This is a genomic window from Streptomyces sp. NPDC041135 (assembly GCF_055592085.1).
In genome coordinates this window covers 1-57,671 of the sequence record NZ_JBVIYZ010000022.1, presented here as the reverse complement: position 1 = coordinate 57,671, position 57,671 = coordinate 1, and the positions used below count along the sequence as shown (strand labels likewise).

Annotated in this window: 37 protein-coding genes and 1 pseudogene (1 of these 38 running past the window's edge); 15 read left to right on the top strand and 23 right to left on the bottom strand. The window is 70.5% G+C overall.

Annotation, left to right across the window (positions count from 1 at the left end; all coding sequences use genetic code 11):
• On the bottom strand, nt 1–527 hold the 5' portion of the coding sequence (locus ACZ6CZ_RS31305; protein WP_469027886.1) for an ester cyclase. Its footprint begins 40 nt before the window's first position; the window shows 527 of its 567 coding nt (coding positions 1–527); it begins with the start codon at nt 525–527; its stop codon lies beyond the left edge, outside the window.
• A gap of 109 nt (nt 528–636) precedes the next feature.
• Here ACZ6CZ_RS31305 and ACZ6CZ_RS31300 point away from each other — a divergent pair, with 109 nt between their 5' ends.
• The gene (locus tag ACZ6CZ_RS31300; RefSeq protein ID WP_469027883.1) at nt 637–1,257 is read left to right on the top strand and encodes a TetR/AcrR family transcriptional regulator; all 621 of its coding nucleotides are present in this window, start codon (nt 637–639) and stop codon (nt 1,255–1,257) included.
• 123 nt (nt 1,258–1,380) lie between these two features.
• On the opposite strand, the gene ACZ6CZ_RS31295 is transcribed toward ACZ6CZ_RS31300, so the two are convergent.
• Nucleotides 1,381–1,953, bottom strand: coding sequence for a TetR/AcrR family transcriptional regulator (locus ACZ6CZ_RS31295; RefSeq protein ID WP_469027881.1), 573 nt, complete (start codon nt 1,951–1,953; stop codon nt 1,381–1,383).
• Nucleotides 1,954–2,141: 188 nt separating this feature from the next.
• Here ACZ6CZ_RS31295 and ACZ6CZ_RS31290 point away from each other — a divergent pair, with 188 nt between their 5' ends.
• A complete protein-coding gene (locus ACZ6CZ_RS31290; RefSeq protein WP_469027878.1) occupies nt 2,142–2,861 on the top strand; it encodes a hypothetical protein in 720 nt (239 codons plus the stop codon).
• A 132-nt stretch (nt 2,862–2,993) separates the two neighbouring features.
• On the opposite strand, the gene ACZ6CZ_RS31285 is transcribed toward ACZ6CZ_RS31290, so the two are convergent.
• Both ACZ6CZ_RS31285 and wrbA read right to left on the bottom strand, forming a co-directional pair.
• A complete protein-coding gene (locus ACZ6CZ_RS31285; RefSeq protein WP_469027875.1) occupies nt 2,994–3,614 on the bottom strand; it encodes a TetR/AcrR family transcriptional regulator in 621 nt (206 codons plus the stop codon).
• A 124-nt stretch (nt 3,615–3,738) separates the two neighbouring features.
• On the bottom strand, nt 3,739–4,350 hold the full coding sequence (wrbA, locus tag ACZ6CZ_RS31280) for an NAD(P)H:quinone oxidoreductase (RefSeq protein ID WP_469027872.1): 612 nt from the start codon (nt 4,348–4,350) through the stop codon (nt 3,739–3,741).
• A gap of 221 nt (nt 4,351–4,571) precedes the next feature.
• Between wrbA and ACZ6CZ_RS31275 the strand changes: the two genes are divergently transcribed.
• The 3 genes from ACZ6CZ_RS31275 to ACZ6CZ_RS31265 all read left to right on the top strand — a co-directional run bounded on the left by ACZ6CZ_RS31275 (nt 4,572) and on the right by ACZ6CZ_RS31265 (nt 6,440).
• Nucleotides 4,572–5,285 carry an SDR family NAD(P)-dependent oxidoreductase gene (locus tag ACZ6CZ_RS31275; RefSeq protein WP_469027869.1) on the top strand — a complete coding sequence of 238 codons (714 nt, stop codon included), beginning with the start codon at nt 4,572–4,574 and terminating at the stop codon, nt 5,283–5,285.
• A gap of 411 nt (nt 5,286–5,696) precedes the next feature.
• A complete protein-coding gene (locus tag ACZ6CZ_RS31270) occupies nt 5,697–6,068 on the top strand; it encodes a YybH family protein (protein ID WP_469027866.1) in 372 nt (123 codons plus the stop codon).
• A 69-nt stretch (nt 6,069–6,137) separates the two neighbouring features.
• A complete protein-coding gene (locus ACZ6CZ_RS31265; RefSeq protein WP_469027864.1) occupies nt 6,138–6,440 on the top strand; it encodes a muconolactone Delta-isomerase family protein in 303 nt (100 codons plus the stop codon).
• A 321-nt stretch (nt 6,441–6,761) separates the two neighbouring features.
• On the opposite strand, the pseudogene ACZ6CZ_RS31260 reads toward ACZ6CZ_RS31265, so the two are convergent.
• A pseudogene (locus tag ACZ6CZ_RS31260) lies at nt 6,762–6,854 on the bottom strand (DUF3140 domain-containing protein); the annotation flags it as partial.
• A 65-nt stretch (nt 6,855–6,919) separates the two neighbouring features.
• Nucleotides 6,920–7,399, bottom strand: coding sequence for a hypothetical protein (locus ACZ6CZ_RS31255; protein ID WP_469027862.1), 480 nt, complete (start codon nt 7,397–7,399; stop codon nt 6,920–6,922).
• 91 nt (nt 7,400–7,490) lie between these two features.
• On the opposite strand from ACZ6CZ_RS31255, the gene ACZ6CZ_RS31250 reads away from it, so the two are divergent.
• Nucleotides 7,491–7,889 carry a MerR family transcriptional regulator gene (locus ACZ6CZ_RS31250; protein WP_469027860.1) on the top strand — a complete coding sequence of 133 codons (399 nt, stop codon included), beginning with the start codon at nt 7,491–7,493 and terminating at the stop codon, nt 7,887–7,889.
• A 441-nt stretch (nt 7,890–8,330) separates the two neighbouring features.
• Here ACZ6CZ_RS31250 and ACZ6CZ_RS31245 read toward each other — a convergent pair whose 3' ends face one another.
• Nucleotides 8,331–9,731: a hypothetical protein gene (locus tag ACZ6CZ_RS31245; protein WP_469027858.1), complete on the bottom strand. Its 1,401-nt coding sequence runs from the start codon at nt 9,729–9,731 to the stop codon at nt 8,331–8,333.
• A gap of 497 nt (nt 9,732–10,228) precedes the next feature.
• On the opposite strand from ACZ6CZ_RS31245, the gene ACZ6CZ_RS31240 reads away from it, so the two are divergent.
• Together ACZ6CZ_RS31240 and ACZ6CZ_RS31235 are read left to right on the top strand one after the other, a co-directional pair.
• Nucleotides 10,229–17,761, top strand: coding sequence for an SDR family NAD(P)-dependent oxidoreductase (locus tag ACZ6CZ_RS31240; protein ID WP_469027855.1), 7,533 nt, complete (start codon nt 10,229–10,231; stop codon nt 17,759–17,761).
• A gap of 162 nt (nt 17,762–17,923) precedes the next feature.
• Nucleotides 17,924–18,805 (top strand): SDR family NAD(P)-dependent oxidoreductase, encoded by an 882-nt coding sequence (locus ACZ6CZ_RS31235; RefSeq protein WP_469027853.1) that lies wholly within the window; start codon nt 17,924–17,926, stop codon nt 18,803–18,805.
• Between the two features lie 251 nt (nt 18,806–19,056).
• Here ACZ6CZ_RS31235 and ACZ6CZ_RS31230 read toward each other — a convergent pair whose 3' ends face one another.
• Nucleotides 19,057–19,464: an STAS domain-containing protein gene (locus ACZ6CZ_RS31230; protein ID WP_469027851.1), complete on the bottom strand. Its 408-nt coding sequence runs from the start codon at nt 19,462–19,464 to the stop codon at nt 19,057–19,059.
• Between the two features lie 235 nt (nt 19,465–19,699).
• On the opposite strand from ACZ6CZ_RS31230, the gene ACZ6CZ_RS31225 reads away from it, so the two are divergent.
• Both ACZ6CZ_RS31225 and ACZ6CZ_RS31220 read left to right on the top strand, forming a co-directional pair.
• Nucleotides 19,700–20,248: a putative immunity protein gene (locus ACZ6CZ_RS31225; protein WP_469027849.1), complete on the top strand. Its 549-nt coding sequence runs from the start codon at nt 19,700–19,702 to the stop codon at nt 20,246–20,248.
• Nucleotides 20,249–20,479: 231 nt separating this feature from the next.
• Nucleotides 20,480–21,625 (top strand): SDR family oxidoreductase, encoded by a 1,146-nt coding sequence (locus ACZ6CZ_RS31220; RefSeq protein WP_469027846.1) that lies wholly within the window; start codon nt 20,480–20,482, stop codon nt 21,623–21,625.
• On the opposite strand, the gene ACZ6CZ_RS31215 is transcribed toward ACZ6CZ_RS31220, so the two are convergent.
• From ACZ6CZ_RS31215 to ACZ6CZ_RS31200, 4 genes are all read right to left on the bottom strand, one after another.
• A complete protein-coding gene (locus ACZ6CZ_RS31215; RefSeq protein WP_469027843.1) occupies nt 21,587–23,332 on the bottom strand; it encodes an ABC transporter ATP-binding protein in 1,746 nt (581 codons plus the stop codon). The two genes, ACZ6CZ_RS31220 and ACZ6CZ_RS31215, sit on opposite strands and share 39 nt — an antisense overlap.
• Before the next feature lie 113 nt (nt 23,333–23,445).
• On the bottom strand, nt 23,446–24,549 hold the full coding sequence (locus tag ACZ6CZ_RS31210; protein WP_469027841.1) for a ferritin-like domain-containing protein: 1,104 nt from the start codon (nt 24,547–24,549) through the stop codon (nt 23,446–23,448).
• A gap of 144 nt (nt 24,550–24,693) precedes the next feature.
• A complete protein-coding gene (locus ACZ6CZ_RS31205) occupies nt 24,694–32,052 on the bottom strand; it encodes an SDR family NAD(P)-dependent oxidoreductase (protein ID WP_469027838.1) in 7,359 nt (2,452 codons plus the stop codon).
• A 239-nt stretch (nt 32,053–32,291) separates the two neighbouring features.
• Entirely contained in the window at nt 32,292–34,487 is a 2,196-nt protein-coding gene (locus tag ACZ6CZ_RS31200; protein WP_469027833.1) for an MMPL family transporter, read from the bottom strand.
• 471 nt (nt 34,488–34,958) lie between these two features.
• Between ACZ6CZ_RS31200 and ACZ6CZ_RS31195 the strand changes: the two genes are divergently transcribed.
• Nucleotides 34,959–36,098, top strand: coding sequence for an SDR family oxidoreductase (locus ACZ6CZ_RS31195; protein WP_469027830.1), 1,140 nt, complete (start codon nt 34,959–34,961; stop codon nt 36,096–36,098).
• A gap of 93 nt (nt 36,099–36,191) precedes the next feature.
• The gene (locus ACZ6CZ_RS31190; RefSeq protein ID WP_469027828.1) at nt 36,192–43,616 is read left to right on the top strand and encodes an SDR family NAD(P)-dependent oxidoreductase; all 7,425 of its coding nucleotides are present in this window, start codon (nt 36,192–36,194) and stop codon (nt 43,614–43,616) included.
• A gap of 146 nt (nt 43,617–43,762) precedes the next feature.
• Here ACZ6CZ_RS31190 and ACZ6CZ_RS31185 read toward each other — a convergent pair whose 3' ends face one another.
• The 6 genes from ACZ6CZ_RS31185 to ACZ6CZ_RS31160 form a co-directional block, all read right to left on the bottom strand.
• Nucleotides 43,763–44,761: a UDP-glucuronic acid decarboxylase family protein gene (locus ACZ6CZ_RS31185; protein ID WP_469027825.1), complete on the bottom strand. Its 999-nt coding sequence runs from the start codon at nt 44,759–44,761 to the stop codon at nt 43,763–43,765.
• Nucleotides 44,758–46,047, bottom strand: coding sequence for a glycosyltransferase (locus ACZ6CZ_RS31180; protein WP_469027822.1), 1,290 nt, complete (start codon nt 46,045–46,047; stop codon nt 44,758–44,760). The genes ACZ6CZ_RS31185 and ACZ6CZ_RS31180 overlap by 4 nt, the downstream gene beginning before the upstream one ends.
• Before the next feature lie 791 nt (nt 46,048–46,838).
• Nucleotides 46,839–47,279, bottom strand: coding sequence for a hypothetical protein (locus tag ACZ6CZ_RS31175; RefSeq protein ID WP_469027820.1), 441 nt, complete (start codon nt 47,277–47,279; stop codon nt 46,839–46,841).
• A gap of 291 nt (nt 47,280–47,570) precedes the next feature.
• The gene (locus ACZ6CZ_RS31170) at nt 47,571–47,930 is read right to left on the bottom strand and encodes a winged helix-turn-helix transcriptional regulator (RefSeq protein WP_469027817.1); all 360 of its coding nucleotides are present in this window, start codon (nt 47,928–47,930) and stop codon (nt 47,571–47,573) included.
• Nucleotides 47,931–48,033: 103 nt separating this feature from the next.
• The gene (locus ACZ6CZ_RS31165) at nt 48,034–49,344 is read right to left on the bottom strand and encodes a glycoside hydrolase family 6 protein (protein ID WP_469027814.1); all 1,311 of its coding nucleotides are present in this window, start codon (nt 49,342–49,344) and stop codon (nt 48,034–48,036) included.
• Nucleotides 49,345–49,491: 147 nt separating this feature from the next.
• Nucleotides 49,492–50,457 (bottom strand): glycoside hydrolase family 6 protein, encoded by a 966-nt coding sequence (locus ACZ6CZ_RS31160; RefSeq protein ID WP_469027812.1) that lies wholly within the window; start codon nt 50,455–50,457, stop codon nt 49,492–49,494.
• 439 nt (nt 50,458–50,896) lie between these two features.
• Here ACZ6CZ_RS31160 and ACZ6CZ_RS31155 point away from each other — a divergent pair, with 439 nt between their 5' ends.
• Nucleotides 50,897–51,910, top strand: coding sequence for a LacI family DNA-binding transcriptional regulator (locus tag ACZ6CZ_RS31155; protein ID WP_469027809.1), 1,014 nt, complete (start codon nt 50,897–50,899; stop codon nt 51,908–51,910).
• A gap of 274 nt (nt 51,911–52,184) precedes the next feature.
• On the opposite strand, the gene ACZ6CZ_RS31150 is transcribed toward ACZ6CZ_RS31155, so the two are convergent.
• The gene (locus tag ACZ6CZ_RS31150; protein WP_469027807.1) at nt 52,185–53,039 is read right to left on the bottom strand and encodes an NAD-dependent epimerase/dehydratase family protein; all 855 of its coding nucleotides are present in this window, start codon (nt 53,037–53,039) and stop codon (nt 52,185–52,187) included.
• A 136-nt stretch (nt 53,040–53,175) separates the two neighbouring features.
• Between ACZ6CZ_RS31150 and ACZ6CZ_RS31145 the strand changes: the two genes are divergently transcribed.
• Complete coding sequence (locus tag ACZ6CZ_RS31145; RefSeq protein WP_469027804.1) at nt 53,176–54,024, top strand: helix-turn-helix transcriptional regulator; 849 nt, start codon at nt 53,176–53,178, stop codon at nt 54,022–54,024.
• A 229-nt stretch (nt 54,025–54,253) separates the two neighbouring features.
• On the top strand, nt 54,254–55,105 hold the full coding sequence (locus tag ACZ6CZ_RS31140; protein ID WP_469027802.1) for a class I SAM-dependent methyltransferase: 852 nt from the start codon (nt 54,254–54,256) through the stop codon (nt 55,103–55,105).
• Between the two features lie 89 nt (nt 55,106–55,194).
• Here ACZ6CZ_RS31140 and ACZ6CZ_RS31135 read toward each other — a convergent pair whose 3' ends face one another.
• The 4 genes from ACZ6CZ_RS31135 to ACZ6CZ_RS31120 form a co-directional block, all read right to left on the bottom strand.
• Nucleotides 55,195–56,274: a MerR family transcriptional regulator gene (locus ACZ6CZ_RS31135; RefSeq protein ID WP_469027800.1), complete on the bottom strand. Its 1,080-nt coding sequence runs from the start codon at nt 56,272–56,274 to the stop codon at nt 55,195–55,197.
• A gap of 356 nt (nt 56,275–56,630) precedes the next feature.
• On the bottom strand, nt 56,631–57,008 hold the full coding sequence (locus ACZ6CZ_RS31130) for a fic family toxin-antitoxin system, toxin component (protein WP_469027797.1): 378 nt from the start codon (nt 57,006–57,008) through the stop codon (nt 56,631–56,633).
• Nucleotides 57,008–57,247 (bottom strand): hypothetical protein, encoded by a 240-nt coding sequence (locus tag ACZ6CZ_RS31125; protein WP_469027795.1) that lies wholly within the window; start codon nt 57,245–57,247, stop codon nt 57,008–57,010. The genes ACZ6CZ_RS31130 and ACZ6CZ_RS31125 overlap by 1 nt, the downstream gene beginning before the upstream one ends.
• 169 nt (nt 57,248–57,416) lie before the next feature.
• Nucleotides 57,417–57,671: LysR substrate-binding domain-containing protein (locus tag ACZ6CZ_RS31120; protein WP_469027793.1), on the bottom strand; the 255-nt coding region annotated here is incomplete at its 5' end.

Here is a 57,671-nt window from a genome sequence, read left to right as displayed (position 1 = left end):
TCCGCCGTCACACGCGCGGCGGCGCGAACGGTACGCCCGCCCAACTTCCAGGCGACCATACGCAGTGCGGTCGCGGGAGCGGGCGGGAAGACGCCCAGCTGCGCCAGCATGGTGACGTCGTCGCGCACGGCCTCGTGGCCGGCCACCCTGCCCTCGCGCAGCTCCAGCACGTGGATCTGCTCGAAGTCGATCTCGCGCCCTGTCGCGGGAACCGCCTGTTCGAGCGCGCCCTCGCGGAAGCGCACGAAGGGGCCTGTGTGGCGTCCCTGCATGCGCAGCCGGACCCAGACCTGCCGGTCGTTGGCGGCGATGTCCGTGATCGGAAACCGCAGACCGCCGAAGGCGGAGCGCATCCAGGCCCCCGAGGCGAGTACACCCGCTGGACCCGGGATCGAGCAGGACGGGGGTGCCACGGCCGCCTCGCGGTTGCGGAAGTCCACCGAGACCACATCGGCGGCCAGATCCGCGTCTCCTGTCTCGAGAACGCGGAAGAGCCCCTGGGCAAGTTCGGCAGCGGTCAGTCCCATGATCGGTCACACCCCTCGGCAGCTACGACCCGCACGACGCGGACCGCCCACAATTGAGGTAACAGCGTACCTAATGATTAGGGTCTGATGGAAAACCTAGGATGGGGTGATGCCCTCCAAGCGCTCCTACGTCTCCCCCTTGCGCGAGCAGGCCGCTGCGCGAACCCGTGAGCAGATCCTTCAGCGGGCCACCGAGCTGTTCGCGGAGCGCGGCTATGGACTGGTGACCGTCGCGGACATCGCGGCCGCCGCCGGTGTCTCCCCCAAGACGGTGTTCGCGAGCGTCGGCAGCAAGAGCGACATCCTGGACCGGATCGTGGACCAGGGCGTGGCCACGTCCGGTCACGAGCAGGCCGTACGGCACCTGCTCGGTCTGCGGACGCCCGAGGCGGTCCTGGACACACTGGCCCGGGGCACCCGAGCGGGCAACGAGGCACGCTTCCCCGTTCACGAGGCGATTCACAAGGCGTTGCCCGTCCACGAGAACGGTGCCGCCCTGTGGGAGCGCGCCACAGCGGCCTACCGGAACGCCCTGACGACGGCCGCGGGCCACCTCCACACCCTGGACCCCCTGCCCCGCTACGCCGAACAGGAGACGGCGGACGCGCTGTGGTTCTGGTTCGGCCCGTCCGGCTGGCGCTCGCTCGTGGTCGACAACGCCTGGCCATGGGACCGTGCCGAGCAATTCCTGCGGCGCACGGCCACCGCCACCTTGTACTCACACGAGTAGGCGTCCGTCAGCTGCCCCTCGGGACCTGTCGTCCGGATCATGCCGGCGTCTCGGGGCGCGGCGGGCGGGCCTGGCGCCGGCCGACCGCGGGACGGCAGGCGGCCGGGGCCGCCTGCCCGCCACTCACCGCAGCAGCACGCCGAAGACCACCGTGAAGAACGCTTCGAACGCCCGCGCCGAACGGTCGGCCCGGGCGCTGATCAGTGCCCCTTCCCACGCGCTCAGCACGAAGCGCGCGAGGGTGGACGCGTCCAGCGCTTTGGCCACCTCGCCCGCCTGCTGGGCGTCCGTGATGGCGGAGGCGAGGGCGTCGGTCCAGGCCTGCAACCCCTCGCGCACCGTCGCGCGCACCGCATCACTGTGATCAGCGACCTCGACGGCGAGGTCGCCCACGAGGCAGCCCCGGTTGAACTCCGCCTGGATGTTCTCGTCGCGCAGGAACTCGAAGTGCTCACGCAGCCGGGTCAGCGGGGCAACCGACCGGTCATACAGCTTCTCCAGCCCCCGGCTGGCGCCGTACCGGTCCAGCGCGACGACGGCCAGGGCTTCCTTGCTCGGAAAGTGGTTGTAGAAGGATCCCTTGGGGGCCCCGGCGGCATCGGTGATGTCCTTCACGCCCGTGGCCGCGTAACCGCGAGCATGGAACTGCTCGACCGCGGCAACGATGAGGTTCTCCCGCAGACTCGCCCTGGGCACCGCGCTGGCCTCCTTGTTCCCCGTTCAAGACGATCGGTCGCATTCAACATACCAGATGGCCCCGAGATGGCGGCCTGCGCATAGCGTTGACGTGGGCGGGGACACAGCAGCTCCCGCTTGCTCCGCTTAAGACGACCGGTCACTATGGAGCCACTATCGGCACGCCCGTCACACAGGAGAACAGCACCATGAGTGATCTCACGGCAAAGGTCGTCCATGCGCACGGTGGTCTGGACCGCTACGCGCGATACCGATCCGCCACGGTCGACTTCCGCTCCGGAGGAGTGTTGTGGGGGATGAAGGGCCAGGAGGGTGTCTTCGACCGTGCCGCCGTACAAGTCGACCTGCATCGACAGCGTGCCAGCCACTCCCCCTTCACCGCCCCTGGTCTGCGCACCTCCTTCACCGCCGAGCGCGTGGCGGTGGAGAGTGACTCCGGCGAGGTGCGGGCCGAGCGTCTGTCGCCCCGGGACGCGTTCACCGGTCACGTCCTCGAAACCCCCTGGGACGACCTGCACGTCGCCTACTTCGCCGGATACGCGATGTGGACGTACCTGACGTCCCCCTTCACCTTCGTCTCCCCCGGTTTCCGGACCGAGGAACTGCCTGCCGTGACCGAGGACGGCGAGAGGTGGAGCCGGCTCAAGGTCACGTTCCCCGAGCACATCGCGACGCACAGCCGGGAACAGGTCTTCTACTTCGACGAGGCCGGACTGCTTCGCAGGCACGACTACACCGCGGAGGTCCTCAACGCCGGGCCGGCCGCGCACTACGCCTTCGACCACGCGGAGTTCGGCGGGATCATGGTTCCGACCAGGCGCCGCGTCCACCCGCTCGGAGAAGGGGGCACGGTGGTGCGCGACATCGAACTCGTCACCATCGACATCGAGGACGTCACGTTCGCGTGACGCCGTACTGACCCGAGCGCCTCGAACGACTCACCCCTTGGTCTCCGAGGAGGCCAAGGGGTGAGTGGGGCGGTCCTGGGTCCGGTGCTTCCACTGACCTCACGACCGGGAGTCCGTGCCGAGCGACCCTGGTCAGACTGCGACCACATCCGGTTGGGGGGCGCGCGCTCCCAGCAGAGCGAGGCAGTTCAGCCAGAGGGCGTCGAGCTGGTCGGTGCTGTTGTAGAGCTTCGCGAACAGCACCTGCCCCTCCAACTGCGCGACGACCGAACGGGCGGCTTCACGCGTGTCGGTGACCGTCACGTCACCGCGCTCCAGGGCCACGGAGATCACCTCTTCGACCATGCCGACCTGGGCCTCGAAGATCTCCTGCAGTCGCTCCCGGATGGGAGCCGTCTGGTTGCTCAGCTCCAGGGTGAGGTTCCCGAACATGCACCCGGACACGCTTCCGCACGTGTCCTGGCCGGCACGCTGAGCGGCCGCGGTCTCCTCGAAGAGCTGCCGCAGCCGCAGCAGAGGCACCTGGTCATCTCCCAGGGCACGCTCCCAGTCGCGGCGCTGAACAGCCCACTGCTCATCGAGGACCGTCAAAGCCAGGGCTTCCTTGGACTCGAAGAAGTGGTAGAAGCTGCCCTTAGGCACACCGGCCGTCTTGCAGATTTCCGCCACTCCCAGGGCCGAGTAGCCCCGCAGTTCTATGAGAGACCGCGCGGCATTGAGAATCTTGCTCCTGGCATCACTCGTCCGTCCCATACTCCCAGTATACGACCATTCGACTAGTAGGGGCAGAACCCGGCATCCATCGCTTGCCGAGACGGAAGACGCAGGTCGGCGCCGCTGCGAGCAGCGGCGCCGACCTGCGTCTGTGCTCTTACCGCTACGCGGCGGCCTTCAGCTTCGCGGCGATCCTCACGACGCGCTCCGCCTGGTGACGTGCGGCAGCGCGTGTGACGTCGTTCACCGGCAGGCTGCCCTGCCCGTCGACGTGCGAGGTGCCGTAGGGGTTGCCGTCCGCGAACTTGAGCGGGTCGGTGAAGCCGGGAGCGACGACGATGCCTCCGAAGTGGTGGACCGAGGTGTACAGCGCCTGGAGGGTCGTCTCCTGCCCCGCGTGGGCGGTGGCGGACGACGTGAAGCCGCTGTAGACCTTGTCGGCCAGCTTGCCCTGCGCCCAGAGACCTCCGAGCGTGTCCATGAACTGCTTGAGCTGGGCGGAGAGGTTACCGAAGCGCGTCGCGGTGCCGAACAGGACCGCGTCGGCCCACTCGATGTCCTCCGGGGAGGCCTCCGGGATGTCAGCCGTGGCGGCATGGTTGGCAGCCCACGCCGGGTTGGACTGGATGGCCTCCCAGGGAGCGAGTTCCGGTGCCTTGACCAGGCGGACCTCGGCGCCGGCCTTCACGGCCGCGTCGCGCAGCTCCTTGGCGATCTCGGTGATGGTGCCGGTGGAGGAGTAGTAGACGATGGCGACGTTCACGGGAGTGGTCACGGTCGCGATCTCCATTCTGGGTGAGCGGAAAGTGCCGGTGGAAGTAGCCGACCGGTCTAGTGCTCGAAGCTAGATGACCGGTCTACAAAAGACAAGCGCATCTCGTGCGTCCCTCGTCACACCCATTTCACGGCGAGGAGTGTTTGACCTTCGCCGACCGGTCGTCTACTTTTAGGTGACCGGTCGGCTAGTACCGCTTCAGACACTCAGGAGAGGCCGTCGTGAACACTCAGGATCAGAAGGTCGCCGTCATCACCGGCGCGTCACAGGGCATCGGCGCGGGGCTTGTCGCCGCCTACCGCAAGCTGGGCTACGCCGTCGTCGCCACCTCGCGTGGCATCGCGGAGTCGAAGGACGCCCACATCGTCACCGTTCAGGGGGACATCGGCGACCGTGACACCGCCGAGCGCGTCATCACGGCGGGCCTGGAGCGGTTCGGCCGCATCGACACGCTCGTCAACAACGCCGGGATCTTCCTCTCCAAGCCGTTCACCGAGTTCACCGAGGACGACTACGACGCCGTGATGGGAGTGAACGTCAACGGCTTCTTCCGCATCAGCCAACTCGCGATCGAGCAGATGCTCAAGCAGGGCGGCGGACACCTCGTGCAGATCACGACCAGCCTCGTCGAGCACCCCAACTCCAACGTGCCCTCCGTGCTCGCCTCCCTGTCGAAGGGCGGGCTCCAAGCCGCCACGAAGGCCCTGGCCATCGAGTACGCCTCCCGTGGAATCCGTTCGAACGCGGTCGCCCTGGGCACGATCAAGACCCCCATGCACCCGGAGCAGCACCACGCGGCCCTCGCCGGATTGCACCCCGTGGGCCGCATGGGCGAGATCAGCGACATCACCGACGCGGTGGTCTACCTGGAGAACGCCCCTTTCGTCACCGGTGTCATCCTGCCCGTCGACGGTGGCCAGACCGCCGGGCACTGACCATGCCACGCGCACCACGTCCTGGTCGCCTCCCTCGGCAACCGGGGTCCGTTCCGCCATGGTCACCCGCAGCGAACTCCGGCCGAGGTGCCCGTCCCCGGCTCCTCGACGAGGTGCGCCGGACGGTGTCCCCGCCCCTCATCCCCGCGAGCGGGCAGGCGACGTCCCAGGACGTCGTCCGGGCGATGGAAGCCGGTGCCACGATCACCGTGGCGGCGCGGTCCCGCCGCACGCGGACGAGTCCGGAGCCGCACTCCCCACGAACGGGGCGTGGCAGGCCCGGCGGCCGCGACCGTGGTCACCGACGCCCTCACCGGCGGTCCGGGAGGGACGGCTGGCCGTGCGGGGCTGGAGCCGGCAGCAGACCATGAGCACAGCAAGCCTTTACGAACCCGCCAGAGGAGCAGGACCATGAGCCACCCGATGCACGAGGTGCTGGACCGGTGGAAGGCAGCCTTCGACAACCACCAGCCGGACGTGATCGCGGATCTTTACACCACGGACGCGCTCTTCCAGGGCTTCGGACCCACAGTCGTGGCCGGCCGGGATGCGGTCCGCGCCTACTACGAGGCGGTCGAAGCCGACCGGCGGGCCGATGTGACCGTCCTGCACACCTACACCCTCGGCGACCAGGTGGCCGGCGGCTTCGCTGACGTCACTTTCAGCGGTGCGGACGGTTGGGAGGCCAAGGTCCACCTGTCCCTCGTGCTGCACCGCGCGAACGGGAACGGCGATTGGAAGATCCGCCAGTATCACGTCTCCCGGATCGCCACCCAGGACTGATGCAACCGCCACCCGCGCTCCCATCGATCGTCGGCGTCCATGCCGTCGTGGCTGAATCGGAGGAAGACCATGCGTGAATTTCTCGTCGAGCTGATCACGACCATCCCCGAAGGCACCGACCCGGGCGAGGTCGACCGGATTCGTGCCGCGGAATCCGTCCGCGCCAAGGAACTCGCGTCCGACGGCCGCCTCGTACGCCTGTGGCGTCCGGTCGGCGAACTCCGCAGCCTCGGCCTGTGGCGCGCCGACGACGAAGCCGACCTACAGGAGAACGTGCTGGGCACCCTGCCGCTGTGGCCCTGGATGACCGCGGCCGTCACCCCCCTGCAATCCCACCCCAATGACCCCGGCCGCGCCGGCACAGCCGCCTGACACGACGTCGAGGCACCCAGGCTCAGCACCGAGCAGGTGGGGATGGCACAGGCAGAACACTCACCGCAGCGTCGGCCCGGTGAAAGGGGGCTGTCCAGGACGGCTCCGACGCCGTGATCACATCAGCCACACCGAGATCGCCGCACCGGGCCGGCGAGTCCGTCGGCAAGCCTGACTCGACGACCCGGCCGTGATCGACGGCCTGGCACAGGCCGAGGGGGCGATCCGCGCGGCGGCTCGACACGGATCGAGCTGACCCGGAACGCCCACTCGGGGAGCCCCGCCCCGCCCGACAGCCGCACGGCACGTCAAGCCGGCGGGGTGACCCCGGTTCGGAGACGAGTACCTCCAGGGGGTGTCCCGCACGTCGCCCGAGGGGCGCTGGGCGAGATGCCGCCGGACGTAGCCGACGACCTACCGCATGTACTGGTGGACATCGACGCTCGATGCCGAGCGGGACGCTTGGGCGTGCTCGTACCTCACCGACTCGTCGTGCCGAGCGGGCGTCCGTTGGCCGGGCCCTCGCCGTTTCCCGCGAGGTACGCATCCCGGTCCCGTACCCAGGGCGTGAGCTGGAGGACGCCGAATGCCACCTCGACGGCGAAGAAGAGCCACAGCAGCCGCGACACACCATGAGCCAGTGCGTACGCCTGCCACGTCGCGAACAGGGCACGCGCGATGCCGTCGAACAGTCCGTGCTCCGGCAGCGGCCTGACGATCCGCAGAACGGCCCAGACGACCACCACCGATCCCATCAGATTGGCGAACAGGATCTGCCACGGGTCGAGTCCCGGCAGGGCGCCGAGCCCGAGTGCCTTGCCGCTCGAGGACAGCACTTGGTGTACCAGGGCGAAGGTCCACGGAGTGGCGAATCCGGCGGTGACAGTCAGGTCGTACCAGGCGCTCGCGCGGACGACGCGGAGGTAAGTTGGGCGGGAAGGGGTGCGAAGAAAACTCACGGTGAGGCTCCTGCTGGTCTCGTGAACGGGGCGCCTCACGCTAAACAGTGGAGCACGCTCCAAGGTCAAGCGCGATATCCGATGGAGGGGCATGCGCATCGGTGAGCTTGCCGCGCAGGCAGGCATGACCAGGGACACGATCCGGTTCTACGAGAAGGTCGGTCTCGTCACCGGCCGGCGCCTGCCCAACGGGTACCGCGACTTCCCGCCAGAGACGGTGGTCTGGCTCCAGTACGTCCGCACCGCGCAGGCACTCGGATTCTCCCTGGCCGAGATCGCGCGGAACGGCGAGGCGTTGCGGGAGACGCCGGACACCGCGGCAGCACTGTCCACGCTCTTCGAGGAGAAGCTTCGGATCGTCGACACCCGAATCGCCGAACTGACCACCCTGCGGGCCGAACTGGCCACACGCGTCGGCACCGGATGCCCACTGCGGCCGGCCGACCCGCCGGGGCAGGAGCAGGAAGCGTCTCCGCGAAGGGGGCTGTGAGCACGGCCTGAGGTGAGTCGACGAGCGCGTACCCGACCTCGAGGACAGGCTCGTCCGGGAACTGGCCGGGGCGGCGGGGCGGCAGCCGTGGGAGGGGTACCTCGCGCTCGACGACGACGTCGTTCACCTCCGGCAAGACGGGTCAGCACAGCTCCCGGGATCGGCCCGGCGCGTCTGAACCAGGGGCGCCCGGCGGGCCGCGCTGCGCTTCCGCGTCGAGGGGGCGTCCGCGCCTCCATCCGCCGGGCCGCTACCCATTGCTCCGCATGCGGGCGCCGGCCGCCGCGACCCGCCGCAGCGTCCCGGGTCCGGGCTGGTCGATCAGCGTGCGTCCGCGGCCGGTGGCGCAGGCGAGGCACACACCTGGACGCCGGCGGAGGAGACCTGGCACGCGGGTCCCTCCGCGGTGTCCTGTCCACGGGCTGGATTCCGGAACGCCGTTCACACCGGCTGGGGGACGTGGTCGGGTGTGAACCGGACGGCCGTGCCGTACAGGTCGAGCAGTCCTTGGAAAGGCTGGGCGGGCAGGCCGGGCTTCCACAGTTCGACGGCCATCTCCCCGTGGTACAGCAGGGGCCAGCGCACGTAGGTCCGCGGGTCGGCCGGATCGTTGACGGCGTGTGAACGGCGAACGGTGTCGCGGGCGATCTCGACAGTCAGGTCGGTACCGCAGCCGAAGCCGTAGGGGAACCGCTCGCGGTCCGCCTCGACGGTCTCGATCACCGTGTCGTCGCTGGAGACGACGCCGACGTGGGCGTGGACGCCGGCCCGGACGAGAGGCACCTCGCGTTCGCCTTCGGGGTCCGGCACCCAGGTACCTGACGGGTCCTTCGTGACGCGGACGGTGGGACAGGCTTCCAGCAGGGCGCAGATCTCCCAGGTCTCCACCGATGGTTGCATGGGCAGCATGCCGCTGGGGGCCAGGACGCGCAGGCGCTGCCCGTCGGTCAGGCGCGGCTCGACGGCCACGGTCTGTTCGCGCGTCAGATGGCGCTTGTCGACGTCCCAGGAGCCCGAGGCGCTGACGACCAGGCAGTTGAGATCGGGGTCGAAGGCGAACAGCATGCCTTCGCTGAAGCCCCTCATGCCCATGTAGACCTCGTACATGTCGGCCAGCTGGTCGGACACGAAGTCGGACACCTTCAGCGGCGCCGGCAGCAGTCCCAGCTCGCCCATCCGCCGGCCGGCGTGCGCCAGTTGCTCGGGTGCGGCGCTGGCCTGCCACGCCTCGGTGGTGATCGCGTCGCGGACAGTGTCGTAGTCCTCAGCGACCTGCCGGGCACACGCCGCGGTGACCAGCCGATCACGCACGCGGTCGGCGATGTTCACGGTTTCGGTGGGATGGCCGCCCTCCATGGTGCAGAACGTGACCTCGCCCACCTGACCGGGGGCGTCCCCGCGGGACACGAACAGGACTTTGGCCGCGCCGAGCCGGCCCATGGCCGTGCGGGCGGTGGCGACGACCTCTGCGTGGGGCAGGGCGCTGAGCCGTTCGGGCACCTCGACCACGGCGACGACGTGACGGGGGTTGCGGCGCAGGCCGTGCTGCTGGCGCAGCCTCGCACTCAGCGGCGGGAAACCATCGGGGATCCTCTCCCGCAAGGGCTGCGGTCCGTCGGGGATCTGCCCGCACATGAGCATCAGGTCGACGTCGCCGTGGGAGCGGTCGAGGACGGTGTGGCCCTGGGCCTCGAACGAGGCCACCAGGTGGTCCAGGAAGGACCGCAGCGCCCGTTGTCCTGCCGGCATCCCACCGATGACCTGGACCGTGCACGGGCGCCACCAGCCGCAAGCGGTCACATCGGTACGGACGACGGGTACGGCGACCGGGGACATACTCATGGCCTACCTTCCGGGGACGTGGCGGCCGCCTCGAAAGAGGCATTCGTCGGCTGGGTCGCGGCGCGTGCGGACGCGGCGGTGACCGGGTTCGTTGCCGTGGACGTGTGAAGCCGCTTGGGGACGGGCTCAGGACGTCGGTGACCATACCGGGGGCCTGAAGGAACACCCACTTGCCGTCACCCTTTTCGGGATCGACGGGTGATCAGTTGACTCCTGCATGATGTATGTGCACGTCAGCGGCCTGATCGAGTCGCGATCTTCACACTCAGGGGTGAATGGCAGAGGTGCCCTGGGCAGCCGGGCATACCGAATTCAGCCCCCTATGCACTCCGCGTCCATTCCACCCTTCACCCGTACGCCGCAACGCGTGCAGAGACTGTTCGTTCCTGTCCCTATGATCACGGCGTCCCAGCGGCGGAAGCACCCTTCGCGTGTCATCGCCCGCAGGTGCCTTTCGCTGCCCGCATCCCCTTTTTTTCGTGCCCCGGGAGAACTCCGTGATCGTGTCCCCCAGGAAAGCTGACAGGCCTGCCGTGGCGATCGTGGGCCTGTCCTGCCGGCTGCCGGGCGGCATCGACGGACCGCAGGACCTGTGGGAGGCGCTGCAGGAGGGGCGTGACCTGGTGGGAGAGATCCCGCCGGACCGTTTCGACGCCGAACGGTTCGTCGACACCGAGCGGCGCAGGAACGACAGGAGCTACACAGCGGCGGGCGGTTTCCTCCGGGACGTGACCGGTTTCGATCACGGCTACTTCCAGCGGATCTCACCGCGCGAGGCGGCGCGCATGGACCCGCAGCACCGGCTGCTGCTGGAGATGGCGGTGGAGGCCCTGGACGACGCCGGCATCGACCAGATCGCCACCGCGGGCTCTGACACGGCGGTGTTCGTCGGCATGTCGAGTCACGACTACGCCGACCTGCAGTCCACCGGCGGTGATGCGCCCAACGCGTACTCGATGGCCGGGCTGGCGGCCACCAACGCCGCCAACCGCATCTCCCACCTGCTCGACTGGCACGGGCCGAGCATGACGGTGGACACCGCCTGTTCTTCGGCCCTGACCGCGCTGCACCAGGCGTGCGAGACGCTGCGCACGGGCCGCGCGCGCATGGCGCTGGCCGCAGGAGTGAGCGTCCTGCTCAGTCCGTTCGGTTTCACCGGCTTCTCGGCCGCCTCCATGCTGTCGCCGACCGGCCGCTGCCGTGTCTTCTCGTCGGAGGCAGACGGCTACGTGCGCGCGGAAGGCGGTGGCGTGGTGACCCTCAAGCTGCTGTCCGACGCGCTTGCGGACGGCGACCGCATCCATGGAGTGATCCTGGCGAGCGGTGTCAACAGTGACGGCAGCACCACCGGGCTGGCACTTCCCAGCGCCCAGGCACAGGCGGCATTGCTGCAACGGGTCTACGACCAGGCCGGCGTGAGCGCCGACGACGTGTCGTACCTGGAGGCCCACGGTACGGGAACACCGGTGGGCGACCCGATCGAGTGCGACGCCATCGGCCGTGCCCTGGGCACCCGGCGTACGGCCGGGCCGCTGCCGATCGGATCGGTCAAGAGCAACACCGGTCACCTGGAGGCCGCTTCCGGCATGGCCGGACTGGTGAAAGCCCTCCTCGTCCTGCGTCACCGCCGCATCCCGCCGACCCTGCATGCGCAGCCGCTGAACCCTCACATCGACTTCGAGGGCTGGCGGCTCGATCCGTGCACCGAGGCCAGGCCCCTTGCCGGGCGGCGGCCGGTGGTCGGCGTCAACTCCTTCGGCTTCGGGGGCTCCAACGCGCACGTCGTCCTGGCCGCCGCGCCCTCCGTCCCCCTCAGCGACGCGAGTGAGCGCCCTGTGGGTGCGCTGCCGGTAGTGGTCTCGGCCCGCACCCCCGAGGCGCTGGAGGCGGCGGCCGCACGCATGGCCCAGCGGCTGCGGGAAGTGACCCCCGAGGGGTTCTACGACGTAGCGTGGACGGCCGCATGCCGTCGTACGCTGCACCCGCACCGGACCGTGGTGCTGGCCTCCGGCGCCCGGCAGGCGGCCCAAGCGCTGGAGGCAGTAGCCCAGGGGGCGCTGCCCCTGCCCGCCGCCACCGCCACGGAACAGGCGGTGACGGACGGCCGCGTCGTGTTCGCCTTCGGCGGCAACGGCTCCCAGTGGGCGGGCATGGGGGCGGACCTGCTGCGTGAGGAACCCGTGTTCAGGGCAGCGCTCGACCGGGTCGACGACGCGCTGCGGCCCCATCTGGGCTGGTCGGTGCGTGAGGAGATGGAGGCAGCCGACCCCGCGCGCATCGAAGCCACCGAGTTCGCCCAGCCACTGCTGTTCGCCTTCCAGATCGCTCTGGTGGAGCTGTTCGAAGCCCGCGGCATCCGGCCGGCCGCGGTCCTGGGCCACAGCGTCGGCGAGATCGCCGCCGCCCACGTCGCCGGCGCCCTCGACCTGCCCGCCGCCGCCCGGGTGGTGGCCGCACGCAGCCGTGCTCAGGCAGCCACCCGCGGCCGAGGCCGCATGGCCGCAGTCGGCCTGTCGGCGGAGGAGGCGACCAAGGAACTCGCGCCGTACGCCGGCACTGTGGAGATCGCCGCCGTCAACGGCGACCACGACGTCACCATCTGCGGTCCCGAGGAGGACCTCCGCGACCTGGGTACGGACCTGGAGCGGCGTGCCGTCTTCTTCCGCATGCTGGAGCTGGACTACGCCTTCCACAGCCAGGCCATGGACCCCGTACGGGACGGCCTGCTCGAGTGCCTGGAAGGCCTGCGTCCCAACGCCACGATGCTTCCCTTCGTCTCGACCGTCACGGGCACCGTATGCCCGGGCGAGGATCTCGACGCCGCCTACTGGTGGCGCAACGTCCGTGAGCCCGTGCTGTTCGGACCGGCCCTGCACACGCTGCTCGACGACGGCCACGACATCTTCGTCGACCTCGGCCCCCACCCCGTCCTGCGGCCCTACCTGCGCAAGGCGACCAAGGACCTGGAACGGCCGGTGCTGGTCACCGCCACCTGCGCCAGGGCCGTGCCGGGGCCTGCCGCCGTCGACACCGCGGCGGCCCGCGTACTGGCCGCCGGCGCCCAGATCCACGGGAACGCCTTCTTCCCCCGGCCCGGACGCACGAGCGACCTGCCGGCCTATCCCTGGCAGCGCGAGCGGCACTGGCACGGTGACCCCCAGTGGTGGCTGCGCGTCACCGGCGAGACCACCCCCGTCCAGCACCCCCTGCTGGGGGCACGCGTCCCCGTGCAGCAACCCAGCTGGTCCAACCTGCTCGAGCCCACCCGGCTGCCATGGCTGGCCGACCACCGGGTCGCGGGCTCCATCGTCATGCCCGCCGCTGCCTACCTGGAGATGGCCCTTGCCGCGGGCAGGCTCGTCCACGACGCCCCTGTCGAGGCCGACCACCTGCTCATCACCCGTGCCCTCGATCTGCCCTGGGACGACGAGACCGCCGACATGCGCGTCCAGGTGTCCCTCAGCGAGGGCGACCAGGCCCTGACGATCGCCGCGCGCACCGGCGACGACCTGCCCTGGCAGCCGTACGCCCGTGCCCGCGTGCGACGGCTGCTGGCCGCCGCGCCGCCGTCCGTCGACCTCGCCGACCTGCGCTCGCGTCTGCGTACTCGCATGGACGTCACCGAGCACTACGCTCGTGCCCGGCGTGCCGGCCTGGTATACGGACCCGCCTTCCAGGTCCTCACCGATCTGCGGCTGCACGAAGGCGAGGCCCTCGCTTCCTACACTCTGGACGAGTCCGCCGACGGCTACCACGTCCACCCCGCGCTCCTGGACGGTGCGCTCCAGGCAGGTGCCTGCCTGACCAGTGTCGAAGGCGAGTACCTGCCGTTCCTTCCGGTCGCCGTCGAAGCTCTGCGCCTGTGGCACACCCCGCCGCGGAGCGGCCTGATCCACGTACGCCTGCGCGAGAGCAGCCCTCAGGAGACGTGCTGGGACATCACCCTGTCCGACACCGACGGCACGATCTGCCTCCAGCTCACGGGCTGCCGGCTACGCCGCATGGGCAACACCCCGACCGAGCCCGTGCAGCACCTCGTCAACGTGCTGCGCGCCGCTCCGGGGACCGCCGACCCGGCGCTGCCCAGCCCTCTGCCCTCGCCCAGCGACCTCGCACAGGCGTGTCTGCCCCATCGCGACCGTCTGGAGAGGACCTGGCGCGAGGAGGGGCACGAAGCCGGACTGCGGCGACTGCGCGAGTGCTGCTCCCGCCTGATCGCCGACGCGTTCGCCCAGCTGCTGCCGCAGGGGCAGCGCGAGTTCGACACCGATGATCTGGTGGCCGGGGGCATGCGACCCCGCCACATCCGCCTGGCTGAGCTTCTCGCCCATGCCACCCGCGACCTGCTGCACCGGATCCAGCCGGCCGGAGAAGGCCGCCCCGCCCGTTGGCGTCTTCCCGACACCGACGGCCCCGGTTCGCTGGAGCTGTTCCAGCGACTCGTCCACGACTATCCCCAGCACGCGGTCGAGACGTCCCTGTTCGGCCGGTGCTGTCTGCACCTGGCCGACGTCCTGCGAGGCGACCACGATCCACTGGCGCTGCTCTTCGACGAACCCGACCGCCACCTGATCGAGTACTTCTACAGCGACGCCGTCCAGCCCCGGTTCCACAATCAGCTGCTGCTCGCCCTGGTACGCGAACAGGTCCGCGCCTGGCCCGAGGACCGGACGCTGCGCGTCCTGGAGGTCGGTGCCGGTACCGGCAGCAGCACATCCCTGCTCCTGCCCCACCTGCCGCCCGAGCGCACCGCATACACCTTCACCGACCTGTCCGCCGGCTTCTTCCCCGCTGCCAAGGCCCGCTTCGCCGACTTCGACTTCGTCGACTACCGCTGCCTGGACCTGAACCAGGACCCGGCCGAGCAGGGCTTCGCTGCGGGCTCCTTCGACGTGGTGATCGCCACCAACGTCCTGCACGCCACCCGGGACCTGCGCGCGACGCTCGCCCGCATCACCCACCTCCTTGCCGACGGCGGGCAGCTCCTCGCCCACGAGACCCACGAACCCGGGCTCCTGGCCCCCTGCTTCGGCACCCTCGACGGATTCTGGGACTTCACCGACGCCCCGTTGCGACAGGACTCCCCACTGCTGCCGGGAGAGGCATGGGGACCGCTGCTGCGCGCGTGCGGCTTCGACGAGGTCGCCCAGCTGGGGCACGACCACGCCCCGCCGGAACTCGAGTACTCAGTGCTCTGCGCCCGCCGGGCGACACGCACCACCGCTCTCCTCACGCCCCTCACGCCGCCCGCCGCCCCGGACACGCGGTGGCTGCTGGCCGGGGAGAACCCCGACGGCGGCCTGTTGCCCGGCCTCGTCGACGTACTCTCCGAGGCGGGCGCCGATGTCCGCGTCGCCGGCCTGGACCAGGCGCCTCGGCACTGGGCCCAGTCCGGGGAACAGCCCCCGCACACCGTTCTGGTCTTCGACGCCCATCCCGGCGACAGCCCCGCCGAGACGTGCGACCGGGCCGTCGCCCGACTCGGTGTGCTGCGGGGCCTCGCCGAAGCCGGCTCGCGCCTTCCCGCCGCGGGCGAAGCGGACCTGTGGATCGTCACCCGGCCCAGCGGCATCCACCCCGCCCCCGAACGACCGGACGCTCCGCAGGACGCGGCGCTGTGGGGCGCGACCCGCTCCCTGGCGAACGAGATCCCCCAGCTGACCATCCGGCGCATCTCCCTGGAGGCCGGCGCCCGGAGCGCCGACGACGCCCGGCGCCTGGCGGCCGAACTGCTCCAGCCCACCGACGAGGACGAGATCGTCCTGACCCGCGGCGGCCGCTTCGTGCCGCGCACCGTCCCCCGGCCCGCCTCCACCACCGCACCCGACGCCCCCGGCCGGACACCCTTCACGCTGCGCCTGCACGACGCCGGCCTGCGCCCCCGGCTCACCTGGACCCCGGACCGGCCGCAGCAGCCGGCCGCCGACGAGGTCACCATCGCCGTCGCGGCGGCCGCACTCAACTACCGCGACGTCATGCTCGCTGTCGGCCTTCTGCCCCCCGGCGCGGAGGCGCCGTTGCCGGACGGTCCGGCTCTGGGCCTGGAATGCGCCGGCACGGTCACCGCAGTCGGCGCCGACGTCACCCATCTGGCACCGGGCGACCGCGTCTACGCGCTCGCGCCCCGCAGCCTCAGCTCCCATGTGACCGTCGACGCCCGCCTCGTCGGAACCGTCCCCGACGGCATGACGTTCACCGAGGCCGCCACCCTGCCCGTGGTCTACTTCACCGTCCACCACGCTCTCGAGCGCCTCGCGCGTCTCCAGGCGGGCGAGAGTGTCCTTGTCCACGGCGCCGCCGGAGGCATCGGCCTCGCCGCCCTCCAACTCGCCCGGGCCCGCGGCGCCCACGTCATCGCCACCGCCGGCACCCCTGCCAAACGCGACCTGCTGCGCATGCTCGGCGTCCGCCACGTCCTGGACTCCCGCACGCTGGACTTCGCCGAGCACGTCCGCGACCTCACCGGCGGGCAGGGCGTCGACGTCGTCCTCAACTCCCTGGCGGGAGAGGCCATCAGCCGCACCCTGGAACTCCTGAGGCCCGGCGGGCGCTTCCTGGAACTCGGCAAGCGCGACATCTACACCTCCACCCCGCTGGCGCTGCGCCCCTTCAGCAACAACATCGCCTTCTTCGGCGTGGACGCGTACCAGCTCATCTCCGGCCGCCAGCCCCAGGCCGGTACCTGTTTCGACGAAACAGCCCAGCGCATCGCGGACGGGACCTACGGTCCCTTGCTGCACCTGGCCTACCCGGCCACGCGGATCAGCGAGGCCCTGCGCGTCCTGCAACGCTCCCGCCACCTCGGCAAGGTCGTCATCACCTTCGAGGAGCCGCCTCCCCTGGAGCGCATCCATCCGCCCCTGCGGCTCCACCCGCAGGCCACCTACCTGGTCACCGGCGGACTGAGCGGCCTGGGCGCAGCCCTCGCCCACCGTCTCGCCGACCACGGCGCACGCCACCTCGCCCTCCTGGGCCGCCGAGGCTCCGACACCCCCGGTGCCTCGCAGCTGATCCAGACTCTCGCCGAGCGCGGCGTCACCGCCACCGCCCATGCGGCCGACGTCACCCGCGAAGTGGATCTGCGCCGGACGATGGCTGCCGTCGACGCCTCCGGCCACCCCCTGGGCGGGGTGCTCCACGCCGCGATGTCCCTGGACGACGCGCCGCTGGCCGAACTCACCGACGAACGTCTGCGCACCGCGCTGGAGCCCAAGATGCTCGGCGCGGCCACCCTGGACGCGCTCCTGCGCGACCGCGACCTCCACCTGTTCGCGACCTGCTCGTCGGTCACCGCCTGGTTCGGCAACGCCTACCAGGCCAACTACGCCGCCGCAAACGCCTACCTCGAAGCACTCACCCGCACCCGGCGCGCCACGAGTCTGCCCGGCACGACCATCGCCTGGGGCGCTGTCGGCGACACCGGCTACGCCGCACGCCACGGCATCACCGACATGCTCGCCCGCCTCGGCCTGGACAACCTCACTCCTGCCGAGGCCTGTACCGCCCTCACCGACGCAATCGCCCAGGACACCGACGTCACCGCCGCCGCCAGGATCGACTGGGCCCGCATCCGCAGCATGATGCCGGCCGTGCAGAACCCCCGCCTCGCCGGTCTCATCCCCCTGCACACCCCGCAGGACGACGGTCCCGACCAGCTACGCCACCGCCTTGCCACCGCTACCGCCGACGAAGCGCTCACCCTGGCGGCGGACGCCATCACCCAGGTTCTGGCCGAGATCCTGCAGACCGACCCCGACCGCCTCGACCGCGACCGCCGCCTGGACCAGCTCGGCCTGGACTCCCTGATGGCCGTCGAAGCCGTCGTCGCCGCACGCCGCCGCCTGGGCTGCGAACTGCCGACCCTCGAATTCCTCAACGCCCAGGGCATCACCGACCTCGCCCGCCGCGCCCTGATCCGCCTCGGCCACCAGACCCCGACCGTGCCGGCGCCGACCGCGCCCGGTTCAACCGCGTCGGCTCTGCCCGTGCCGGGCCCGGCCAGGCCGGCACTGAGCGCCCACACCCCCTGATCCCACCGACCCGTACACCCGGAGGAGGGAGGCAACGGAGATGCGCGAGCCACCCCGGTACCCCGACCGCTCACACATCAAGGGCTCCCCCTCTCCATGTCACAGGACGCGGACCAACCGTCCCGGACCCTCCGACCGGTCCAGCCGTCCCGAAAGAGCCACATGAGCCGCTACGACCTCGCCGGACGCACCGTCGTCATCACCGGGTCCGCCGGCGGACTCGGCTCCGCCCTCGCCGACGCACTGCACCACCGAGGCGCACGCCTCGCCCTCCTCGGCCGCGACGGGACCGCCCTCGCCGCTCAGGCCGACAGGCTCGGCGGGCCCCGCGCCGCGTGGGCAGCCCGCGCAGACGTGACCGACCTCGTCAGCATCCGCTCCGCGATCGACCGGGCCGCCGACCACTTCGGTCGCATCGACATCGTCGTCGCCAATGCCGGGGTGAACGTCGTCGCCCCGACGGCTACCCTTGATCCCGACGCCTTCGAGCGCGTCATCAACGTCAATCTGACCGGAGTATGGCGAACCTTCAAGGCCGCCCTCCCGCACGTCGAACGTCAGCGGGGCTACTTGCTGGTCATCTCCTCAATGGCGGCCTTCGTGCACTCCCCGCTCCAAGGCCCCTACGCCGCCAGCAAGGCCGGTGTCTGGGCGATGAGCAACAGCATCCGCCTGGAGGTGAGGCATCTCGGCGTCGACGTCGGCACGTGTCATCCGACCTTCCTGAAGACGCCGATGTTGGACGCGATGCACGCGAATCCGGCAGGTCGGCGCCTGTGGAACGGAAACGGACGTGGGCTGTGGCGGATGTGCACGGTCTCCAAGGCCGTGCGCAGCATCGTGTCGGGCATCGAACGCCGTGCGCAGACGATCACTCCGCACCGGCTCCACGCACTTGCCGCGGCAGCCCCCGGCGTGGTCCGCCCGTTCGTCGACCGGGTCGCGTTCACGACCAGGACCATCACCGAGGCCAGCGCCGCGGCCCCACCCAACGGTGGCCCTGCGCTCACACCCTCGACCGCGAGTGGTGACCCTGAGCATTGAATACCGGCCCTGACGCAGCCGCAGACATGGACCGGCCGACCGCGGTGGCAGAAGCGGCGGAAACCCAGGCCGACATGCCGACCGCGCAGCAGACCGGACAGCCAGGCCGCGGACAAGGCCCCATAGCAACGGCCCGAGCCGCCGCTGCCTGCGCCCGACCGCCGCCGGCCGTGCAGGTCGCACCGAGGGACGTCGTGCCGGGCCGCGGGCGGGTTCGAGGCAGCGTCGGTACCGAGACGACTCCGGGTTCGCTATCGAGCCGCCGTGTCGGGCACCGCGAGATCCGACACCTCGCCCTCCCCGCCGAGAAGGGCTTCACAGGCCTCGTCCACGGAGTCGAATATCCGGCAGCTCATGCCGATCCCGGTCAGGTCAAGCACGCGTCGCACCACCTGGGTGGGCGCGGCGAGGGACACGGACCCGTCGACGTTCCGCATGTCGTTGACGGTCCGCACGATGACACGCAGCCCGGAGGAGTCCATGAACGGCACCTCCGCCAGGTCCAGCACCAGGTGACGTCGTCCGTGCACCACCTGACCGGCCAACTGGTGCTGAAGGGCGAGACCGGTGTCAGCGTCGAGTTCTCCGCAGACGGTGATGATCGCGGCGTCGGAGCTGATCACGGCCACCTCGACACCCAGACCTGTTGGTTCGCTCACAAGTACTCCTCAAACGGCTTGAACGGCAGCGGCCCGGCTACCCCGCCCGGCGACGTTCATACGCGCTGACCGCGGGTTTCCGGTGTGAGCGGATCCCGATCCCGGCACGCTTCACCGGTGCGGGCGACGGTGTCGCCGATGGGCTCGTGTCTCGACCCGGCCACCGAGGGCCTGAACCGGCCCGGGAGCCGCCCCAGCCGCCTGGCTGTCCAGCGCGATGGTCGACGATGGACTCATGACAGGGGAAGTGAGCGAGATCGCTCTGAGTAAGCAAGATCTGCGTGAGGTCACCGCGTTCGCCGCAGCGTGCGCGGAAGTGGTGCTCGAGGTGTTCGAGGGCGATCAGCCGGACGACTCGCGGCCTCGAGACGCTGTCGGCGCCGCGTGGGAGTTCGCTCGAGGTGGTGGGCGGGGGAAGGCTCTGCGCGATGGAGCGTGGGCGGCACTCAAGGCGGCCAAGAGCGCGGACACCGCGGCTGCGCGCGAGGCGGCTCGGGCAGCGATGTCTGCGGCAGGCGCCGCCTACCTGCATCCGCTGGCCAAGGCCACCCAGGTCAAGCACATTCTCGGAGCCGGCGCCCATGCGGCCCGAGCGGTTGAACTCGTCGCCGACGACGATCGGAGCGTTGGTGCCGAACACCTTGAGCAGACGCTGCGTCGTGCGACGCCGGTCGTCGTTGATGTGCTCAAACGCTTCCCGACGGCGCCGAGTGGCGGCGGACGGGTCGGTGAGTTGATCCGCATGCTGGACGCCGACCTGCGTTCACTCACCCTCGCTGAGTAACTGTGAGCGTTCAGACGGTGCGGCCCCACCTCCGTCAGCGGTTGACTTCGAGGTGCGTCAGGACAAGCAGGGCGCGCAGGAACGGCTGCTGTCGCGGCGCGTCACCGACGGCGAGCCGGCCTCCTCGAGTGGATGTCCATCAGGTGACCGATCCGCTCGGTGATCGTTTCCACATGAGGGGAATGCCCGGGTGGGTTCACCGGGCTGGGCGTCCGCACCCTGTGGCCTACCGTGGAAGTGTTCGACATGTTGACGGCGTTGACCGGAGCGACCGGTTTCCTGGGCTCCTACCTCCTGCGGGAACTACTGGCCACCGGAGGCGACGTGGTGGCCTTGGTCCGTGATCCCCCGGCCACCGCCGCGAGCCGGGTCCGGCATGCGGCCGAGGCCACAGGGTCGGTCCTTCCCGAGGACTTCGATCAGCGGGTCCGCCTGGTGCGGTACGACTTGCAGGACGCCGCGCTCGGCTTGGACCGTGCCACCTACATGGATCTGGCCGAGTCCGTCGACGCCGTCTGGCACTGTGCCGGGTCCATCGCTCTGACCGGGCCGCAGCACGAGCTGTACCGCACGAACGTGGAGGGCACCCGGCACGTCCTGGAACTGGCCCGAGCCGCTGGGCCCACGACCAGGATGATGCACACCAGCACCGCCTACGTCGCCGGCGCTCGCCTCAACGGAGTGATCCACGAGAGCCTGCTCGACGATTCCGCTGGTTTTCTGACGCCTTATGAGGAGTCGAAGTTTCTGGCCGAGCAGGTGGTGCACGACTGGTCTCGCAGGCACGAGCGCCCCGTCACCATTTTCCGCCCGAGTGTGCTCGTCACGGAGCGCCCGGTGCCTCCTGGCGCCCCACGGCACCCGCTGGCGGAGATCGCGGCGAAGATGTCGCTGCTCCAGGTGGAGGAGAACATCCGCGGCTTGGTCGAACTGACCGGTTGCGACACTCTCCACCTGAAGATTCCAGGGGATCCCCAGGCAGTCCTCAACCTCGTCCAGGTCGAACACGCGGCCGCCGCGATGACGCGGATCAGTGGCCTGGCGCCCGATGACCTGGTGGACACCTTTCACGTCGTGCACCCGCACAACACCCCGGTACGGATGATCACGGACGCCATGCATGCCTGTTGCCCGCGGTTGCAGGTCGACATCGTGCGCCAGGCCGTGTCGGTGGGGGACGCGGAACGGGCCGCCATCGATGTGGGTGCCGGCGCGAGTCTGTACACGACCTTGCGCCGTCGGTACGACCGCACACGCTTCCTGGCAGCAGTGGGCCGGCTCCCCGATCCCGCGCCCATCGACGAGGACTACCTGCTCTCAGCGCTCACCGTCCCCGCGTCAGCGGACGTCGCTGCCGGCCGGGCGCGGAGTCGGTGAGTCCATGTCGTCGGCTGCGGCAGGCGCGATGACGACCGTGTGGTGGGCGTGCCGGACTGTCCGGAGCCGGTGGGTGGCGATGACGACCGCACGCGTCGTGGCGAGGTGCTCCAGAGCACGCATCACTGTCTGTTCACCGGCATCGTCCAGCTGAGACGTCGGCTCGTCGAGCAGGAAGAGGGTGGCGTCGCTGAGCAGGGCGCGGGCCAGCACCAGGCGTTGGCGCTGGCCGCCGGAGAGATCCCGCCCTCGGCCCAGGCTCGTCCCGAGAGTCCGGGGAAGTCGCTCGACGACCTCCCGCAATCCCACGGTTTCCAGAGCCTCCCACAGCTCGGTGTCACGGATCTGCCGGGTCCGACCCATCCGCAGGTTCTCCCGGATCGTGCCTTCCAGCACGCAGGCGTGCTGGTCGACATAGGCGATGTGGCGACGCAGATCGGGAAGCCGCCAGGTACCGATGTCGTGTCCCAGAATCTCGATCCGGCCCCGGTCGGCCTGCACGAGGCGACTGACCAGTGCGAACACCGTGGACTTCCCGGCTCCGGATCGTCCTACGAGCGCGGTCAGGCCGGTGGCGGGGACCGTGAAGGACACGTTGAGCAGCGTGGGGGCCGCCCCTGAGTAGGCGAACGTGACACCTCGGAAGCTCACGGCCTCACGGCACCTCCCGTGTGGCCGGCGGACGGAGCCCTGCGGCGGTCCGCAGGGCTCGGTCGGGACCGTGAGCAGGCGGTCGAGGCGTGCCCGCGCGGCCCGGCCTGTGCGGAGGTGTCCGATGCCGACCACGACGACGGTGACCGGAGAGGTGAGATACAGCAGCAGGAAGAAGAACGCGCTGAAGGCGGCCGGCGACAGTCCGCCGGCGGTGATCCGCTGGGCCGCGGCGACGGTGACGGCCATCACGGCCACTTGCTGCCCCAGCCCCACCAGCGGGCCCAACATCGACTGGAGGCGGCCGGCGGTGGTGGATACGGCGCTCAGGTGGGCTGCGGTGCGCCCGAGCCGTGCGACCGCGATGGCCTCGTGACGGTACGCCTTGATGGGCGCGAGGGCGGTCAAGTAGGCGAACAGTTGCTGTCCGAGGTCCGCCAGCGCGGTCTGCTGGGCGTCGGCCGCACGTCTGGTCCGCGTGAGCGCGCTGATCAGCGGCACCCCCACGACGGCGAACGCGCCCACCGTGAGCAAGGTCAGGGAAGGGTCCAGACAGGCCATGGTCGTGAGGGTGGCGGCCGTACCGAGCCCGGCCACCGGGAGGTGGATCAGAGCGGCCTCCGCCCAGAGACGCACGAGTGAGGCGTCGGACGTGACGCGGGCGGTGACGTCACCGACTCCGTGTGTCCGGACAGCGGACAGCGGCAGCCGCATCACGTGCTCCATGACATGACGGCGTAGACGAAGCACCAGATTCTCACCGGCCCGGGCGAGCAGCCGGCCGCTTCCCATCTGGCTGCCCGCCGCGCCGAGGGCCAACGCGCTGAGCCACAGCACCGGGCCGGTGATCGGCTCATGACGGGTGAGGGCGAGTGTCACGTCCTTGACGGCCCAGGGCAGGGCCAGTCCCGCTCCCGTGGAACAGCAGGCCGAGGCCGCGGCGACGAGCAGCAGCGCACGGCTTCCGCGCGACAGTTCGGCCAGGCGCAGAGGTGCCCGCGCCGCGGATGCGGCAGCGGGTCGGGGCTCCGGCGTCGCCGTCGGGGCGCTGCGCAACCTCCGGCGGCCTCCGCCTGCGGTTTCCCGGTCCTCCCCGGTGCTGCGGGCACCGGCTTCCTCGCCGGAGCACGGTCCCCGCCCCCCTGCCGGGTACACGCCCACCCCTGCCATCAGGGCTCCCGCCCGAGGGAGATCATTTCGGTGACCTCTTCGGCGCGTGCTCGTTCCTCGCTGGCGAACCGTTCGGTGTCGAGTTGCTCGGCGACTTCCTCGTCCTGCCGCATGAGCCGGTCGAGGCTGGTGCCCTGGGACCTCCAGTCGCACAGCTCCGTGAAGGCGTCCTGCACCTCGGGACTCCACAGGCCGATGTCTTGGACGCAGGGTGCGATCCGTGAGAACAGGGTGCGCCGGAACAGCCTCAGGTAGCTGCTTCCCTCGACGATCCCCGTGGCTGTCGCAACGGGGACACCGAAGTTCTCCAGTACCTCCGTACCGCGCAGCCGGTTGCGCATCAGATGGCAGCCCTCGATCACGAACTCCTCGCGGTCGGCCAGTTCGCTCGCGCTCAGCTGACGGTAGTAGTCCCGCAACGCCATCCTGCCGAAGGCCACATGCCGTGTCTCGTCCTGCATCACGTATGCCAGCAACTGACGTGGCAGGGGCTTGCTGGTGGTGTCCCGCAGCAGCCCGAAGGCGGCCAGGGCCAGTCCTTCGATCAGCACCTGCATCCCCAGGTACGGCATGTCCCAACGGGAGTCCGTCAGCGTGTTGTCCAGCAGGCAGCGCAGGCTGTTGTTGATCGGGTAGTGCATGGCGAGCTTCTCGGACAGGAAACGGGAGAAGATCTCCACGTGCCGGGCCTCGTCCATGGTCTGCGTGGCGGCGTAGAACTTCGCGTCGAGGTCGGGGGCGCACTGCACGATGCGGGACGAGCAGATCATGGCGCCCTGTTCCCCGTGCAGGAACTGGCTGAACTGCCATGCGGCGTAATGCGCCCGCAGTTCGCTGCGATCGGCCGGGCTGAGCCGTTCCCAGTAGGAGGTGCCGTGCAGCGGCAGCACCTCGTCCGGTGTACCGAGCGGATCGGCCGGGTCGACCTCCTGACTCCATTCGATCCGGCGCATGGCATCCCACTGGCGGTCCTTACCACGCTGATAGAGCGCCAGCAGTCGCTCCCTTCCGCCGTCGTACTCCCAGGTGAAACTGGCGGTTCCGTTGGCGGGCACCGCCCACCCGCCGGCTTCGCTTGCGCACCGGGACGCGGGTGTGGGCATGGTCCTTCTCCTTGTGACGGGTGGGAGCGGCGGGCTGCCGGCTGTGGCCCCGCCGAGGTCGTCGAGGCATCCGGCCTGGCAGTCCGCAGCGGGAGCGGGAGCCGCCAGGGCCACCGCTCCCGGTCTGCAGGGAACGGACGGTTGTCAGGACCGGCCGGCAACCAGCGGGCGAATCCGGCGCCCCAGATCGTCGAGACTGCTCGCTGCCAGGAATTCGAGGGCAGGCACGTCGCAGCCCATCCTCCGGTTGACGCTCAGGGAGAGCTCCACCACCATCAGCGAGTCCAGCCCCAGTCGGTCCAGTTTGCAGGTGCGGTCGATGCGCTCGGGGTCGGTCTGCAGTACCTCGGCGATGAGTCCGGCCAGTTCGTCACAGACCACGTGCGCCGCCGCCTCGTCCGACAGACCGGCGAGGCGGGAGCGTAGCTTCTCGGACCGGCTGACGCTCTTCTGACCGGTGCGCGACCGCCAGGTCGAGAAGGCCGCCCGGTTGAGTCCGGGAAGGAGCTGCCCCACTCTTTCCCAGTCCACGCGGCCGAACACGCCGACCTCGCGTCCGTCGGCCAGCGCGACCTCGAACGCTCGCCAGATCTCGGCCGGCTTGACTGAGCCCAGGCCCATGTGGTGGAGCGTCTGCTCGATGCCGGCGCGCACGACGACGCCTGTTTCGCCGACGCCGCCCAGCGCCAGCGCGTTGCCCGGCCGGCCGTGGGCGCGGCGCCGGCGGATCAACGCCTCCAGGTAGGCGTTGGCAGCCACGTAGGAACTCTGCCGAAGGTTGCCCGCGAGGGCCGTCAGCGACGAGCAGACCAGGAAGAAGTCGAGTTCCCGGTCCTGAGTGAGTTCGGACAGTACGGCGGCACCACGCACCTTCGGGTGCAGCACGGCCTCGATGCGTTCGGCCGTCAGCTCCGCCAAGGGAGCGTCGTCCAGCACCATCGCGGCGTGGACGACACCCCGCACCGGATGTCCGGCCTTTTCGGCGTCCGCGAACACCTGGCCCATGGCCTGCCGGTCCCCGGCATCGGCGGCGACAGCGGTGACCTGTACCCCCATGTCCTCCAGTCGAGCCACCAGGCCCGGCGCCTCGGGCGAGGCGAGTCCTCGACGACCGATGAGCACGAGGTGGCGTGCTCCGCGCCGGGCCAGCAGCTCCGCCAGGGCTCCTCCCAGCCCGCCGAGTCCGCCGGTGACCAGATAGCTGCCCGTGGACGCCAACGTCGCGGGCGGAACGTGCTGCTCGACCGACACCGGCCCACCCAGCTCGATGACGATCTTGCCCAGGTGTCTGGAGTGACGCAGTGAACGGAACGCCTCGGTGATCCTGTCCGCCGAGTAGACCTGGTGCGGCAGAGGCCGGTACCGGCCGTCGGCGACACGGCGGCACAGCTCGGTGAACTCCTCGGCGGCGATGTCGGGCAGCTGGACGGGCAAGGTCGCCACGTCGACACCGAAGTAGGCGATGTTCCGCCGGAACGCGCCCAGCAGCACGGGTGTGTTGGCGTAGAAGTCGCGTTTGCCCAGCTCCACGAAGCGACCGCCGGGCCGCAGGCACTCCAGTCCGCGAGAGATGGCCTCGCCGCTCAGTGAGTTCAGCACCACATCGACGCCCTGGCCGTCGGTCAGCTGCTTGACGGCCTCGGCGAACCGCAGATCGCGGGAGTTCAGTACGTGCTCCACGCCGAGCATGTGCAGGAGGGCACGTTTGGCCGGGGTGCCGGCCGTGGCCACGACATCGGCTCCCACCGACCGGGCGTACTGCAGGGCCGCCAGGCCGACGCCCCCGGCCGCGCCGTGGACGAGTACCCGCTCACCGGCACGGAGGCGGGCCTGCCGTTCGAGACTGTACTGAGCGGTCAGGAAGACGGCGGACAAGGTGGCCGCCTGGGCGAAGGTCATTCCTGGCGGCATGTGACCGAGCTGCTCGGCTCGGGCGGCGACGTGCGAGGAGAACCAGCCGATTCCCGAGCCGAAGACCCGGTCACCCGGCTGGAAGCCGATCACGCCGGCTCCGACCGCCACCACCTCGCCCGCGCCCTCCAGCCCCAGGGCGGGGCCTGCCGTGTCCGGCACCGGCTGATCGTCCGGGATCAGCCCGGTGGCCAGCATGACGTCACGGTAGTTGAGGGCGGCGGCGCGGACCGCGACCAGGACTTCTCCCGGCGCGGGAGCGCTCGTCTCCTGTGGCTCCCACACCAGCCGGTGCGTCATGCCAGGGTCCCGCAGGCTGAGCCGGTATCCCTCGGACTGACGGCGGGAGTGCGGTGCCGGTGTGGTCAGCCGGGGAACGAAGCGACCGGCTGCGGTGAGAACGACCTCCCGTTCGTCACCCGGCTGCCGCAGTTCCCCGATCAGCCGATCGACGTCTCGGTCCGCCTCCGGCGATCGTTCCAAGGAGATCATGCGGACGTCGAGGTGCGGGTACTCAGTGGCGATCGTCCGGCCCAGCGCCCACAGGGCCGCGGCCTCGGGCATCTGAGGACGCTCAGGCGCCGGGAAGAGCCCGGTCGGCGGCAGAACCAGCCAGAGTGCGGCGTGGTGACGGCCCAGTCGGCCGACCAGGTCGCGCAGGTGCTCGACGCTTCTGGTGATGGTCGTGACCGGTTCCGCCGTCAGGCCGGGTGAGTCGACCAGTACGACGATCCCCGCAGGGGAGTCGGGACCGGCCGGCAAGGCGTCGTCCAGGCCCCGGCCGTCGAGCGGAAGCGGCCGCGGCGCGCCGAGCGCGGCGGCGAGTGGGGCGGCGAGTTCGTGTCCCGCCTCGGCGGCCACCGCCCAGACGCCTGCCACAGCGGGCCGGGCGACGGACCGGGCCTCCTTGGCTGCGGGAGCGCGCCGGGCGAGGATGACCGAGTGACTCCTGCGCTCCGGGTCCGGTGCTTCACCGGTACAGGCCACGGCGTCGAATCCACGTTCCGTGAGCAACGCCTTCCACTGGTCCCGCGCGAGCAGGGGTGACTCCGGTCGCAGATCGGTGTCGGTGTGGCTCCAGTGGTCGTCCAGCGCTCCGAAGCAGGTGGAGGCCCAGACGTGGTCGTGGCTCTCCAGTGCCAGCAACATGCCGCCGTCGGCCAGCAGTTCGGCGAGTCGGGTCACTGAGGAGGCCAGGTCCTTCGCCGTGTGGAGCGCGTCGCCGGCGACCACCACGTCATAGTGGCCGGGCCGGTAGCCCTGCTCCGTCGGATCCTGGTCCAGGTCCAGCGTGCCGTACTCGACGAAGTCGTACCCGGAGAACCGCTGCCTGGCCCCGGCCATGAAGGCCGCCGACCGGTCGGTGAAGGTGTACACGGTGCGTTCGGGCGGCAGCACGGGAAGAAGCGCGCCGGTCAGGCCGCCGGTCCCGGCCCCCACTTCCAGGATGCGCAACGGCCGGCCGGGCGCCCAGTGCCTGACCGTCGCGGCCAGCAGTTCCGCCGCGTAGGCGTGGTGCAGCCGCAGGTGAGGGGCGTTGCTGTAGAGCTGGGAGATCACGTGCTGGTCGGCCTCGCCGAAGAGGATCTCCCGGATATCGGCCTCGCCTCGCAGGATCGCGGGCAGCTGCATGCCGCACCGCAGTCCCGGGAGGGTCAGCGTCAGGGCCTCGGGCCGTTCGGCGAGCAGTGCGCGGATCTGTTCCCGCGGGTCCGGGACGGCGGTCGGTGCGGTCAGCCGCCATCGGCCGGTTCCCGGGAGGGGCTCGGCCAGCCCCGCCCGGCACATCACTCCGGCAAGGTGCCGCAGGTAGGGGCCGTGTCCGGGTGCGTGGAGAGCTGCGCACAGCTCATCGGTCCCGAATTCGGTCACCCCGGGGACGAGAGCGTCGATGGCCTGCCGGGTCCATGTGGCGATGATCGCCACGGTGCGGGCGGCGACCTCGTCATAGTGGTCGTCGATCCGGTTGCGCCGCTGCTCGCGGGCCGTGGCGGTCTCCGCCATCAGATCGGCGGGAGGGGGCAGCTGGACCGGTGCTGCCGCACCGCACGGGGCGGCCCGCAGGACCAGCTCGTGCAGGGTGGCGGGCTCCGTCGTGCGGTGGTCGAACCGTCGCAGTCGGCAGCCGTGCAGTTCCATGCTGACGCGGCCGTCGTGGTCCATCACGCGCACGTCCCAGATCGCCTCCCGGGAGTTCGCACGGACCAGCCGCACGTGCAGGTAGCCCTCGGGCGCCGGGGCGTGCCATCGCCGCACCTCCGCCAGCTGGACGGGCAGGAAGAGCCCGTCACCGGCCACCTCGGCGAGCAGCGGTGCGCCCGCCTGGAGTGCCCCGTCGGTCACCACGGGGTGGGCGAGATAGCCGTCCACGGTCTGATCGGTGCGGTAGGACGCCAGCAGCTCGCCTTCGCCGAGCCGGAACTCGGTGAGCACTTGGAAGGCCGGGCCGTGCGTGATGCCGTTGTCGACCAGTGCCCGGTAGTGCGTGTCGGCGGGCCAGGGCGATGCGCGCAGACGAGCCCGCAGTGCGTTCAGGTCCGTGTCGGCCGGAGCCGGGCGCAGCAGTCGGCGGACCCGGCCCTGGGCGTGTGGTTGCCAGGGGGCGTCGTCCGCCGTACGGCTGGCGATGCTCACCGCTCCGGTCTGCGGATCGACACCGGTCTGCAGCAGCAGGTCGTCCGTGCTGTCGTCGCCGGGCAGGACACAGGCGCTGGTGACGGACAGCTCGGTGACTTCCAGCGTGGAGGTGTCGAGGACTTGCCGGCCTGCCGCGAGCGCGGCCTCCAGGAATCCGGTCGCGGGGAGCACCGCGGTCCGGCCCACCCGGTGGTGCGGCAGCCACGGCGCACGGACGGTGCTCAGTACTCCGTGCCAGGCGGGCTGGGCGGTGAGGGCCCGCTGCCCGAGCAGCGGATGGATCGTCACGCCGTCGGTGCTCATGCCCGACCAGCAGCCGGGATCGGCGGCCCACAGCCGTTCTCGCTGCCAGGGGTAGGCGGGCAGGGCGACCGGTGGCGTGGGGTCGGGGAAGTACGCCTGGGTGTCGACGTCGGCCCCGGCGGCCAGCAGATGGGCGACCGCCGTGGTGATGACGGCCGGTCCGTCGGCCCGCCGGGCACCAGTTCGTACCACCTCCGCCGGCGACCGGTCGCCGTGGAGCAGACGGCGCAGGTAGGGGCTGAGGACGGAGTGCGGGCCGATCTCGACGAAGACGTCGAACTCTTCGGCCGCCAGCGCCTCCACGGCCGGGGCGAACTGCACGGGTGCGCGCACGTTGCGCCACCAGTAGCCGGCGTCCAGTGGCTCGTCGCCCAGCACGCCGCCGGCCACCGTGGAAGCGAACACCAGCTTCGGCTCGGTGGGTTCAAGGCCCCGCAGATCGTTGAGGAGGGAGTCTCTGACGCACTCCATGGCCGCGCTGTGGAAGGCGTAGTCCAGGTCGAGTTCACGCGCGAAGATCCCGCGGTCCTGCAGTGCTTCACAGAGGGAGGCCACGTCCTCGGCCGGTCCGGCGACCGTGGTGTCGGTACGGCTGTTGACACCGGCGAGTTCCAGACGGTGTCCGCAAGCGGCGATCTCGGCCGCCAGCTCCTCCTCGGAGAGCCCCACGGCCGCCATCCGCCCGGCGCCGGCCGACAGCGCCTGGGCCCGGCTGCGCGCGGCCACCACCTGGGCAGCCGCCGCCAGATCGAGAGCTCCGGCCGTATGGGCCGCGGCGATCTCACCGACGCTGTGCCCGACCACCGCTTCCGGACGCACACCATGGATGCGGAGCAGTTCCACGACACCGAGCTGGTAGGCGAACAGCAGCGGCTGCGCCAGCTCCGTGGACTTGAGCCGTTCGGGGTCACCCGCGCCCATCGCCTCAGTGACCGACCAGCCGAGGAGCGGTTCCAGCGCCCGGTCCACGGACTGGACCGCCCGGAGGAACACGGGCTCCGTACGCAGGAGTTCGGCCCCCATGCCGGGCCACTGCGATCCGTTGCCGGAGAAGGCGAACACCACCCGGCCGTGGGCGACCTTCCGGGCGGTCGCCGATCCGGGCGCCGGGCGGTCGCCCTGCGCCGCCGCGAGCAGAGCGCTCGCCGCTTCTGAGGCCGTCGCGGCCAGCACCACCGTGCGGTGGTCGTGCCGGGCCCGGCGGCGTGACGTGGTGTACGCGATGTCGTGGAACGTGCTCGCATCGGCGTGCTGCAGCCTCTCGGCGAGCCGTCCGCAGGCTTCGGCGAGCGCGGCGGGTCCACGGGCGGAGACCATGACGGGCACGGGACGCGCCGGTGGCTGCGACGGCTGCCTCTGCGGGGCGCGCCCCAGCATGACATGTGCGTTGGCGCCGCCGAAGCCGAACGAGTTCACCCCGATCACCGCGTCGGCGGTCACCTCGACCTTCTGCGACCGCACTGTGGGGCTGAGGTTCAGTCGCTGGAAGTCGATCCGCGGATTGAGCGGCTCCGCGTGGAGCGTGGGCGGCACCGTGCCGTGCCGCAGCACCAGGATGGCCTTGAGCAGACCGGGTACGCCTGAGGCCGGTTCCATGTGCCCGAGGTTGGTCTTCACCGAACCCATCGGCAGCGGGCCGACGGTACGCCGGGCGCCCAGTGCCCGGCCGATGGCCTCACATTCGATCGGGTCGCCGATGGGCGTTCCCGTCCCGTGTGCCTCCAGGTAGACCAGACGATCCGGATGCACGGACGCCTCGTCGTACGTCTGCCGCAGCAATGCTTCCTGGGCCCGCGCACTGGGCACGGCGATCCCCGGGGTACGGCCGTCGTTGTTGGCCCCACTGCCCAGGATCACGGCGTGGACCCGGTCACCGTCCGCCAGCGCGTCCTCCAGCCGCTTCAGCAGCAGCAGGCCGCCTCCCTCCGAGCGCACATAGCCGTCGGCGTCCGCCGAGAAGGCACGGCAGCGGCCGGTCGGTGACAGCATCGAGGCGTTGGAGAACCCGGCGAAGACACCTGGGTCCAGGAGGACGTTGACGCCACCGGCCAGTGCCAGCGATGCCCGGCCGGCACACAGATGCTCGTAGGCACGGTGCACGGCGGTCAGAGCGGAGGAGCAGGCGGTATCGAGCGCGAAGCTCTCGCCGTGCCAGTCCAGCAGGTGGGAAACGCGATTGGCGGTGTTGGCGAGCGCGCTCCCCGTCATCGAGTAGGCGTCGCCCGTTGCTGCCTTGGTCTTGGCCAGTCGGCCGAAGTCATGACCGGAGCAGCCGACGAAGACGGCGCCGTCGGACCCGGCGCAGTGCTCCGGGTCGACGCCCGCGTCGTCCAGTGCCTCGACCGCCAGCTCCAGCAGCATCCGCTGCTGCGGGTCCATGTGCAGCACCTCGCGCGGCGAGATACCGCGGAAGAATTCGCAGTCGAACCCATGGATGTCCGGAAGGAAGCCACCCGCGAACGTGTAGCTGCGGCCCGCTCGGCGCCGGCCCCCGTCCAGGAAGTCCGCCGCCACGAACCGGTCCGCCGGTGCTTCGCCTACCAGGTCCTCGCACTTCGTCAGAGCCGTCCACAGACCGTCGAGACCGCTGATGCCTCCCGGCAGCCGGCACGCGGTGCCGATGATGGCGACGGCTTGAGGCGTTGCGGTCACGACGTTCTCCTCTGGGCATTCCGGCGCGGTCCACGACAGTCTCCGGCTCCGCACCGACCCGGCCCGACCTGCTTCACTCGCACGGCCCTACAAGTGATCAATCCGTGTGAACCCCGCCCTCTCCGTCCGCTGCCGGATCGCACTGCGCTCCGGAGGGCCATGGCTCGGGGTGGGCTGTCGACCATCGATGAGGGGTGACCGTCGATGAGGGGTGGCGGGTCACGCCCCAAATCTTCCGGTCATCCCGTCTCGGTGGGCAGCTGCGGGTCAGCAGCCGTGGTGTAGCGGCGCAGCGTGGGCACCCACCAGTTCGCCCGTCCGGCCAGTTGCATGACGGCGGGCACGAGGATGCCGCGGACAACGGTGGCGTCCAGTACGACGACCGCGGCCATCGTGGCACCGAGCACCTTCAGCAGGGTGACTTCGGAGAGCACCAGCGCGCCCATGCTCACCGCGACAATCAGGGCGGCGGCGGTGAACAGCCTGCCCATGTGCTCGATACCGAACACGACGGAAGCGGTGTTCCGGCCCGTGCGCCGCCATTCCTCGGCCATCCGGGCGATGAGGAAGACCTCGTAGTCCACGCAGAGGCCGAAGGCGAGGGCGCTCGCCAACAAGGGCATGGTGATCTCCAACGAGGGCTGCTCCCCCCCGGCCGACGGCCCAAGAAGCTGCATGTCCTGGAAGAGCAGAACCATCAGACCGAGTGCGGCGGCGACGCTCAGGCCACCGAGCACCGCCGCCTTCACCGCCACGACCAGGCTCCTGGTGAACAGGAGCAGGCCGACGAGGGTGCCGCCCAGCATCAGGCCCGCCCACCATGGCAGCGCGCTGCGGATCTCCGCTTTGGTGTCGGCGAACTGCGCGGGGATTCCCGCGACCTCGGCCCGTCCGGGCGCGGTGACGGTACGCAGTGCGCCGACCAGAGCCGCCGTGGCATCCGATTGGGGCGGCTGGGCCGCGAAGACCACCACCAGGGTTCCGTTCCCGGGACGCATGTCGGTCTGCCGGGCCTTGACAAGCCGCCCCTTGGCGTAGTCCCCCGCCAGGGTGCTCACTCCGGCCTGCCCCGGCAGCTCGGCCAGACGCCGGGCATAGGCGTCCAGGGCCGACGCCTGCGTCGCCGGATCGGTTCTCGGCAGTACTACGGTCAGCTGCTGTTCCGGTGGACTGGCGAAGTCGGTGCGCACACGATCGGCCACGGCATGTGCCTCCGCCCGGGCCGGCAGGATCGCTTCGTCCATCAGTGACGGCCGCAGCCCGGCAGCCGGCAGGGCCAGGGCCAGAAGCAGTGCCGCTCCCGTCCCCGCCCAGAACAACGGCCGTCCGGTCACCGCCACGGCGATGCGGCGCCACGTCGGGCTGACGGACACCTCCAGCGGCGACCGGCGCCAGGGCAGCCCGCGGAAGGGATCGAACCCCTCCAGCCGGTCGCCCAGAACTCCGATCAGGGCGGGCAGGACGACCAACGTGGTGATCGCGCAGGACACGACGACGACGATCGAGGTGACCGCCAGCGAGCGGACCAGGCCCAGCGGGAAGACGAGCAGGGCGGCCATGCACCAAGCCATGGTCATCGCGCAGAACGTCACCGAACGGCCCGCCGTGCACATCGCCCGGACGACGGCCGCCTCGCCACTGAGACCCTGGGCCCGCTCTTCACGGTACCGGGACAGCGTGAACAGGCCGTAGTCCACGGCGAGTCCGAAACCGAGGGCGAAACTCAGGTTGGCCGCGAAGATCGACACCGGAAACCACCGGGTGCCGACGGCCAGCACCGCCAGCGCCCCGGACACGGCCGCACCACCGATGAGCACCGGCACCAACGTGGCACCGATCGAACCGAAGACCAGCACGAGCACGGCCGCGATGAACGGCAGGGCCAACAACTCGGAGCGGAGCAGGTCCTCCTCGGCCCGTTCCGTGGCCTGGTCGTTGATCCAGCTCGACCCGGTGGCCGACAGCGCCAGGCGGGGGGCCGCGGCCCTCAGCGCGGGCACCAGAGTGCGCGCTGTCCTGGCTTCCCGCGACTGGTCTCCCTTCAGGTCGATCCGCACCAGGGCACCCTTGCCGTCTGCCGAACGCAGCGGAGCGAGCCCGGTGGTCCAGTACGACAGCGCCGTTGCCACGCCGGGCGAGTGTTGGGCCAGTTCCGTCACCCGCCGGCCCTGCGCCGCCACGTCCCGGTCGTCGACCGATCGGCCCGGCCGGGCATACAACACCACGTCAGGTGTGCCGGCGCCGAACTTCTGCGCCATGGTCTCCGCCTGCGCGGCGGCCGTACCCTCAGCTGTGTAGCCACCGTTGGACCAGCGGTCTCCGGCGCTGAAGCCCACCGCGGCGCACGCCGAGATCAACAAGGCCGCCAGGCCCAGCACCAGTCGACGGTGCCGGAACGACGAGCGCGCCAGCGCACCCAACGAGTCGGTCAGCACGTCGCCCCCGTCCTCGCAACAGCGGAATCCGCAGGTGCGGGACGGTGAACGCGTCGGTCACGGCCGAACGGTGGAGCGGCCAGTGTCAGCACCCGACATGGTCGCGGCCGACGGGCGACGGGAACGCCGACATCGGGACCCGTCTCCCTGGTGGGCATCGGCATGATGAATTCCTTGGCGTCGATCGGAGGAGGACCGCCTGGGTCAGGAAGCCTGATCAACGCCGGAAGCGGGCTCCCGATGCGCCGGATCACCCGTCCGGGGAGCACGCAGTCACCGTGAGGGTAGAGGTGGGCGACGATCTGGGCCCGCGCCTGTTCCCGCCGCTGAAGGTTCCGGTAGTGCGGGGTTTCCGCATCGGGCGACCCGACCCGGGCATAGACCCAGCCCCACGATTTCCTGGATAGATTATGTTTTTGACTTCCTTTTCTTCGTTTTGATCTTTCAGATTCATTCGTTCATGCTGAGCCGGTGACCGTTCTGATTACGGGTGCCACCGGATTCGTGGGCTCCCGCATCGCCCATGCTCTTCTGACGACGCGGGCGCGGCGTGTGATCGCGCTCGGCCGCGGTGATCTTCCGGAATTGCGGCGTCGAGTCGTGGCCGCCATCGGTCTGCACGGCGATACGGACACGGATGCCCTGCGCCGCCTGCACTGCGTCAGGGGTGATGTCACAGCGCCGTGGCTAGGGTTGTCGCCCGGCATGCACGCACGGCTGGCCGATCAGGTCGATGCCGTCTGGCACTGCGCCGGAGACATCGCGCTCGCCGGTGAGCGGGACCGGCTCTTCCGCGTCAATGCCCAGGGCACGGCCCACGTGCTCGCCTTCGCCGATCAGACTCGGCCCGCATGCCGTCTGGTGCACATGAGCACGATGGCGGTTGCCGGGAACCGGCCTGCCGGAGTCGTGTCCGAGGACGATCTCACCGACGCACACGGATTCGTGACGCACTACGACGCCTCGAAGTACGAGGCGGAGCAGTTGGTCCGGGGCTGGGCCGCCAGGCGTGGCCGCCCCGCGGTGGTGCTGCGACCCGGCATCGTCGCCAGTGACCGCCCGCTGCCGGAGAGCGCGGCCGATCATCCGCTGGCGATGCTGGGGCGGATGATCGAGACGGTGGCGATCGGCGGGGCACCCGGCATTCCCTCCGCTGCCGAACGCCCTCCGGGGACGTGGGTGCGGTTGCGGCTGAAGGCATCGGCCTCGGCCGCGTTCAACATCGTGCCGAGCGACTACGCGACGGAGGCGATGGTCCGCATCGGACACGACACACCCCGTGACCGGGCGGGGGTGCACACCTATCACATCGTGCATCACCGGCCCACACGACTCGGAAGTCTGCTTCGCGCCCTGGAACAGCGCTATCCGGGGCTGCTGCTGGAATGTGCGCAGGACTTCGACGACGCGACACCGGCCGAGCAGTTCATCGCCACGCACCTGACGGGCTTCCTCAGCTACTGCCGACTCCAGCACGAGTTCGACCGCACCCACGCCCTGACCGCGACCCCGGGGGTGCCTGAACCCGCACCCCTCGATGAACGGTATCTCCAGCGGGCGCTGGGCTTCACCCTCGTGGGCGCCGACGGCTCGGCCGCGAGTGCCTCCTGAGCGGGGAGCCCGGCTCCGCTGTCCGGTAACTCCCTTTCACGCGCGTACGCACGTCGTCGGTTTCCTCCTCTCCCCCCTCGGTTGGAGCACCCCTTGCCTCGTCATGTAGAGCGACTGCCCGATGCCGCCATCGCCGTGGTGGGCTCCGCCTGCCGCCTCCCGGGCGACATCCGGAACCTGGACGACCTGTGGGCTGTTCTGGCGGCCGGAACCGACCTGGTGACCGAGGTACCGCCCGACCGTTTCCCCGTCGCGGAGTTCGTCGACGCCACCCGACGACCGGGCCGGTCCTACACCGCGGCAGGCGGCTTCCTGAGCGACATCTCCGGCTTCGACACCTCCTTCTTCACCGGCATCTCACCGAGGGAGGCGGCCCAGATGGACCCTCAGCAGCGGCTGCTGCTGGAGATGGCGGTGGAGGTGCTGGACGACGCCGGCACCGACGCGGCGACGCTGAACGGGTCGGACACGGCGGTGTTCATCGGCTGCTCGAGCCGGGACTACGGCGAGCTGCAGTCGCAGTCACCGGACTCGGGGAACGCCTACACCATGTCCGGGATGGCCGGGGCGATCGTCGCCAACCGGCTGTCTCACTACTTCGACTGGCACGGACAGAGCATCGCCGTCGACACCGCGTGCTCCTCGGCACTGACCGCCGTGCACCAAGCCTGCGAGCACCTGCGCGGCGGGCATGCGCGTCGTGCGGTGGCGGGCGGAATCAACGTCCTGCTCAATCCCCACATCTATGCCGGGTTCTGCAACGCCTCCATGCTGTCGCCGACGGGGCGGTGCCGGCCGTTCTCCGCGCATGCCGACGGCTTCGCCCGTGCGGAAGGCGGCGGGCTGGTGCTGCTCAAGAGACTGTCCGACGCCCGGGCCGACGGGGACCGCATCCATGGTGTGATCCTCTCCAGCGGCACCAACAACGACGGCAGGACCCCCGGACTGGCACTGCCGAGCAGCACCGCGCAGGAGGCGCTGTTGCGCCAGGTGTACAAGCGGGCCGGACTGGTCCCCGACGACGTCGCCTACCTGGAGGCACACGGCACAGGCACCCCGGCCGGAGATCCGTTGGAGGTGGAGGCGATCGGCCGGGCCCTCGGCATCGGCCGCAGCCGGGGCCCCCTGCCGATCGGATCGGTCAAGGGCAACCTCGGTCACATGGAGGCAGCCGCCGGAATGGCCGGCCTGTTCAAAGCACTGCTGGTCGTCAAGCACCGGCAGATCCCAGGGACCTTGCATGCCGAGCAGCTCAATCCCGCGATCGCGTTCGACGAGCTGAACGTGCGCCCGGTCACGCGTCTGGAACCACTCGATGCGCCCGGGACGGCCTGGGCGGGAGTGAACTCGTTCGGATTCGGCGGTGCCAACGCCCACCTGGTCCTGGGCGCCCATCACCCCGCGCCCGCGGCGACAGCCGAGGCCGTGCCGGGCCGGGCACGGAGCGCCGCGCTGCCGGTGGTGGTGTCCGCCCGCACTCCGGCCGCACTGGCCCAGGCATGCCAGCAGATGGCGGAGCACCTGCAGTTCACCGACGACGACCTCTATGACATCGCGTACACCGCTGCCCAGCGCCGCACCCGGCACGAGAACACCGCCTGCGTCTGGGCCGAGGACACGTCGCAGGCCGCCGAGGAACTGCTGCGGACGGCCGGCGGCGAGCTGCCCGAAACCGCCGCAACCGCCGTCCGCGCGGCCCCGGGACGTATCGCTTTCGTCTTCGACGGCAACGGGTCGCAGTGGGCCGGTATGGGGACCGGCCTGCTGACCGAGCCGCTCTTCGCGGCCGCCATCGACGAGGTCGACGCGTGCCTGCGCCCGCACCTGAGCTGGTCGGTGCGTGAGGTGCTGGCCGCGGGCTCACCGGAACTGGAGCGCACCGAAGTGGCCCAGCCCCTTCTGTTCGCCCTCCAGGTCGGTGTCGTCCGGCTCATGGAGGCCTACGGCATCGAGCCCGACGCAGTCGTCGGCCACAGTGTCGGTGAGATCGCCGCCGCGTACGCCGCCGGCTGCCTCGATCTGGAGGAGGCGTGCCGTGTCGTCTCGGTGCGCAGCCGGGCACAGGCGATGACGGCCGGCAGTGGCCGGATGGCCGCGGTGGGTCTGGGCCGCGAGGAGGCCGCCAAGGAGGTGGCGGCCTTCCACGGCCGCCTGGAACTGGCAGGTGTCAACAGCCCCGGTGACGTCACCGTCGCCGGTGACGCCGTCGCGCTCGAAGAACTGGGCGGAGCCCTGTCGGCCCGGGGGGTGTTCTTCCGTGAGCTCGACCTCGATCACGCCTTCCACTCGCGCCACATGGACCCCGTACACGAGGAGGTCGTGGGGTCGCTGCGCGCGCTGCGGCCCCGCCGGGGCCGCTGTGTGTTCGCCTCCACCGTGACGGGCGCGCCCCTGCCGGGGCACCGGCTGGACGCTGACTACTGGTGGCGGAACGTACGCCGGCCCGTCCTGTTCGCCGACGCCGTACGGGCTCTCTCCGACGAGGGGTGCACGCAGTTCGTCGAAGTCGGCCCGCACCCGATCCTCGCCACCTATCTGAAGCGGCTGCTGCCCGCACACGCGGTCGCTCATGCGACGCTGCGCCGGGATGCCCACGGCCCCGCGGCGGTTCGGCGCGCCACCGCCGCGGTGATCGCCGCCGGAGCCCGCGCCGGCGCCCGGTGCTTCCCCCGCCCCGGCCGTGTGGTGTCCCTGCCCGTCTATCCCTGGCAGCGGGAGCGGCACTGGACGGGAACGCCCGACTGGTGGGTCACCATCCCGCAGGACAAGACGCTCGTGCACCCGCTCCTGGGCCGACGGGCGGCTGTGGCCGAGCCGGCCTGGCACCAACAGCTCACCCCCGACCGGATTCCGTGGCTGGCCGACCACCGGGTCGGCGCGGACATCGTCATGCCGGCCACCGCCTACCTGGAAGCCATGCTCGCAGCCGGGCGCGCCGGGCTGGGCTCCCCCTGCGAAGTCACCGATCTCGACGTGATCAGGCCGCTGCCCCTCCCGCGCGCCGATGACCCGGCGACCGTATCGCTCCAGACCTCGCTGTCCGTGGAGGACGGCATCGTCCTCATCGCCTCCCGCACCGACGCCGCCGCGCAGTGGACACCGCACGCCCGCGGCCGGGTTCGCCGCCTCACGGCTCCCGCACCGGCGCCGCTGAGCGGCCCCGGTGCGGGCACGGAGGTGACGGCCGGCGTGCACTACGAGCACGCTGCCCACGCCGGCCTGTCCTACGGACCGGCCTTCCAGGTCCTGACCGGTCTGAAGGTGTCGGACACGGCGGTCACCGCCACCTATCGGCTGCCCCCGTCGGCCACTCCTGGGCATGCCGAGTTCGCAGCACACCCGGTGGTCTGCGACGGGGCACTGCAGGCAGCCGCCCCGCTCCTCGCCCAGGCAGCCGGCGGCCGCATGTTCCTGCCGACGGCGATCGAACGCGCCCGTGTCTGGCGGCAGCCGCCGACCAGCGGGCTCATCCACGTGAGCCTGCGCCATCTCACCGCCTCGGACGCGGTCATCGACGTCGCCGTGAGCGAGGAGGACGGCACCGTTGCCGTCCATCTGTCCGGCTGCCGCCTGCACGCCGTCACCGCACGGGAGCGACTGCAGGAGCTGACCACCGTACTGCGCTACTCACCGCGCCCGGGCCGGCCGGCGGCGACGAGTCCCGCGCCCCTGCCCGACCCCGCGCACACGGTGGCCGCCACCGCGCATGCCCGGGCCGCCTTCGAAAGAGAGCTGGCGGACGACTACCCCCGCTTCGTACGCCTGGTGAAGACCGCGGCCGGACACTACGCGACCGCGAGCTTCGCCGCCCTCCTGGGCACCACGGACCGCTTCCGGCTGAGCGACCTGCTGGAGGCGGGTCTGCGACCGCAGTACGCGTCCTACGTGCGACTGCTGGCCGGACTCGCGACCCGGGCCGGTCTGCTGCGCCGTCTGCCCGCCGCACCGGCCGGCGAGGAGTGCTGGGAGTTCACCGGCACAGAAGCCCTCCCCGAGGCGCACTTGCGGCAGTGCGCTGAGCTGTTCCCCCAGTGGATCACCGCCATCGCCCTGTACGCCCGTTGCGGCACGCACCTGACAACCATCCTCACCGGTCGCACCGACGCCCGTCAGATGCTGTTCAACGAGGCCGACCGCCATCTGGTGGAGTCCTTCTACGCCGACACCCCGCAGATGCGTGCCCACAGCCACTACGCCCGCCTCGCCCTGGAGGAGGCGTTGCGCGAGTGGCCGGCCGACCGGCCACTGCGTGTCCTCGAAGTCGGTGGTGGCACCGGTGGCCTCACCACGGCGCTGCTCCCCGTGCTGCCACCCCACCTGACCCGCTACACCTTCACCGACGTCACACCGGCCTTCTTCCCCCGCGCACAGACCCGGTTCGCCGACCACGACTTCCTCGACTACCGCACCCTCGACCTCAACGGCGACCCGGTCGAGCAGGGCTTCCACCCCGGCTCCTTCGACGTGATCGTCGCCGCCAACGTGCTGCACGCCACGACCGACCTGCGCGCCACCTGCACGCGCCTGGCACAACTGCTCGCGGAAGGCGGGCAGCTACTGGCAGTGGAGAGCCACGACGAGGAGATCCTCGGCCCCTGTTTCGGGCTGCTGCCGGACTACTGGTCGTTCACCGACGACGACCTCCGCACCGGCCCCCTGCTCCCGCGCGCCGCGTGGCCGCCCGTGCTGTCCGCATGCGGCTTCGACTCCGTCCTCGACACCGGAAGTGACGACCCCGAGACCGCGGAGGACTACTGCCTGCTGGTCGCTCGCCGCGCCACTCCACCTCAGACCCTGTCGCACAGTGCGGCACCCGCCACAGGCGCGTCGCCCCGTGCCGACGGCTCCTGGGTGATCGTCACCGACTCCGCCGGCCGGAGCCTGAGCACCGAGGTGGCCGCTGCCCTGGAGGCAGCCGGGGCGGAGGTCAGTACCGTCTCCTTGCCCAGCACCGTCGAAGCCTGGGGTCAGCCGCCCACCGACCTGGCATCGCGGCACATCGTGATGCTGTTCGGCGCCGACCAGGACCGGTCCGACGCCGATGTGGTCACCAGAGCCGCGGGTGCCATGAGAGGTGCGGCGGCCGCGAGCACCGCGGGCGGCCCGACGGACCCCGCACTGTTGTTGATCACCCCGCCGACCGGCCTTCACCCGGCCCCCGCGGACGCCTCCGGCAGCCCGTGGGCCGCGGCGCTGTGGGGCATCAGCCGGGTCGTGGCCAACGAGCATCCCACCCTGACCGTACGCCGGATCAGTCTCGCCCCGTCCGGCGATCAGGCGGCCGATGCCGCACGGCTCGTGACCGAACTCCTCGACGCCGACGAGGAGGACGAGATCGTATGGGAGGCCCACGGGCGCTTCACGCCTCGCCTGCGCACCCTTCCCCCCGTCACCCGGCACGCCGGTCAGCACGACACCTACCGGCTTCAGCTGAACCGGCCCGAACGAGGCCGTCGGCCGGTCTGGGCCCCTGTCGCCCCGGAGGACCCCGGCCCCGGCGAACTCGTCGTCCACGTCAGGGCCGCCGCCCTCAACTACCGCGACGTGATGCTCGCCGAAGGCGTGCTGCCACCCGGGGCCGAACCGGCCACCCCCACCGGCCCGCTCCTCGGCCTGGAATGCGCCGGTGTCGTCACCGCCACCGGACCGGACGTCACCGACTGGTCGGTGGGCGAACGGGTGTTCGCCCTCGCACACGGCGCCTTCGCCTCGCATGTGCGCGTACGCACCGAGCAGGCCGGCCGCATCCCCGACCACATGACCTTCGAGCAGGCAGCGACCCTGCCCGCCGTCTGCCTCACCGTCCAGCACAGCCTGGAAACGCTCGCCGGCCTTCGGTCCGGTGAGACCCTGCTGGTGCACGGGGGCGCCGGCGGAATCGGTCTGGCGGCCCTGGCCCATGCCCGTCACGTCGGCGCCCGGGTGATCGCCACCGCCGGCACCCCGGCCAAACGGGATCTCCTGCGCGCCCTGGGCGCCGACGCCGTCTTCAACTCCCGCGACCTCTCCTTCGCGGACCCCGTGCGTGAGGCGACCGACGGCCGAGGTGTCGACGTCGTCCTGAACTCGCTGGCCGGCGAGGCCATCGCCCGCAGCCTGGAGTGCCTGAAGCCGGGCGGCCGGTTCATCGAGCTGGGCAAGCGTGACATCTACGCCAACACGCCGCTGTTGTTGGGCCCCTTCCGGGACAACCTGGCCTACTTCGGAGTCGATATCACCCGTCTGCTCGCCGACGCTCCCGAGCACGCCGCAGCCGCGTTCCGTACGCTCACGGACCGCGTCGCCGACGGCACCTACCGGCCACTGCCCCACCAGGTCTACCCGGCGCCGCGCATCGGCGACGCCTTCGGCGCCCTGCGCCACTCCCGCCACCTGGGCAAGGTCGTCATCACCTTCACCGACAGTCTGCCCGTCTCCGTCACGGCGCCTCTCCCTGCGCCCCGTCTCGACTCCGGCGCCACCTATCTGGTGACCGGTGGGCTGAGCGGCCTGGGAGCGGCAAGCGCCCGTCACCTCGCCCGCCGCGGAGCCCGCCATCTGGCCCTGGTCTCCCGGCGCGGCATCAAAGCCCCGGAGGCCGCCGCGCTGCTCGCCGACCTCGAACGCGCGCAGGTGACCGTCCATGTGTCGGCCGCCGACATCACCGACCCCGAGGCCGTCCGGGCGGTCTTCACCGAAGCGGAGCAGGGCGGCCGCCCGGTACGCGGGATCGTGCACGCCGCCATGCACCTGGACGACGCGCCCATGGACGACCTCACCGGAGAACGGTTCGCCGCCGTCCTGGCGCCCAAGGTACGCGGCGCGGAAATCCTCCACGGGCTCACCCAGGACCAGGACCTGGACTTCTTCGTCGTCTACTCCTCCGTCGCCGCTCTGATCGGCAATCAGCACCAGGCTCCCTACGCGGCCGCCAACCTGTACATGGAGGCGCTCATGCGAAGGCGCCGGGACCACGGCAGGCCGGGCCTCGCGCTGGCCTGGGGCGGCATCGCCGAAACGGGCTACGTCGCCCGGACCCGGATGACCGACACCATCGTCCGCTCCGGCATCGGACTGATCACCCCCGCCACCGCCCTGGCAGCCCTCGACCGGCACATGACCCGCCCCGGCGGTCACGCGGCCATCGGCGTCATGGACTGGGACAGGCTCACCCAACTGCTGCCCGCACTGTCCGTCCCCCGGTTCAGCGCCCAGCTCTCCCACGGCAGCAGCCGGGATCAGCGCGCGCAGGCCCATGACCTGCGCCAGCGACTGAAGAGCGCCGAAAGCGCACAGGTGCGTCTCGCCCTGATCACCGAGACACTCGTCGACGCGACAGCGCACATCCTGCAGACCACACCGGACCGGGTGGACCCGGCCGCGAACCTCACCGATCTCGGACTGGACTCACTGATGGGCGCGGAACTGTCGGTCGCCCTTCAGCAGACGTTCAGCTGCGAACTGTCCATGATGGAACTGATGGCCGCCGCGACCGTCGACGGTATCGCTCACCGCATCGACCGCGTGCTGCGCGGTTGACACGACAGCGGGCACAGGTGAAGGGGTCCGGCCTCCGTCGGCCGCCCTTCCCTGTGCCCGTTCGCTCAGTCACGAGCCTGTCGTCGTCTCGCTGGAACACGTACACCGCTGTTCCCGGCTTCGCGGAACCGAGCTGGCTCAGCGCGTCACAGCAGCTGCCGACTGTCCATCGGGGCAAGCCCGGGAGTACGGCCGTGCCGGCTTCCCGGCTTGCCGGCCAGGGAAGCAGCGGTGATCCTCAGTCCCGCTTCCAGGGGCGTGGCCGGTCTCCAGCCGAGCACCTCGATGGCGAGGCTGATGTCCGGACAGCGGACCTTCGGGTCGTCGACCATCCTGGGTGCCGAAGTGATCCGGGAGCGGGAGCCTGTGAGGTCGCGGATGATCTCGGCAACGCGTCGCACGCTCAACTCGTGGGGGTTTCCGATGTTCACCGGACCGCAGTGGGATGAGCGGAGGAGGCGGACGAGACCCTCGACCGTGTCATCGACGAAGCAGAGGGATCGAGTCTGCCGACCGTCTCCGTGCACGGTGATCGGTTCTCCCGCGAGGGCCTGCCGGAAGAAGGTCGGCACCATACGGCCGTCGTCCGCCCGCATGCCCGGACCGTAGGTATTGAAGATGCGCGCGATCTTCGTGTCCAACCCGTGAGCCGAGCGGTAAGCGGTGGTCAGGGCTTCCGCGAAACGCTTGGCCTCGTCGTAGGAGCTGCGTGGTCCGATCGGGTTCACATGGCCCCAGTAGTGCTCGGTCTGCGGATGAACCTGTGGGTCGCCGTAGACTTCGCTCGTCGAGGCCAGGAGGTAGCGGGCGCCCTTCTGCCGCGCCAGCTCCAGCAGATTCCGTGTCCCGATCGATCCTGTCAGCAGTGTCGCCACGGGCCGGGCGAGGTAAGCAGGTGGCGATGCGGGCGAGGCCAGATGGCACACCGCTGCGACGTCACCGTGGATACCGAACTCTTCCACGACGTCCCTGTGGATGAACTGGAAGTTCCCCCATGCCGCAAGGTCCTCCAGATTGCTTCTCCTGCCGGTGCTCAGGTCATCCACGCAGACGACGGAGCACCCGTCGGCCAGAAGACGGCGACAGAGGTGAGAGCCGAGGAAACCTGCGCCGCCGGCCACGACAACATTCTGCTGACCCTTCACGAGAACGTCTTCCTTGCGACTGGGAAGGACCTGGCCTGGCCCAGAGCACGCTCCACGATGCCGCAGGCCGCCTCGATGCCCGACTCGTTCCGCAGGCGGCGCCCGAGCTGCCCGGCCCTGTGGCGCATCGCCGGATCGCTCACCGCCTGCCCGATGGCCGCGGCCAGGTTCCGGGGCGTCAGATCACGGGCGGGCAGCGGCCGGGGCCCGGCGCCCAAGGCGTGGACCAAGGACCCCCAGAAGGGCTGGTCGAGGAAGTGGGGGCAGGTGACCGTGGGAACTCCCGCCGTCAGACCGGCGCCCACCGTGCTGGCCCCCGCGTGGTGGACGACCGCGGACATCCTCGGAAAGAGCCACGCGTGCGGAACGCTCGGCACCACGTGGCTGACGTCGTCCGAGGGCATCACTGCCGGGTCACCGAGAAGGACTCCGCGCACGCCGGCCATCCGAAGTGCGTCCCGGATCAGCTTGTGGCGACGTCTCGGATCATCGGTGACCATGCTGCCGAAGCCGACGTATACGACTGGCGGCCCCTGCGCGTCGAGGAACGCGGCCAGCTCAGGGGAGGGTTCCCAGCCGCTCGGGCGGTCGAGCAGCCAGTAACCGGTGACGTGTGCCGTCGCGGGCCAGTCACCGGGAACGGGAAGCACGGAAGGGCTGTAGCAGTACAGGGTGGGCCGTTGCTCCCGGCGCCGCTGGGCGAAGGGGCCTGTCAGCGGCCACGGCGGGAGGCCCAGGCCGGCGGTCCGCCATGCGTTGACGCGCTTGCGAAACACCTGCCAGAACGCTTGTTCCGTCACCCGCAGACTCAGCGCGTTGCCGATCGGACCCAACGAGTGACTGAAGCCGATCGCGGGAAACGCACGGGTGGGATGCGCCGGCATGAAGGAGGCCATGAACGACGCGGCCCCCCAGCACTCCGCCAGACTCTCCGCCGGCAGGGCGAAGGGAGAGTAGATGACACAGTCGCTGGGCCGTGCCGCCGCGGAGATCCCCTGCAACAACTGGTCCGCGGCGGAGCTGACCACCTGCCGCATCCAGCGTGCGAAGCCCAGCGAATTCGCCCCCGCAGTCAGCCACCGCTGACCGTCGGGTGTTGCCAGCATCGACTCGAAATCGGGTTCCAGGGCGCTGAATTCCACGCCGGAGCCGGAGACCGTGTCCGCGTATCGGGGCGCTCCGAGAAGGTGCACGGCGTGGCCTTTGCGCTGCAGGGCGACCGCCAGCGCGGCGAGCGGTTGGGTGTCTCCGCGGATACCCACCGAGACGATGGTGATTTGCGGCATCGTTGATCCTTCCTGTCCGCTGTCGGTGGGCGCGCGGAACACAGCGCGCCTCCCGGCGGCAGACCGACTCCCGCGCGTTCCACACCGATGTCAGGTCCCACAGGACCTATTGGTGCCGCCAGTGGTCGACCGCATGACGAGCCCTCACCACCGCCTAGCGAACGAACCCTATAAGGGCGACGCTCCGCGGCTGAGCAGGCCGTGGCAGAAATTGTTCCCATCCGTATTCCGGTACTTTGAACAGACAGCCGACTGAGCAGGGTGTACCTGGAAATGAACGCCACCGGCGTCACCCTGCCTTTTTCGATCTCCACTCATTCGAGTGACAGCGTGGAGCGCACCCGCTGGCCGAGCGGTCAACTCCGACGGATCGCCATTCATTGGTGGGGACAGGATCGGCGCGCGGGGCGTCGTCGGCTTCCGCCGCGTTTATCTATTGAGGGCCGTACGGCCGGGCCGGCCCTCCTCGGTCGGGCGAACACGCCAGGAGGGCAGACGCACCGGCCGGGGTGGCGATGGCCACGTGGGTCGGGACGCGTCAGGACTTCGACGCAGGGCGCGCCGGCCGGCCGCTTGGGCGGGTCGGACGTGCGCCGGACGAGCACGGGGGTGTCGCCCGAACCCGTGCGACGGCAGGCAGGCCGAATTCCCGGGGGGAATACGACATGGGCGGGGAAACCGCCGGACCGGTCGCCGAGGGGTTCGGGCCGAACGCTGCGCCCCGTCGGCTCCTGGAGGCCGGCACCGTTGCTGTGGCTCACCCGGTGGGCGGCCACAGCAACGGGCGCCGCTCAGGTGCAGTTGCCGTTGTCGGATCCGTAGTAGATGTCGATCGAGCCGCTCCAGGTCAGGCACTGCCCGTCGTCGGGGGCGTCCTTGTAGACCGGACCCGCGTAGCTGGTGAAGGAACCCGAATCCCGGGCCTCGCCGCTGCTGTAGGGCCAGGTGTCGAGGGTGACCTCCATGAAGACGCGGGACCCGGGGGTGGTGCGCACGGTGACCGCGCAGACCTTGCCCGCGTCGCCGTTGAAGGTGACGAACGTGGTGGCGGCGACGGTGGACTGCGAGGAGTGGATGGGTGTGGCGCGGATGACGTCGTATCCGGCGCCGCAGGCACCGTTGTACCGGGTGGGTGTGGCGGCCGAGGCCGACGTCGTGGCGGCGAGCGTGCCGCCCAGGGTCAGCGCGGCCAGGACTGTGGCGGTTGCTGCCCTACGACGGAGCGACTTCATGGTGTGTTCCCCCTGTGATGGTGCGTCAATGTGCTTGGTCCGAACGGCCGTTGCCGTCCACGCACAGGGAGACCCGGGATCGCCGCCCATAGTTGTGGGGCACTTCGTCACCGTTCTGTCACCAGGGTCACAGTGCCACCGCCACTACCGGTCTTCCGGCCTTAGGTCCGGGATGCCTTCGTCGGACACAAGACCTCGTCATGCTCATCCCGGGGCACTGCCGTCGAGCGCCGCCTGCGCTGTCACCGCCAGGTGCCCGAGTCGGGCCGAGCGGCGCCGGACTCGGGCATCTCAGGCACGACCGAGGGCCGGCCGCGCCTCGGTCTCCCCGGTGGGCAGCTCATGCCCGGCCTCGCACCGCACCGCGGGCACCAGCGGGGCGCCGCAGCCCGCGTGGACGAGCTCGACGCCCCCGTGCACACCTTCCTCCGTGGTCCGCCCCCACCGCATCAGCGCGACGAGCAGCGGTAACAGAGCCCTGCCCCGGTCGGTCAGCACGTACTCGTGGCGGGTGCGCGCGCCCGGCTCGCGAGAGGGGCTTAGCTCCATGAGCCCGTCGGCAACCAGCTGGCGCAGCCGCTTGGAGGCCGCCGTCTCGGCGAGACCGGTGCGCCGCACCAGATCGTCGAACCGGCGCCCGCCGTGGAACACCTCTCTGACCAGATCGCGTCCCGGGCCGGTGGGCGCCCCGGGGATCACCGGCGGGTGGCCCCCTGTCGTGGGGCCGGCCGCTCGGCGATCCCTGGGCCGGCCGCTACCTGGACTTGCTGGACGATCCCGTACCGCCCGAGGCCGGGAAGGTCAGGCGGGGCACGGCGTTGCGAGCGAGCTCATGTGCCTGGTCGGGCCACCATGCCCCGGCGGGCGGGTCGATGATGCCGTACTCGGGGTCTGTCGTACCGCCGGTACCGCGGGTGCAGCTGCCGTCGGACTCGCCGATGGTCTTGAGGTAGAGATACGCATCGACCAGCGGAACGCCGGTGTCGGCGGTGGGCCGGGGTCCCATGCCGCGGCCGGGAGGGTTGCACCAGGTCTCCGGGTCGTTACTGTATTTGCCCACGGGTGGTGTCCACGCGCCCACGCCGTTGCGGCTGGTGTCGACGACGAAGTGGGTCAGCTCGCTGTCGGCGGGATCGCCGACGTTCTGGTCGAACCAGACGTCGGTCCAGTGCCACGTGGTGGGATCGCCGGAGTCCACGGCGTTTCCGGGCGCGCCGTCGTTGGGCGCGGCGGAGGAGTAGTACTGGCTGGCGCACCACTCAGCGCGTCCGGATGCCTCGTCAGGTCCCTGGCCGGCGAACCGTATGCACTTCGACACCCACGCACCGTAGTGAGTGGTCTCGTCAGTGGGCTGGTAATTGGAGATGTTCAGCGAGAAACCGTCGCTCTCCTGCACACCGGCGTCGATGAGCCGCTGGGCGATGTCGCCGACCGACTTCCACTGGCCGTTGCCCGCGTCCAGATAGACGGTGGTGCCGGTCCGGCTCTTGAGGGCCCTTACCGCGTACCTCAGGTCGGCCATGCGGTGGGCGGTCAGCTCTCCGGTCGGGTCGACGTCGCCCGCACAGTCCTTGGGCAGGGCGGCCAGACCATCGGGTTCGACGACGACCACGGCCCTGGAGTTGCCGATCCCCTGGGCGAATGCGTCAATCCAGGCCCGGTAGGCGGCTGATGAGGCCGCTCCCCCGCTGGAGTAGAGGCTGCAGTCACGGCCGGGCACGTCGTACGCGATGAGGACGGGGACCTGCCGTACCGCTCGCGCCTTGCGTACGAGGGTGCTCACCTTCGAACGGGTTTCCTGCGGGGTGCCCCCGGTGAACCACGCGGCCTGCGGGTAGCTGGCGAGTCTGGCCATGTCGAGGCCGCCCTGAACGTCTCCCGCCGCGAAGTCGGTGACCGCTTGCCGGGCCGCCTTGCTGTGCGGGTCCACGTAGAACGTCGTGGCCGGGGCGGCAGCGCGGTGCGGGGACGCGGCCTGTGCCTGCGTAACCGTGGTCACCGCGCAGGTCGTGAGGGCGACCGCCGTGAACAGGGCGGTACGCCGGGGACGGGTGATGGGGCTCATGGATGCTCCTGGTCGCAGTGCGCGTCGGGACGGACGTTGTCTGTGGTACGTGTGCGTGCCCGGTGGCCGAGGGAGGCCGACGCCGTGCTGATGCCGGCACGGCACCTGTGGTGGTTTCGCCGGTGGCGGGCCGCGAGGGTCCGGGGGTCAGTAGCCGTAGACCATCTTGTAGGCGACCTCCGGCAGGAACTGACCTGCCGTCGACCCCGTTCCCACGCCGCAGTTGCCGTCCGATTCGCCAGGAGTCTTGATCCACAGCAGCATCTCGGCACCGCCTCCGTACTGGGCGGGCGTGCCGATCTTGCGGCCGGAGGCGTTGCACCACTGACCGTTGGAACCGTTGCCATTGCGGCTGGTGTCCACGGTGAAAGGCTTGGTGTAGCCGTAGCGGGTGCGCAGTTCACTGTTGACGGCGGTGGCGTACGCGGCGTTCTGGCTGGTGGTGTAGTAGTTCGAGACGTTCAGCGAGAACCCGTGGGCCCCGCTGAGGCCGGCGGCGTGCAGGTGCTGGGCCATGGTTGCGGCGTTCATCCATCCGGGGTTGCCGGCATCCAGGTACACCCAGGTGTTCGGTGCCTGGGACGTGAGCTGACGGATGGCGTTCTGCAGCATGGCGTTGCGCTCGCCGATCTGGGCCTGGCTCATGCAACTCGTGTCACCGAGCGCGTCGGGTTCCAGGATGACGACGGCCGGGCGGTTGCCGATGCCGCCGGCGAACTGGGCTATCCAGGTGTCATAGGCGGACCGCGATCCGGCGCCACCCCCGGACTGACCGGCGCAGATGTCCCGGTTCGGGATGTTGTAGGCGACCAGCACGGGCAGTTTGTCGGCCTGGTCCGCGGCACCGACGTAGGCGCCCGTGGCAGTGCCGATACTGCCGCTCCAGCCTCCGAACCAGCGCGCCATGGGCCTGGCGGCTATGTCGGCCCGGATGACGGGGGTACGTCCGTCACCGGGGTTGGCCGCGGCCCACTGGGCCGGACTCGACTGGGGATCGACGTAGAAACCGCTTGTCAGACCGGTGGGGTCGGCTGCGTGGGCGACTGGTGACGACACCAGCGCAAGTGGCAGCGCGAGCAGTGCTGTCGCCGCTGCGCGGGCGAGGAGCTGCATGGAGACCTCTTCCTGACGGGGAGCGGCACGCACCCTCGTCCTGGGTGCACGCCGGGCTGAGGAAGGACGGTGGAACAACGCTCCCTGGTGTCCCCGCCGGCGGCTCTCCGGCGGGGACGCCACTCCTGAACGATGAGAGTTCCTGGGAGCGCTCCCACTGGAAGCGCTCCCAACTGAAGTCCAGAGTTCAAGGGGCGCGTCAGGTATCGTGGATGCCGCGATTACACCTGTCAAGACACGGCACTTGAGCCGAAGGACGATCTGACACACCTTGCACGCACTGGCTGGAAACCCGGTACAGTGCGGTCATACTGGAAGCGCTCCCAAACATCCTTACCCCTTGAGTGCGAGCCGCTGTGCGCGTGGCGGGGTGCAACGCTGCTGGTTGACTGGAACCCGCCGACGCTTGCTGAGCGGCCGCCAGGGAAAGGCTCGATTCATGTCAGCGGATGTGCCGCCCCGTCAGTCCACGCTCGAGGAGGTTGCCCAACTCGCCGGCGTCTCGAGGTCGGTGGCCTCACGTGTACTCAACAACGCCCCGCACGTGAGCCACGCCAAACGCCAGGCCGTCCAACGGGCGGTCAAGCACCTCGGCTACGTGCCGAATCCCACAGCAAGGGCACTCGCCACCAGTCAGACCGGGGCTGCCGCTCTGATCATCTCCGGAGAGAACCCCTCGATCCTCGCGGACCCGTTCTTCGCACAGGTCATCGTGGGGGCCGCGGAAGGACTGGACGAAGCAGGCCTTCACCTGATGCTGTGCCTGGCGGCCTCCGACCGGGGCCGCGAGCGGGTGGCACGACTCCTGCGGTCCCGGACCGCGGACGGCGTCATGGTGATGGCGGTGCGCGAGAACGACCCGCTCGCGCACCTGGCTCTGAACGCGCGGATGCCCGTCGTCTTCGGCGGACGCCCAGTCGGTACGGACCCCTCCTATTTCGTGGACGTGGACAACGTCGGCGGGGCCCGGGAAGCCACCGAGCACCTGATTGCGCGCGGTCGGGGTCGCATCGCCACCATCTGCGGGCGTCCGGACACCGAGGCAGGCCGGGCGCGTTATCGCGGCTATCGGGACGCCATGCTCGCGGCCGGGCTCGAACCGTACCCTCCGCAGGACGGCGACTTCACCGAGGCGAGTGGAGCGGCGGCCATGTCGACGCTGCTGGCGAGGCATGGCGACGTGGACGGGGTGGTCGCCGCCAACGACAACATGGCCGTGGGAGCCCTGCGCGTCCTGCACGCCGCCGGACGGCGTGTCCCAGACGATGTCGCCGTGATCGGGTTCGACGACCTTGCCGTCGCTCAGCTCGCCGACCCTCCGCTGACCACGATCCGGCAGCCCATACAGACGCTGGGGCGCGAGATGGCCCGCATGCTGGCCACACTCATCAGCGGCCGCGAGCCCGCTCCGATCATCTTGCCGACCCGTCTGGTGGCACGCTCCACGACGTAGTTGCCTCGGGCCACGCGGACGCTCCGCCCATCCGGCGGCCACACTGCCCCATGAGCGGTGTCTCCATGCTGTTCCGCATCGCCGGACTCCTCGCCCGGACCGCCTCGCCACGACACGCACCGTGCCCCGCGAGCAAGAGCCTTCGGGCACCCGTAGGCCCGGTCGGCGCGTTGACGCTGTCGATGTGCAGCTGGTGGCGGTCGTGATCGGCGTGGCCGGGGGTGGGGTGCCGGTGGGGCGGATCAGAGGGTGGACCAACCTCGCGCAGCGACCGTCACAGGGCTCCGGCGTCCCGGGCCGTCCAGACGCTCGGGTAAATCGGCCGGAAGCCGAGCTCCCGGCGGATGCGCTGGTTGGACATGATCCCGAACCACGGGTCGGGGTCCGTGAGCTCGTGGAGTCCGGCAGGCATCTCCACGCCGTTGAGCCGGTACAGCTCGACCGTCGTGACAGGGGCGTCATCGGCGATGTTGTAGATCCGGCCGGCGATGCCCGGCGCGTACAGCAGACGCATCAGCCCCTGGGCGACGTCCGCGTGGTGGGCCATCTGCAGGCGCTGGTGCGCCGCCCAACCGGAAGCCCAATGCAAGACGTTGGCGAGGTGCGGGTCGCCCTCGCCGTAGACGAAGGGGAGCCGCCCGATGCGTACGTCCAGGTCCTCGAGCGCGAGCAGTTCGCGCTCGGCCTCGACTTTGGACTCGGGGTAGGCGCCCCACATCTCGCCGCCCGGCCGGCTCTCGTCCTCCTCGGTCAGCGGGCGGCCCCGTCCGACGCCGTACGCATTGCCCGTGCTGACCTGTACGAACCGCTCCACGCCGGAGGCCTGCGCGGCGCGTCCCAGGGCCACTGCGGCGTCCCGGTTGACGGCCCACGCCTCCTCGTCCGGCACCCCGCGGAAGGAGGCGGCGATGTTCACGACGGCGTCCGCGCCGGCGAGCGCCTTGCCGAGTGTCTCCTCGTCGCGCATGTCTCCCACGGCGATCTGGGCGCCCAGCTCCGCGAAGCGCTCGCCGCGGGCTGCGTCGCGTACCAGGACCCGCACCTGCTCGCCCGGCTGCCGCTGGGCCAGCAGCCTCGGCACGAAGCGGCGTCCGACCTGTCCCGTCGTACCGGTCACCAAAGTCAGCATGATGTGCTCCTCACGCACTGTGTCGCCTGTCGTTGATGACCAGCCTCGGCGGATGCGGGAACGACCGGGAGAGACCTCTTGATCAGGGGATCGGGAGTCCCTGGATAAGCCGGCCGGCCTCCCGCACCCTGGAGAGGTGAACCGAACAGAACTCGCCGACTTCCTGCGCCGCGCTCGCGCCCGCCTGGGCCCCTCCGACGTGGGCCTCACGGCCGGCGCCCGCCGCCGTACGCCGGGGCTGCGCCGAGAGGAGGTGGCCCAGCTGGCCGGCATGTCCGTGGACTACTACACGCGGCTGGAACAGTCCCGGGGCCCGCGCCCGTCCCGCCAGATGCTCACCGCGCTGGCCCGCGCCCTGCGCCTGACGGAGGACGAACGCGACCACCTCTTCCACCTCACCGGTGAACAGCCGCCGAGCCGGGAGGCGACCAGCACGCACGTGCGCCCGGGCCTGCTCCTGGTCCTCGACCGGCTGCACGACACCCCGGCGATGGTGGTGACCGACTGCGGCGAGGTCCTGGCCCAGAACGCGCTGTCACGGGCGCTGAGCGGAGACGTCCTCGCCCGCCCGCCCCAAGGACGCAACATGATCCGCCGCTTCTTCCTGGACCCGGCGGCCCAGGAGCTGTTCCCGCCCGAGGACCGCCCCGAGCGCGCCCGCGAGCAGGTCGCCGGCCTGCGAGCAGTGGCCTCGGCCCGCCCCACGGACCCCGAACCCGCCGCCCTCGTCGCCGAACTACGTACCGCGAGCGAGGAGTTCGCCCGCCTCTGGGACGAACACGAGGTCGCCGTACGCCACGCCGCCACCAAACGCTTCCGGCACCCCGCGATCGGCATACTCGAACTCGACTGCGAGGTCCTCGTCAACTCCGGCCACAACCAGCAGCTCGTCATCCACACGGCCCGCCCAGGCACGGAGTCGCACCAGCGCTTGCAGTTGCTGCGGGTGGTGGGCTTGCAGGACCTGACGCCTACGAGCTCCTGAACGCTTGCGCGCCTTCCAGGTTCGCTCCCTGCCCGCCGCACATGCCCACGATCCCCGACTCGGCGCCGGCTCGTTCCTGGCGGATGTCCAGCAACAGCACGGACGGGTCGTGTCCGGCCGCACCCTGGGGACGGTCCTGCTGGTGGTGACCGAGCTGGTCACCGACGCCCGCAGGTACACCCCGCGCATACCGGCAGCGGAAGACGCAGCAGCCTTCTAGGCTGGCGCGATGACTGATGAGCAGGAGCGGGTGCAGCCGTCGGGAGTGTGGGCCACCGCGGTAGGGGTGGCCCGGGTGCGGGCGCTGGAGACCGAGCGGGACGACGCCCTGTTCCACGACCCACTGGCACAGGCCTTCGCCACCGCCGGCGGCCTATGGCCCTCCTCGCCGCCGCTGCCCGATGACGAGGCCGCACGCCGCCGCCGGCTGGCCGTGTCGTTCTCCATCGTCATCAGGACGAAGTTCCTCGACGACCTGTTGCAGCAGGCCTCCGCGTCCGGTGTCCGGCAGGTCGTGCTGCTCGGCGCCGGCATGGACAGCCGGGCCTTCCGGATGGACTGGCCCGAGGGCACCCGGCTGTTCGAGGTCGACACCGCCGCGCCGCTGGACTTCAAGGCTGCGGTGCTGCGCCAGGAGCGGGCCGTCGCACGCTGCGAGCGGATCACCGTCGCGGTGGATCTGCGTGAGGACTGGCCGGACGCGCTGGCCGCCGCAGGCCACGACCCGTCCATGCCGACCGCGTGGATCGCCGAAGGACTGCTGATCTATCTGCCCAAGGACGCGGTCGAGCTACTGCTGGACCGGATCGGCGCGCAGTCGGCGGCAGGCAGTCGGATGGGGCTGACATTGGGCTCGCGCGGCGTGATCGAGCGCTTCGGCGCGGACTCCGTGCCGGGATCGGCGGCGTCCATGTGGGTCTCGGAGATGCCCGACGACCCGGTGGGCTGGCTGGCCGGGCACGGCTGGGAGGCCGACAGCTACACCCTGCGCGAGCGCGCTGCCGCCTACGGCCGCCCGATCAGCACCCTGCCGCAGCGCGAGGAGCGGCCCGGCGGACTGATCTCGGCGGTCCGCCGGTAGAGCGCCTGAAGGGGGTCGAACCTCCGTGGCAATCGAACGAAGGGGCGGTCCCGCAGGGCGCTGTTGCTCCACAGCCGAGCCGCTCGCTCCTACGGCTGGAGCTCCATGACGTCGGCGACCACGCAGCTGACGTTGTCGGGGCCGCCGGAGCCGTTGGCGAGGGCGATGAGTTCGCGGACGGCCTGCTCGGGCTCAGTGCTCTCGGAGAGTACTCGGTGGATCTCTTGGGTCGGCACGACAGTCGACAGGCCGTCGGAGCACAGCAGATATCGGTCCTCCCCCTGGGCGTCGTGGAGGCGCATGTCGGGGTCGGTGTCGGCTCCTGGGCCCAGGGCCCGTACCAGGAGCGACCGTTGGGGGTGGGAGGCGGCTTCTTCCGGGCTGAGGCGTCCTTCGTCGACCATCGACTGGACCATGGTGTGGTCGTGGGTGATCTGGAACAGCTCTCCGCCGCGCAGTAGGTAGGCGCGGGAGTCGCCGATGTGGACGAGGGCCAGCTGTGATCCGGTCCAGAGCATCGCGGTGAGTGTCGTGCCGGTGCCTTCGGATGCAGAGCCCGTCCCGGCGGCGTCGTGCACGGCCTGCTTGGCCTGTTCGATGACGTCTTCGAGGACGTTGAGGAGGTCGCCGGCTGGGGTGCTGTCGGTTTCGAGGTGCTTGAGCGCGTCGATGGCGGCTGCGCTGGCAGGGGCTCCTTGGCTTCCGCAGCCGTCGGCGACAGCGAGGAGCCGGGATCCCGCGTACGCGGTGTCCTGGTTGCTCTCGCGGACGAGACCCTTGTCCGAAAGAGCGGCGTAACGGATTCCGAGAGACTTCGCGGTCGGGGACATGGCGGGGTCCTTCCGTGACAGGCGGTCGATGAGGAAGGTCGCCAGGTCCCGCCGTGCGGCAGTGTCGGCCTCGACCTGAGCCCAGAACGCGCGGACCTCTTGGCCCGCCGGGCCCGCATCCAGCGCGCAGACATGGTGGATGCGGGCCAGCGGCATGCCCAAGCGCCGGAGCCAGGCGACCAGGCGGGCTTGGTCCAACTGGTCCGGTGAGTAAAGGCGGTAGCCGGTCACCGGGTCGACGCGTGCAGGGATCAGCAGGCCGAGCTCGTCGTAAAGACGCAGCGCCTTCGGCGACAGCCGGGACGCCTTCGCGAACGCCCCGATGGTCAGCAACCCCATGCTCGCTCCTCCTCATGCCGAGCACATCGCCCGGCCCCACAGATGCTGTGGGCTCCCCCAAGGTGAAGGTCAAGCAGGGTTTCCGCTTGCCCCGACCGTGGTCCCCCAGTCAGCGCTCGACCGCGGCCGGCAAGGCGTGCAGTAGCACCCGCCGCTGGCGGCCAACCCGGGTGACGGCTGGCCGTCCGGTGCGGCCCTCGACCTGCTCGAAAGCGCACTGTGCACCACCGCCTGGGAGGCATCCGGCTGAGGGCACCGCGAACGGTCCGTCAGGGCAAGGCCTGTCACCGCCCTGCGCGAGACGGCTGCTCCCGCGGCCCGGTCCTGGGAAGCGGTAAGCGGGCCTGCGGGCGACGTCAGGTGGTGGTGGGCCAGGTTCGCAGAAGAGCGGCGATCTTTCCCGCGGTGCAGGCGGGGTCGAGGAGCAGGTCCTTCAGGGCGATGGCGTCCTCACGACCGGGCTTGACGGAGATCCCGGCGGCTTCGAGGTACATGACGCCGGACGCGGCGGCGACGGCCATGTTGGAGCGCTCCAGCCAGCGGCAGCGGCCCAGTGAGTGCACCAGGGCGGCGGCTTTGGCGTAGGGGCCGTCGTAGACGGGCTGCTCGAAAATCTCGGCCCGGTGGCGGGCGACCGCCGAGACGGGAACGCCGTAGTCGTCGGGGGCCGGGTCGTCCGCGCCGGCGGCCTCGGCGACTTGCAGGATCCAGGGAACGTCGATGTGCAGGTCCATCAGGCCGCGCGTGCTCCCCGGGGTGCCTGCTGGGCTTGCTCGGCATCGTCGAAGACCGTCTGGTGTTCGGCCAGGAAGCGGGCGGCCGCGTCCACCGCTCGGGCGCGCAGGCCGCTGGCATCGTCCTGCACCAGCCTGGCGAGATAGTCCCCGATGCTCAGTCCCAGGTCGGCCGCGCGCTTCCTCGCCAGTTCGGCAACGTCCTCATCTACGCGCGCACCCAATTGCGTCTTCGCCATACCGCCATGGTAACAGCTGTTACCGGGATCTCTCCAGTCCCCGGACGCGCCGCGCCGCCGCGCAGCGCGGAAGGCTCAGGAGAGCGCGCGGGCGGCCCGAGGCAGGGAACGCCAGTGGATCGTCCGTGGCCGCCGGAACACCGCTTTGAACAGCCGGTCCTCGGTCCGGCTATGCGGGGGTCCGTGCCGTTTCTTCGCTGAGAGTGCGAAGTGCGGCGAGGCAGGCGGCGATCGCGGGTTCGTGAGCCGTGCCCTGACGGACACCGGCCTCGATCGTCCGGCTGAGTGTGCCGTCCGTCACTGGCCTTGCCGTCAGCACGGGCGGCAGGTCCGATGCGGCCATGGACGGGACGAGTACCGTGTGGCCGCCCCGCGCGGCGAGGGCGATCATGGCGGAGAAGTCCGTACAGGTGTGCCGCACCTG

Bases quoted from the DNA above. Each gene is read 5' to 3' on its own strand.
- ACZ6CZ_RS31160 (WP_469027812.1), bottom strand. From the start codon at position 50,457: ATGCAGCTCCTCGCCCGCGCAGCGGCGACAGCACTGCTCGCGCTGCCA.
- ACZ6CZ_RS31125 (WP_469027795.1), bottom strand. From the start codon at position 57,247: ATGGCGAAGACGCAATTGGGTGCGCGCGTAGATGAGGACGTTGCCGAA.
- ACZ6CZ_RS31175 (WP_469027820.1), bottom strand. From the start codon at position 47,279: ATGAAGTCGCTCCGTCGTAGGGCAGCAACCGCCACAGTCCTGGCCGCG.
- ACZ6CZ_RS31290 (WP_469027878.1), top strand. From the start codon at position 2,142: ATGAGTGATCTCACGGCAAAGGTCGTCCATGCGCACGGTGGTCTGGAC.
- ACZ6CZ_RS31285 (WP_469027875.1), bottom strand. From the start codon at position 3,614: ATGGGACGGACGAGTGATGCCAGGAGCAAGATTCTCAATGCCGCGCGG.
- ACZ6CZ_RS31150 (WP_469027807.1), bottom strand. From the start codon at position 53,039: ATGCTGACTTTGGTGACCGGTACGACGGGACAGGTCGGACGCCGCTTC.
- ACZ6CZ_RS31140 (WP_469027802.1), top strand. From the start codon at position 54,254: ATGACTGATGAGCAGGAGCGGGTGCAGCCGTCGGGAGTGTGGGCCACC.
- ACZ6CZ_RS31130 (WP_469027797.1), bottom strand. From the start codon at position 57,008: ATGGACCTGCACATCGACGTTCCCTGGATCCTGCAAGTCGCCGAGGCC.
- ACZ6CZ_RS31165 (WP_469027814.1), bottom strand. From the start codon at position 49,344: ATGAGCCCCATCACCCGTCCCCGGCGTACCGCCCTGTTCACGGCGGTC.
- ACZ6CZ_RS31300 (WP_469027883.1), top strand. From the start codon at position 637: ATGCCCTCCAAGCGCTCCTACGTCTCCCCCTTGCGCGAGCAGGCCGCT.
- ACZ6CZ_RS31265 (WP_469027864.1), top strand. From the start codon at position 6,138: ATGCGTGAATTTCTCGTCGAGCTGATCACGACCATCCCCGAAGGCACC.
- ACZ6CZ_RS31250 (WP_469027860.1), top strand. From the start codon at position 7,491: ATGCGCATCGGTGAGCTTGCCGCGCAGGCAGGCATGACCAGGGACACG.
- ACZ6CZ_RS31180 (WP_469027822.1), bottom strand. From the start codon at position 46,047: ATGCCGCAAATCACCATCGTCTCGGTGGGTATCCGCGGAGACACCCAA.
- ACZ6CZ_RS31245 (WP_469027858.1), bottom strand. From the start codon at position 9,731: ATGAGTATGTCCCCGGTCGCCGTACCCGTCGTCCGTACCGATGTGACC.
- ACZ6CZ_RS31155 (WP_469027809.1), top strand. From the start codon at position 50,897: ATGTCAGCGGATGTGCCGCCCCGTCAGTCCACGCTCGAGGAGGTTGCC.
- ACZ6CZ_RS31270 (WP_469027866.1), top strand. From the start codon at position 5,697: ATGAGCCACCCGATGCACGAGGTGCTGGACCGGTGGAAGGCAGCCTTC.
- ACZ6CZ_RS31210 (WP_469027841.1), bottom strand. From the start codon at position 24,549: ATGCCCACACCCGCGTCCCGGTGCGCAAGCGAAGCCGGCGGGTGGGCG.
- ACZ6CZ_RS31135 (WP_469027800.1), bottom strand. From the start codon at position 56,274: ATGGGGTTGCTGACCATCGGGGCGTTCGCGAAGGCGTCCCGGCTGTCG.
- ACZ6CZ_RS31235 (WP_469027853.1), top strand. From the start codon at position 17,924: ATGAGCCGCTACGACCTCGCCGGACGCACCGTCGTCATCACCGGGTCC.
- ACZ6CZ_RS31225 (WP_469027849.1), top strand. From the start codon at position 19,700: ATGACAGGGGAAGTGAGCGAGATCGCTCTGAGTAAGCAAGATCTGCGT.